Source organism: Bacteroides sp. DH3716P, from assembly GCF_025914115.1.
Lineage (GTDB): Bacteria > Bacteroidota > Bacteroidia > Bacteroidales > Bacteroidaceae > Bacteroides > Bacteroides ovatus.
In genome coordinates, this window is the sequence record NZ_CP083673.1 from 5,421,589 (window position 1) to 5,479,259 (window position 57,671).

Genomic DNA, 57,671 nt, shown 5'->3' on the forward strand with positions numbered 1-57,671 from the left:
CTGTCATCCAGATGAAATTTCTTGGAAATCTCACCTATTGTATAGCAATCCTCTGGTTCCATGCGGTACATGGTAACTGGTTTCCTTGGCTTGGTGTCAAGCGGAGACTGTCTTAACGGAAACAGATTCATTAGTTCTCCTTTGCATACAAGTCGTATTCCTTTCTCTGGCTCAATGAAGGAAATCTTTTTCATGTAGATGAGCCTATAAATGGTTGAGCGGCTTGCACCAAACATAGCATACGCTTCCGTTATGCTGATATACTCTTTAGACTTGGGCATATTGCTTACAATCTTGTCCAGTTCAAGTTGGCGTTTTTCTTCATCATGCTTACGCTTCCACGCCACCTTGGAGCATTTGGGTGAACAATACCAGGACTCCAAAGTCCTTGCGAAGAACTCTTCTCCGCACACAGGACATTTCCGTACTATCTTATACTTTGCTACTGCCATAATTCATTCATTTTGTAGTTCTTAATATCTATTCTTCTCATCATATCTACTTTTTCTTACAGGTACAAATAAGGTACAGATGTTTATAATAATAACGCAAAGATAGCAATATTATTGTGTACGGCCAAAAACAAGAAAAGCGTGTAACTCATTGAGCTACNTGTTTATAATAATAACGCAAAGATAGCAATATTATTGTGTACGGCCAAAAACAAGAAAAGCGTGTAACTCATTGAGCTACACGCTTTCCATTTGATATTGTATTCTTATTTCTCTATGTGCTTATTTCACTTCCTCAAAATCAACAACATTAGAGGCATCAATCAATTTATTCATTAAATTTACCCATGTAATATTAGCATTACTGTGCGCAAACTTTCCTTGCACATACGCATTTTGAAATTCTTTCAACAGCGTGTCATAATAAGATAAACTAATATAAAATGTACAACTATTATCATCCGAGTAATTGGATTTTGAATAAATATCTCCCTTTTGAGGTCTGGAAAATATTCTTTTTGAAAAAGCTTGAAACAACATAGCCAATTCTTGTCCATTAAAAACTTGTTTTTTCTTCGTTTCCATAATATTATTTTTTAAGATGAAAAAAGCGTGGAACATCCCCTACGCTTCTGAGACTTTGGCGAGCCTGTACTGCAAATAAGGAAAGCCCACGCTATAGCGCAGGCGTTCACTTAAATTCATTGCAGTACTTAAAATCGCCAAATTTCAGAAGCAAGAATAAAAGCTAACGCTTTAATATATACATTTATAGACTTCAATAAATCAAAGTCCATGCAAAAATAACAATTTTCAGATTTAAATTCGCAAAAAATATTTTTTTGTTCTTTTCAACATCAATATTTTATCTAAGTCAAACTAATTTAGATAAGCCGAAGTTATGAATACGGTTCATAACTTCAGCTTTACTCCGCTTATAGTTTACCCAGTTTATCGGCTTCTTTTCTCAATTGTTCGGCTTGCTCGTTCAACAGCCTTGCACGTTCCAGTGCTTCCGCCTGCTTTTGGATGCGGTATTCAAAATCCATCACTGAATCGGTCAGCCTTCGGATAAAACCATTATCCCGTTGCCACTTGAACTTGTTTTCCAGCATATCAAAAGTTTCTCCGTCTGCCTGTCCTTGCATCAACAAATAGCGGTATTTCATATCGTTGTCCTGCAACTGCTGCATACGTTCAGCCAAACGAACATTCAAGAATATGGAAACGAAACAGATAACCAGCACTGCCGAAAAAAGAAACAATCCCGGACAAATCCAAGAAGCTACCTTGTTGTAAATCCGTTGATAGAGCGGTAAGGGCGTAGCTTCCTCTTTATCCGTCTTGCAAGAGCCCAAAACATCAATCATTACCTTGAAACAACGGTAGGTTTCCAATACTATTTTCTTGGTGTCCTCGATATGTTTCTGCTGACCTTGCATCCTGTTCCTTATCTCGTCAAGCTGGCTTTGGATAGCCTGCAAATCCTTTTCGGGAACAGCCGGGTTACTGTGCAGTTCCGACAATGCCTGTTCGATTGCGTTCAGTCTTTCGAGAGTTTCCCCCCGACTGGCTGGCGTTACCTGTGCTTCCTGCTTCTCTTTCAGTTCTGTAACCATTGAGAGAAGCCCCTCTAAAATCAAATTTTCCTCCATACGCTTATAACTTTAGTTGTTTTTTCTTTTTTTTCTTCTTCTTTCTCAAAAAGGAATCATCGGGCATTTCATCAGCCGGGGCTGACAAACCGGAAAACAGACCGCCTAAACCTGTTATAAAAGAATTATCCGCTTTGTCGGGTGCTGATACTGATTTCTGAACAGGTGCGGTAACCGTCTGCTTATTGCTTCCGACTGTCATCTGCCCTACATCCCCAAAACATTTATCCAGTTTGGAGAAACTGAAACTACGGTCTATCTCCGAACCCTTGAACGTGTATTCACCTTTGGAAAAGGAAACGCCTTGTATCTCGCCTGTCTGTCCCTTGTACTTGAACCGGATAGTAATACCCTTTTCCGCTAACCGCTCCTGTAACTGCTGCCAGTTTCGGGATTTCCCGATTTCATTCTTTACAGCGTTGTAAATCTCGTATTTCGATTTGTCCGGCTCTTTCAAGCGGTGCTGCTTCACCTGTTCTTTTCCACCAGCGAAATAAAGCCCGTGCTTGGCTTTCAGCTTCTTGCATACCTGCTCGTTACGGTACATATCGTTCCTGTCCGAAATGGTCTTGCCGTTGTTGTCAATACGGTTGAATACGATATGCACATGTGGGTGTTCCCGGTCTTGATGGCGCACGATGATATACTGCGTATCGGTGATTTTCATTTCACGCATATACTCCTGCGCAAGCTGTATCATCTTCCCGTCTGTCAATTTGGGCGCATCCACTGCCGAATAGCTTAGCGCAATATGTCCGACTGGCTTTTTTAAGTCGGGATTCATCCCGGTCTGCATACAGAAGCTGCGGATTATATCTCCCCGGCTTTCTGTTAGTACCCCCTCCGCATGGAGCAAAGCCGCCTGTTCCTTGCCAAGCACATAGTTCACGCAGCCCTTAAACCCGCTTCCCTTTTTTATTTTTCCAATCATCCGACAACTGGTTTATAATTTCGACAATCCTGTTTTTCAGTTTCACTAGTTCCACCGCCACCAGTGCGAAACCTCCGGCATTCGCCCGGTGCGCCAACTGGTTGATGTTGTTGGCTTCCCCTGCCAGTTTGCGAATGGTGTCCGCATCCTTCCTGTTCAGCCGGGGTATGACCTCTGCCGAAACAACTGCCTGCCGTACATACTCACTGACACGCAACCCGGCTTCTCCGGCTCGCTTTCTGATGGCGTAATACTGCAACTCGGTCAGTTTCGTACTGACAACCCGTTGCTGCTTCTCTATCCGTTTCTTTGCCGGACGTCCCCCCGGCTTATCCTTTATATTCGTCATAAGTTTTTACGTTTAAATAGTGTCTTAAAAATTGCGACCAACGGGAGAAATTTTCTTTGCGATGAGCAAAGCAAGGTAGTTTCGGTTTACCGAAACATAACCTTGCTCTCCAAATTAAACCGCCTGCCGTTGGTAATCCTGCCGGACTAAATCCCCCTGCCCCTTTTCTGTCTTGGGGCGGCACGTTGTCCGGTTTCCTGCTTTATCTCCTGCACTTGGCTGGTGCTGTTCTTCTGTTCCTGCTTCTTGCCGCACAGGTAATCGTTCAAGTCCGAATAGCCCCTATAATTGCCCGAGAAGTCACGCACATGGAAGGAGTATTCCAATGCAATAGCCTGTGTCGCCTTATACCCCGTCTCGTCATTGTCAAGCATACAGTGGATGCGTTCATACGGGTACAGCACGTCAATGGCTTTCGGCACGTTGACAGTAGAGTTGAGTATGACATAATCCTGTCTGTCAAGGTCGGGCATGGTCGGACAGTTCTTCATCCGGAACGTGAGGAAAGAAAGATAGTCCATAAAACCCTCGAATACCAAACATTTCTCTCTCGGCTCTCCCTGCTGCCGTATATGGGTGATGTCTTTCGGGGCGATGCAACCCTTAAAAAAGGAATTGCGAACCTCGTAACCTCCTGCCATGTTCGGGAAACCGATAGCAAAGAATGGTCTGCCGTTATTGATAAAATGGAGTTCCTTGCATTCTCTTTTTGCCAGTTCGACATTGATACCTCGTCCCTGCAAGTAACGGAGCAATGCCAGATGGGTCAAGTCACGGACTTCCAAATGTTGGAAACTCGGTTCTGTCCTACGCTGGGGAAAAGAAAAACTGACCGGACGGATGTGCGGTGTCTGTTCTGCTATCTGGTTTAAAAGGTATGGCACGCTGCCGGAGCAATAAAGTTCCTTTGCCAGTGCAATGATGTTGCCGCCCTTACCTGCGCCAAAGTCATACCAAAGGTTGCGGTCAGTGTTCACCTTGAAAGACGGTTCGTGTTCCTCCCTTAACGGTGATTTGTACCATAAGCCGTTGCCCTGCTGCTTGACAGGAGAGTAGCCTAAACTGTGCAGATAGTCTGCGATGGGTATTTGTTTCACATCTTCGATATTCATAACATTTTCTTTTTGGGGGATTAAAAAATAGTTGAAAAGTGCGCCAGTCCTGTTTAGTCCGTTATATATATACCCGTACCATACTAAACCTGCTTGTTCCGATACAGGGAAATAGTAAGTCCGTTCCTCTTATATATACACCCGGACTAAACCAAACGGACTTTTAATAATGGAAATCGGGATTATAGCGGTAGCCCTTGCCCTCTTTCACAATCATGCGCTTGTTCACAAGAAACTTGTTAAGTGACACAAGGACATTGCGTCCACGCTCGTAGCCGATACTCGCATAACCCTGCTTCAATGCCGCTATGACATTGGAATAGCCTTGTACCACCTGCTTGCCGAAACCGTTCTCCAACGCTTCCCGGTGTTGCTGTTCAGTCAGTTCCGTAAGCGGAAAATTCCTGTCCTGCTTAGGTTGTTGGAATACATAATCATCCACGATTTCGGGTAAAGCGTTGTCATTGATACGGAATGCGAACGGGTCAAACTCCCGGTCACGTATGTGCATTGCCTTTACCTCGCTTATGTTGCCGTCCTGCCGGCTTTTCGTGATTTGCAGGACGGTTTCAGCCTTGTTGTTCAGTTCCGTGCCGATATGCCCCCTTGTGTTGTCATCCCCCTTATTCAAATGTAGAACAGTATGGATATGCAGGTTATATCCGCTTGACCAGCGCATCAAAAGGTTGATTAGGTCGGTTGATTCGCTGGGACTGTTGATGTCGTACATCAAGTCACGGATTCCGTCAATGATGAGCAACCCCACATCGGGCATATTTTCAAGCATATAGCCGATAATCTGTTTCCGCTTGTCGGGGGTCTGCTCTCTTAGCACGATGAAAACAAAATCGTCCCTGTCCTTGTCGGTAGGTAGTCCGGCAAGCCGTAAAATACGCTCCATGACCTTATGGCAATGGTATTTGCTCTGCTCGGTATCTACATAGAGGATTTTCCGCTTGTTCGGTGGCAGGTATGCCGAATACTTCAGTACCTCGTCATTCTTCAACGCTGCCGCAACGATAGCGGAGATGTTGAATGTCTTTTTGCTCTTGGCTTTACCCGTGGATGCGCTGAAATTACCCAGCGTGCCAATGGTAGAGCCGTTCACCCAGAGTATTTCGGGCGGCACTTCGTAAGTGTCCGTTACCTTTAAATGAATGGTTTTCCAAAGGGCTGCGAAATCCTCTTTCTGTATGGTAACACCCTGCCCGGCTTCTGTCGCTTTTCTATTTTCCATAGCCGTTATTTCTTTAGAGGACGGTTAAGGATATACTTCTGCGCTTCCTGCTCTATCTGCGCCTGCGTCTTGACCGGGTTCTGACGTAACCATGCTTCCAACTCCGCTTTCTCAAAATAAAGCATTTTGCCCTGCGGCTTGTAATGGGGTATCAAGTTACCCGAAGTCAACTTGTACAGGTAACTTTTAGAAAGGTTCAAGAACTTGCTCGCTTCATCGAAGCTAAGCACACTCTTTGAAAGGAACAACATCTTTTCGAGTTCGGAAACTCTTAACTCTAAATCTCTTTCCATATTGTTTAGGAATTTAGGTGAAACAATATGAAGGTGCGCACCCTCGTTTTTTTGTTAACGGGGGCAAAGTTAAGAGGTTGAAAATGAAGTCTAATTGACCTTTGTTTGAGCGTTCAATCTATGCTCAACCTTTTTTCAGTTGTTTGATGTATTTGTCTATGATTTCATATCCTTTCGGATAGATGTTTTTTGCTTGGTCTGTCGCACTCGACAGGTCAGTACGTGTAAGCGGTTCTCCTTTTATCTTCTTCAATATCAGCTTATTGTTTGCTATGACAGACTGCCATTCATAAACGATGTAATTATAACAGCTAAGTTGCATCATAAGATAGGCTAACAGACGAGTATTATTAACTTTCAATACCCCATTCAGTTTGCAGTTGAAAAAATCGGTAAGTATTTTGGCACTGACGGTAGTAGTAAACATATTCGCTTCATTCACACAGTCGGTCAGAAGTTTGATTTCATTGGCTTTCAACGTGGACTTGAAAGGATTGCTTTTGCCCACAATCTTGGTTGGATTAGTATCTGCACTTTCCTCTTTCTCTTTTGGCAAGACTTGCTCTTGGATGGCAACCGCATCTGTATGGTAATTGCTTTCCTGTTCTTGCAGATAGCGCAAATACTTGGAAAGCACGACAAGATTAACGATAATAGACAAATAGGGAAGCCGCCCATCATAACAGGACGGTTCATGCAAATATGCGTCCATATCAAAATCAGAGCAGCGGAAACCGATATACTTTTTTCTTTCATCAGAATTCAAGTCCTCAAAATAACCGCTTTCCCACAAAAAATCGGGAATATCCATATCCAATACAATGTTACGCACGACACGGTATTTTTGTTGGATGGCTACAATATTTTCAGTCACACGGAAAATTTCTTGCCGCAAATAATCCTTTAGCTGAGCTTGCGTCAAATATTCACGTTTTAAAAATAGTGCATCTACTTTAGTTTTATAGTCATGAGCTATACAACTATCTAATATCTTCTGTATTTCTCTGAAATTGTTTTCCATATGATTTTCCATAATCGTGCGCCTTTAAACGTTCTTACTACAAATATAAGGTAAGAATCTCACTTTTCCCGAAAACATCGGCAATAATAAGGTAGATAAAGATAGGATAAGCGTTAAGAAATTATAAAGATATGGGGAAGAAAACTATTAAAGTACACCTTTTCTTTGTATTCGTCATTCAGTACACGTTTAGTACGCCCTATAAAAGCAGAAAACCCTAATAATCAAGTGATTATCAGGGTTTATTCGTACCCAGACCCGGGGTCGAACCGGGATGGAAGTGAATCCACTGGTGTTTGAGACCAGCGCGTCTACCGATTCCGCCATCTGGGCGCATACTTGATTTCTCAATTGCGGTGCAAAGATACGACATTATTTTGATTCCACAATAGTTTGGCAAAAAAAAGGAGAAAAAAATAATAAAACATATCTTAAACACTTCTCTATTCAGAGAATAAACCGTACATTAGCAGAAACTTTAAAATAGAGTCACTATCATGACAAACCAGGATAATTATTGCGTGATTATGGGTGGCGGCATTGGAAGCCGCTTCTGGCCGTTTAGCCGCAAAACATTGCCCAAACAATTCTTAGATTTCTTCGGAACGGGCCGTTCACTTTTACAACAGACTTTCGACCGGTTCCAAAAGGTTATCCCAACAGAAAATATTTTCATCGTTACCAATGCAATGTATGCGGACTTAGTGAAGGAACAATTGCCCGAAGTGAACGAAGAACAGATTCTGCTGGAACCCGCAAGACGAAATACCGCTCCGTGTATAGCATGGGCCGCTTACCACATCCGGGCACTGAACCCGAACGCTAATATCGTAGTCGCTCCTTCAGACCATTTAATTTTAAAAGAGGATGAGTTTCTTGCCGCTATCGAAAAAGGACTTGATTTTGTTTCACGCTCGGAAAAGCTACTGACATTAGGTATTAAACCCAATCGCCCGGAAACAGGGTACGGATATATACAAATAGACGAACCCGCAGGAGGAAACTTCTATAAAGTAAAAACATTCACAGAGAAACCGGAACTGGAATTAGCTAAAGTATTCGTAGAGAGCGGAGAATTTTATTGGAATTCCGGCCTATTTATGTGGAATGTAAATACAATCATCAAAGCAAGTGAAGATTTACTGCCTGAATTAGCTTCCAAACTGGCACCGGGAAAAGATATTTATGCCACCGACAAGGAGAAAGCATTCATCGAAGAAAACTTCCCAGCATGTCCTAATGTATCCATCGACTTCGGCATTATGGAGAAAGCGGATAATGTGTATGTATCATTAGGAGATTTTGGCTGGTCCGATCTTGGAACTTGGGGATCACTTTATGATTTATCGGAAAGAGACCCGGAAGGCAATGTTACGCTGAAGTGCCATTCACTTATATATAATAGTAAAGATAATATGGTAGTACTTCCGAAAGGCAAACTGGCCGTTATCGATGGACTGGAAGGATTTCTGATAGCCGAATCGGACAACGTTCTTTTGATTTGCCGCAAAGATGAAGAACATGCCATCCGTAAATATGTAAACGACGCCCAAATGCAACTGGGCGATGATTTCATTTAATAACACGCAACCTGACGCCGGAGCCAAAACCGGATAAGACCATACAAATAGTGAACGGTGAACAAACCGCATAATTGATTGCAGAGAGTTCACCGTTCACTGTTTATAATCGAAAAACTTTGTGTGTCTTTAAATAATCATGAGTCTCTAAATAATCTCTATTCCCTGCTCCTTGCAAAGTTGCAGTCCCAGATCTTTCAATCTGAACTTCTGAATCTTTCCACTACCCGTCATCGGGAATTCATTCACAAAGAAAATATATTTCGGAATCTTATAACGGGATATCTTATTTCTGCAGAAATCACGTACATCGGCTTCCTGCATTTGTACTCCTTCCTGCAAAATAATAAATGCTCCGACTGCCTCACCATACTTTTTAGAAGGAATACCAGCTACTTGAACATCTTTCACTCCGTCAAGCTTATAAAGAAACTCTTCTATTTCGCGCGGATAAATATTCTCGCCACCACGAATAATCATATCTTTGATACGTCCGGTAATCCGATAATTTCCATCTTCATCCTTAATACCCAAGTCGCCGGAATGCAAGAAGTTGTTTTCATCAAGCACTTCCGCCGTTGCTTCCGGATTCTTATAATATCCTTTCATGGTATTATAACCACGGTTACACATTTCACCTTGTACACCAACCGGACATTCTTCACCTGTTTCAGGATCAATCACCTTCACCTCCGTAAATTCGAAATCATGTCCTACCGTATTACAACGTACATCGAACGGATCATCAATACGGGTGGCCGTCATACCGGGAGCGGCTTCTGTCAATCCGTAGACACTAGTCACCTTCATATACATTTTCTCTTCTACCTGCTTCATTAGTTCGACAGGACACAGCGAACCCGCCATAATACCTGTACGAAGACAAGACATATCAAAGAGATCGAACATCGGATGATGCAACTCGGCGATAAACATAGTCGGCACACCATAAAGAGCCGTACAACGTTCTTTGTGAATAGAGGCCAGCACAACCAACGGGTCGAAACGTTCTACCATCACTTGTGTACAACCATGAGTCAGACAGTTCATGGTAGCCAATACTACCCCAAAACAATGGAACAACGGAACGCAACAACAAAGTTTGTCATCTGCCGTGAACTTCATGTGTTCCCCCGTCAGAAATCCATTATTGGCAATATTATAATGTGTCAGCATCACCCCTTTCGGGAAGCCGGTAGTGCCCGACGTATATTGCATATTTACTACATCGTGACAATCCACTTTGCTTTTTAGTTCATTCAAACAGTCATCTTCCACATTATCTCCCAACAGCAGGATCTCCGCTGTATTATACATACCACGATGTTTTTCCTGACCTACATATACTACATTTCGCATATATGGAAAGCGTTCGCTCTTTAAATGTCCACGCTCACAAGTCTTCAATTCAGGAAGCATCGTGTATGTCATCTGCACAAAATCACTATCCTTCTCACCATTCACAATACAAAGCGTATGCATATCCGAGTTCTGGCAAAGATACTCCAATTCCGATTGCTTGTAGTTCGTATTCACTGTAACATATACCGCACCAATCTTCGCGCAGGCATATAGCAATGTCAACCAATCGGGAACATTAGCCGCCCAGATACCCACATGAGTACCACGTTCCACCCCAATGGCAATAAGCCCTTTTGCCATATCATCCACACGACGGTTCAACTGACTCCAGGTAAAACGGAGATTTCGGTCGGAATATACGATATATTCCTTATCGGGAGTCTCTTCAGCCCAGTGCTCCAGCCACTGCCCCAAAGTACGATCAAATAATTGCATGTAATTATACTTAAGTCTTGGTTCCTACTATTTCATTAAATCGGTGTGTAAACTACTGCCAGGATTTTTGCAGCCTGTCCCTCATAAGCATGTACATGATGAGGAACAATGGAATCATAATAAATACTATCACCCTCTTCCAGCAGATAGGTGTTCTTGCCATAGCTGATTTCCATGATACCTTCCATAACCATGATAAACTCTTCTCCTTCATGAGAAGAAAGCACGAAGTCAGTATCTTCCGTCGGCATCACATCGATAATAAACGGTTCCATGTGACGGTCCGCCTTTGACTTGGACAACGAGTGATATTCCATGTGTTTGCGAGAGTGAATCGCATTATTGGAAAAACTGATCGCATCCTTGGCCTCTTTCTTACGGCATACGACCGGTCCGACTTCATCCTGATCATCAAGGAAAGTACCCAGACGTACTCCCAACACACGCGCAATCTTAATCAGCGGTGCGAGAGAAGGTATATCAATGTTATTCTCAATACGTTCAACCTGTTCGAGAGCCAAACCTGAACGTTGCGCCAACTCTTCTATGCTTATTGATTTATCTTCGCGGAGGGCTTTAATTTTTTCGCCAACAATCTTACTTGTATCCATTTTGAAAGCATTTTAGTTATCAAAGGTGATAAATTATAATAATTAAGCTGCAAAAATAGCAAAATCTTTAGATGAACACAATTATAACCGAAGAAAATACGACTATCAGGAAGAAAAAGAAGAAACTAAAAAAAAGCCGCTCCTCTATCATGAGGAACGGCTTTAAATCTTTTCGCGACAAGTAGATTACTTACGCAAACCGAGCTCTTTAACAATAGCACGATATCTTTCGATATCTCTTGCTTTCAGGTAGTCGAGTAAGCGACGACGCTTACCTACCAACATTGTTAACGCTCTTTCAGTACTATAATCTTTTCTGTTGAGCTTCATGTGCTCAGTCAGGTGAGAAATACGGTAGGAAAACAATGCCACTTGGGCCTCAGCTGAGCCGGTGTCAGTGTTAGACTTTCCGTACTTTCCGAAGATTTCTTGCTTTTTAGCAGCGTCTAAATACATAATTCTTAGAATTTTAATTGATAAATTATTCTTTTGAGCGTGCAAAGATAGGCATTATCTTTATATCACACAACGATTTACAAGAAAAAATTGCTATCATTGCGCATATTTCTAATCCTATTTTCGTACCTTTGCAGCCAAATAATAGGTATTATATGCAAAATATTCGAAACATTGCAATCATTGCCCATGTTGACCATGGGAAAACAACGCTGGTTGACAAGATGCTATTAGCCGGAAATTTATTCCGCAGCAACCAAAATAGTGGTGAACTTATCCTGGATAACAACGATTTGGAACGTGAACGTGGTATAACGATTCTCTCCAAAAACGTATCCATCAATTACAACGGTACAAAAATTAATATTATTGATACTCCGGGACACAGCGACTTCGGTGGTGAGGTAGAACGTGTATTGAATATGGCCGATGGCTGTATTCTGTTGGTAGATGCCTTCGAAGGTCCGATGCCACAGACTCGTTTCGTACTGCAAAAAGCGCTCGAAATCGGTTTGAAACCCATTGTGGTAGTTAATAAGGTAGATAAACCTAACTGCCGCCCGGAAGAAGTTTACGAGATGGTTTTCGACTTGATGTTCAGCTTGAACGCAACGGAAGATCAGCTGGACTTCCCCGTGATTTACGGTTCCGCCAAGAACAACTGGATGAGCACCGACTGGAAGCAACAGACTGACAGTATTACTCCGCTACTGGATTGTATCATCGAAAATATTCCGGCACCCAAACAATTGGAAGGTACTCCCCAGATGTTGATTACTTCTCTGGATTATTCTTCTTATACCGGTCGTATCGCTGTAGGCCGCGTACATCGCGGTACATTAAAAGAAGGTATGAATATAACGCTTGCGAAACGTAACGGTGATATGCTCAAGAGCAAAATCAAAGAGCTCCATGTTTTCGAAGGTTTAGGCCGCGTGAAAACAAACGAAGTTTCTTCCGGTGACATCTGCGCACTGGTAGGTATCGACGGTTTCGAAATTGGAGATACTGTTTGTGATTTCGAGAATCCGGAAGCATTGCCGCCAATCGCAATCGACGAACCGACCATGAGTATGCTGTTTGCTATCAACGATTCTCCTTTCTTCGGTAAAGATGGCAAGTTTGTGACTTCACGTCATATCCACGACCGTCTGATGAAGGAGCTCGACAAGAATCTGGCTCTCCGCGTAAGAAAAAGTGAAGAAGACGGTAAATGGATTGTTTCCGGCCGTGGCGTACTCCACCTTTCTGTATTAATTGAAACAATGCGCCGAGAGGGATATGAATTGCAGGTAGGTCAGCCGCAGGTTATCTTCAGAGAAATCGACGGTGTGAAATGCGAGCCGATTGAAGAACTGACCATCAACGTACCGGAAGAATATTCCAGCAAAATTATAGATATGGTTACTCGCCGTAAAGGTGAAATGGTCAAGATGGAAAATACAGGTGAACGTATCAATCTTGAGTTCAATATGCCTTCACGCGGTATCATCGGTTTGCGTACCAATGTACTGACTGCCTCTGCCGGCGAAGCCATCATGGCACACCGCTTCAAAGAATATCAACCGCACAAAGGAGAAATCGAACGTCGTACCAATGGTTCTATGATTGCTATGGAAAGCGGAACAGCTTTTGCTTATGCCATTGACAAATTACAGGATCGCGGTAAGTTCTTTATCTTCCCGCAGGACGAAGTCTATGCAGGACAAGTAGTAGGCGAACACTCTCATGACAACGACCTGGTTATCAACGTAACCAAATCGAAGAAGTTGACGAATATGCGTGCTTCCGGTTCGGATGATAAAGTACGCCTGATTCCACCTATCCAGTTCTCACTTGAAGAAGCACTGGAATATATTAAGGAAGATGAATATGTAGAAGTTACTCCTAAAGCAATGCGTATGCGTAAAGTGATTTTGGACGAAATCGAACGTAAACGTGCAAACAAGAACTAACTATTCTTTCATAATATTATAAAAGAGCCCCCGGTTAAACACAGTGTTCAACCGGGGGGCTCTTTTTCCCATAAGTATACTAATACAACAGTAATCCTACCACACCCGCCAGACAAATCAACAGAATAGGGTGAAGATTCCATTTCCATGTAACCAAAAAGGCGGCTGCGAAAATACCGATACTTTTATAGTCTATAAAATTCTCTCTATTCATCATAAGTAATGCAGCCGAAGCAATCAGCGCGACCGACATAGGAAGCAGTCCGGACATAGCCGCTTTAATATACTTATTATCCTTACACTTCGCAAAGAAATAAGAAATTAGCAACACCAAAATAAAAGAAGGCAAGCAAACGGCTACAGTGGCCAACACAGCGCCCCAAACACTTTGTGTTACCGCATAACCTACGTAAGTAGCACTATTTATGCCAATCGGTCCCGGAGTCATCTGCGAAATTGCGACCACATCCGTAAACTGTTGAGGAGTCAGCCAATGATGAAGATCCACTATTTCATGTTGAATCAGGGAAAGCATCGCATATCCACCCCCAAAACCGAACATACCTATTTTAAGATACACCCAAAGTAATTGCCAATATATCATACCTGTTTATTCGCTATTTTTTCTTTCAACCATAATGTATATACCAATCCCCCTATAATTCCGGCCACCACAATATAAATAGGTGATAAGCCGAACTGCCAGATCAACACGGTAGCTATGGCAGGAGCAATCAACTGAAAACACTTCAGTTTCAAAGCTCTAACAGCAGAAATGCAAGGAAACAGAATCAATGCTACCACGGCAGGACGTATTCCATTAAAGATACGAATCATCACTTCATTATCCTGAAACTGTGCAAAAAACATGGCTATCAGCATCATGATAACGAAAGAGGGAAGAATCGTAGCCAATGCACACACCAGGCTACCACCCACCTTATACAACTTATATCCTACAAAAATAGAAATATTCACAGCAAACACACCCGGAAGCGACTGCGTCAAAGCAAACATCTCCATAAATTCTTCCTTATTCATCCATTGCTTGTTAACAATCTCCCGTTCAATCAACGGAATCATGGCATAACCGCCACCAATAGTAAACATCCCAATCTTTGCAAATGTCACGAATAATTTTAAATACTCCAGTACCATCCTTTCTTTCTAATTTTCCGATATTTTGTGTTTAATTTTTAATAAGCCCTTTGGCTGCATCATATCCAATCTGATAACTGCGTCCTTTCACTGTTTTAAAGGAGATAGTCTGATCCAAATACTTTATGACACAGTTGCCTCCTGCATTAGAGCGTACAACAGCTTCTTTCAACTGATGATTCTCCCAGATCATATCCACCTCAAAATTTCCTTTTGCACAGATACCACTGATAGAACCGTCTTTCCATGCATCCGGCAAAGCCGGTAATAATTGAATAAAACCCATGTGACTTTGGAGCAACATTTCGGTGATTCCCGCTGTCCCGCCAAAGTTTCCATCAATCTGGAAAGGCGGATGCGTATCCCACAAATTATCCATGGTTCCGTTCTTCAATAAATTGCCGAATAAAGTATAAGCATGATTACCATCCTGCAAACGCGCCCACTGATTCAACTTCCAACCCATACTCCAACCGGTAGCACCATCACCACGATGCACCAATACCACTTTAGCAGCTTTCGCCAGTTCGGGAGTAGTGACCGGAGAAACAGTATGTCCCGGATGCAGGCCGAACAGATGATTCACATGACGATGTTCATCTTTCGGATCATCAATATCCACCGACCATTCCATCAACTGACCATAACGACCTATTTGATAGGGAACGAGATTGGCAAGCACATGCTCCCATTGCTTACGTTCTTTCTTATCTACACCCAACACTTTGCTTGCTTCAATCGCATCCATCAGAATTTCACGCACTACGGCATGCACAAAAGTAGCTCCCTGATCGATAGGACCATGCTCGGGCGAAGTGGACGGAGCAGCCGTATAGGTTCCATCCGGCTTATGCCACAGGTAATCGACTGCAAAATCCGCACTACTCTTTATTAGTTCATAGCCGGTTTCTTTCAGAAATTTCAAGTCTCTTGTATAGTCGTAATACTCCCATATATGAGTAGCCAGCCAGGGACCTGCCATCGGATTGAAGTTCCACGACATATCCTGACTTTCCAACGGAGTGGTAAAGCCGAAAATATTGCCGGAGATAGATGCCGTCCATCCTCTTGCTCCGAAATAAGCTTGTGCAGTCTTCTCCCCCGGTTTCACCAGTGTACGGATAAAGTCAATCAACGGAAGCACGCACTCATTCAAGTTGGTAGAACAAGCAGGCCAATAATTCATCTGGATATTGATGTTATTATGATAATCCACACGCCACGGTCCATCGACATTATTGTGCCAAATCCCCTGTAGATTAGCAGGCATATTGCCCGGACGGGAACTGGCAATCAGAAGATAACGTCCAAATTGATAATACAACTCTTCCAGATAATAATCCGGCTGTCCTTTCCGATAATTTTTCAGACGTTGGGAAGTAGGCAGATTCACTCCTTTCACCGCTGGGTTCAGATTCAGCCGAACCCGGTTGAACAGAGTAGCATAATCATTATAATGTTGATTGAATAAAGCTGTATATCCCTGCGCCACTGCATTATTCATCCACTGCTTTGTCGTTTCTTCGGGATTAACGCCTATATATGTTTTCGGATCTTTGAAATCCGGATCAAAGTTAATCTTATAGTCAGTGTCCGCTGTGATATAAAATACAACTTCGTCTGCATCCTTCACCGTCAACTTTCCATCTGCATTAGACAGTGTTCCTCCTTTTGTTTCTGCCTGGATGCGCACAACATACTTCATTCCATTATTATCCAAAGAAGCTGTGTAAACCAGTCCTTTATTTCCATCAGAAACCATGCTGCCGGTAGACAGGGGATTGGGCGCATAACTGAAAACCAGATTTTGTTTCCCCGATTGATCCGCGCTGAAACGTACCACCATTACATTGGCGGGGTAAGAGATAAAAAAATTGCGTTGATAAGCCACACGATCCTTTTTGAATTGTACGACTGCCATAGCCGAATCCAAAGAAAGAATGCGCTTATAATCGCTCATTCCTATCATATTCAGTCCGGTTTCTACATAAAACTCTCCCATTGTAGTAAAGCTACTGAAACGGAAAGGATTTTCTCCGTCAGCTTCATACGACACTTCACTATTGAAGTTCTGTCGCGTTAGCATTTCAGCCTTTTTCTGATCTCCCTCTGTAAATGCTTTGCGTATTTCATCTAAAAGATGGGCCGATTGTTTATTGACATTCCAATAATAGTCCGCACCTTTCGCTGTGTTCGGACCACCGCGCCAAAGCGTTTTTTCATTGAAAGTGATACGTTCGGCTTCCACCGATCCCATAATATTTGCGCCGAGGCTACCGTTACCAATAGGCAATGACTGTGACTCCCAACTGGCATCCAGATTATGTCCGCTTCCTGCTGTTACCGGTTTATTTTCATCTTTCCACAAATCCGGTCTTCCGCCATACCAGGCAGCATATCCCTGCAAAGTATTCGGAGTATCAAACCAGATGGAAAGTCCTTGAGTATAATCTGTTTCTCCCGCATAAAGCCCGGAGGTAAGGAATAGGGAACTAATAAGAAGGAAATAAAAATTCTTCATGGTCGTCGCGTCGTTATTTAAGATTAATAACCTATTTATAGTCTGTACAAAAGTAGTCAAAATATATATCTAATAAAAATAAAACAGAATCTCAACAACCTCTATAATGAGGTAAAATTACATCAAACCATCCGACAGTATTTTTTTCACGACCCAATACCCGACTCTGGCCTCTGAAATCCCTGACAACAACCGATGAGGACAGACAAACGCATCATCAATAATTTCTGCTTCCATATAATAAAAGCAACAGGAAGAATCCTTTTCAAAGGCTTTCGCATATTCCAAAATATGTGTCGATATCAAGAAATGACAATGAGAGAAGCTTTTCAGTAATTCATTGACGGCAACGGAGGCTTCAAACGCATCTTTAGCATTCGTCCCGCGAAACATCTCATCTAATACCACCAAACAGCGTTTTCCGGTCACAGCTTTTTGCATCACTTCTTTAATACGGAGTACTTCCGCCATAAAATGACTTCGTCCGTCCCGCAAAGAATCCGGCAGATTAATAGAGGTATAAATCCCCTCGTAAAGAGGACAAATCATTGATTTCACAGGAACAGGCAAACCGCAATGTGCCAACCAGACAGCCAAGGTCAATGCCTTTAAAGTTGTTGACTTTCCCGCCATATTAGAGCCTGTAAAAATGCATATATTTCCCCGGGACATCTGCCAACTGTTTGGCTGCGCATCTTTCACAAAAGGATGAACGACTCCCTCCACCGAGAAGTCCATTGTCGGTACCATTATCGGCATACAACAGAAGTTCTTCTCTTTTGCCACCCGGTGAGCTGTACGGCAGACATCAAGTAGATATATAACAGACAGAAGTTCCTTCAAAGATAACAACCGAGTACACCGGAACAGATAATCGAATTTGTCTATGACAAAGTTAGATAGTCGTTTTTCCTCATCAGAGGTCTGCTCCAATACTTCCTCCAATTCACTTCCATGGAGAATATTATCAATCATAGCAGCAGATTCTTTCATGAGTTGCGGGGCGCCCTGTGGTAGTTCTGTCGCCCATTCCTTCAGACAATGCAAGAGATGAACCACTAATTTCACCCCTCTGCAGATCACATAACGGGTCGAATCATATCGCACCAGACGGTCGATAACAGTAGCACATGAAAGTAAAATATGAGCTTCCCGTATCTGGTCACGATAAGCCAGGTAATACTCAATAAAATCCAGCTCTTCTTCATTCAAAAGAAGTTCGGGCAAAGCATCCCAGACAATAGCCTCCTGTCTTTTACGGATTTCCCCCAAATCACTTAGCGGATACATAATCCAGTTCAACATCAGCGCTTTTCCTTCTTTTGTCTCTGTTTTGGAAAACAAAGAGAAAAGAAATTGCTCATTATTAGCAGTCTCTGTAATGCTTAGATCCGCATAGGTCTGTTTGTCAGTAGCTAGATATACCATAACCGCCTTTAAAGGTTAGTACTCCTGTTTTGGCAAATATAGGGAAAAGTTTTAAACAAACAGCATTTATTCTCATAGAAAGGCACAGGCATAAACAAAAAAGGCGGTTCGAAATCGAACCGCCTTCCATATTATATCTGATTCTCCAATTAGAGTTTCGGACCAGCAGCAACCAAAGCCTTACCAGCTTCGTTACCAGTAAATTTAGCGAAGTTCTTGATGAAACGTCCAGCCAAATCTTTAGCTTTTTCTTCCCATTGGCAAGCACATTCGTAAGTGTCGCGTGGGTCAAGGATCTTCGGATCAACACCCGGAAGTTCTGTAGGAACAACAAAGTCGAAGAAAGGAATAACCTTAGTAGGAGCTTTGTCAATAGAACCATCAAGGATAGCATCGATGATACCACGAGTATCTTTGATAGAGATACGTTTGCCGGAACCATTCCATCCAGTGTTAACCAAGTATGCTTTAGCACCAGTCATCTCCATCTTCTTAACCAGTTCTTCTGCATATTTAGTCGGATGCAATGACAAGAAAGCAGCACCGAAGCAAGCAGAGAATGTCGGAGTCGGTTCAGTGATACCACGTTCTGTACCAGCCAATTTAGCTGTAAATCCAGACAAGAAGTAGTATTGAGCCTGTGCCGGGTTCAAGATAGATACTGGAGGCAATACACCGAATGCATCAGCAGACAAGAAGATAACTTGTTTTGCGTGAGGACCTTTAGACACCGGTTTAACGATGTTTTCGATGTGATAGATAGGATAAGAAACACGAGTGTTTTCAGTCACGCTCTTATCTGTGAAATCAATCTTACCGTTAGCATCAACAGTTACGTTTTCAAGTAAAGCGTCACGTTTGATAGCATTGTAGATATCCGGTTCACTTTCTTTATCCAGGTTGATAACCTTAGCGTAGCAACCACCTTCGTAGTTGAATACACCTTCGTTATCCCATCCGTGTTCGTCGTCACCGATCAATTTACGTTTCGGGTCAGTAGACAAAGTAGTCTTACCTGTACCAGACAGACCGAAGAAGATAGCAGAGCTAGTTCCTTCCATATCGGTGTTAGCAGAGCAGTGCATAGAAGCGATACCACGAAGCGGGTTCATGTAGTTCATGATAGAGAACATACCTTTCTTCATTTCACCACCGTACCAAGTATTCAGGATTACTTGTTCTTTAGTCTTCAGGTTGAATACTGTAGCAGTTTCAGAGTTCAAGCCCAGTTCTTTGTAGTTGTCAACTTTTGCTTTAGAAGCATTGAAACATACGAAATCAGGTTCTCCGTAGTTAGCAAGTTCTTCAGCAGTCGGGCGGATGAACATGTTAGTTACGAAGTGAGCCTGCCAAGCTACTTCCATGATGAAACGTACTTTCATACGAGTAGCTTCGTTAGCACCACAGAAAGTATCAACAACGAACAAACGTTTGCCGGAAAGTTGTTTTACAGCTTTAGCTTTCAAGTCAGCCCAAGCTTCTTCAGTACATGGTTTGTTGTCGTTTTTGTAATCTTCAGAAGTCCACCATACAGAATCAGCAGAAGCTTCATTCTTAACGAAGAATTTATCTTTAGGAGAACGACCGGTATAGATACCTGTCATCACGTTCACAGCGCCTAATTCAGTTACTTGACCTTTTTCAAAGCCTTCCAGACTCGGTTTTGTTTCTTCAGCGAACAAAACATCATAAGACGGATTGTGCAAAATCTCGGTCACACCTGTGATGCCGTACTTGCTTAAATCTAAATTTGCCATTTTCTTTGAATTAATTAAAATTGGTATTTTGTTTTCTATCTCTTTTCACCTTAACATGGGGAGCTTTGGATAGCCCCTTGTAAATCCGGCTACAAAAGTAATACTTTCTTTGGAAAGGAAGAAGGTATTAGAGAAATTTTTCCCTAATTGAAACTCTTTTATAAATTCCTAACAATATCTGCAAACTGAATATTGCAATTTGAAAGATTATCGTTTACTTTGCAAGTCAGTATGCTAGCAATGCTGTGAAAATGAGATTAAAATCTGATTAAAATATAATATGAAAGTAATTGATTTTGGCCAAACTAATTCGATTCTAAACCAGTACATATCCGAAATTAGAAATGTAGAAGTTCAGAACGACCGCCTGCGTTTCCGCCGTAACATAGAACGGATCGGAGAAATCATGGCTTATGAAATGAGTAAAGAGTTTAAATACTCGGTAAAGAACATCCAGACACCACTGGGAATCGCTCCGGTCAGTACACCGGACAACAATTTAGTAATCAGTACGATCCTGCGTGCAGGTCTTCCTTTCCATCAAGGTTTCCTTAGTTATTTCGACGGAGCGGAGAATGCGTTTGTTTCCGCTTACCGCAAATATAAAGATACGCTAAAATTCGATATACACATAGAATATATCGCTTCTCCCCGCATTGATGACAAAACGCTGATTATCACCGACCCTATGCTGGCAACAGGAGGGAGTATGGAACTTAGTTACCAGGCAATGCTGACCAAAGGCCACCCGGCCGAAATTCATGTTGCTTCGATTATCGCCAGCCAAAAGGCTATCGATCATATAAAGAATGTATTTCCGGAAGACAAGACGACAATCTGGTGCGCTGCCATCGATCCTGAAATCAACGAACATTCTTACATTGTTCCGGGACTGGGCGATGCAGGCGATCTTGCCTACGGCGAAAAAGAATAAACGTTTAAAGATTCTTCCGATATTGCTGCGGTGAAACCCCAACCTGCTTCTTAAAGAACGTACCGAAATAAGAAGCATTAGGGAAGCCGAAGGCATTTGAAATCTCCTGAATATCTTTCTGCGTATTTTTAAGCAATGAGATGCTCTTACGAATGATAGCTTTGAATACAAGTTCCTGCACGGTATATCCGCAGATACTCTTAGAAACGGCAGAAAGATATTTAGGAGACAAACACAATTTATCCGCATAAAACTCAACACCCCGTTCCTGCATATAATATTTTTCGATTAACTGGATCAAGTGAATAAAGACTTCATTTTTGCGTCCTCCCACTTCCCGCCCGTCATTGACGAGTTTGCGATTATAAATAGAGCAAATCCTGTACGTCAATGCAAGTAGAAGTAATTTCTGCTCATAAAGTTTAAATGAATTTTCTTCCGACTGTAACACATTGTCCAATAAGGACATATACTTTACAATCTCTTCTTCCTCACCAGTAGACCATACACAAGAAGGTTCTTCGGGAGTAAGGCGGGAATACATATACATGGAAACAACCAGATTCCCCATAATATCCCGGATCGGTTCTATCTGATAGATCAAAATCCGCACCTCCATGTCTTCCGACTCTTGCAAAACCTGAAACTCGCCGTCTTCGGGAATAAACAAACTTTCGCCTGCTCCTGCGAAATGCTTTTTCTGATTAAGCGAAAACTGGAAATTACCCTGGCGGCAAATAATCAGCCCCAGTCCTTTCATTTGAAAAGGTTTCTTCAGTGAGGGTGGAAAATTTACAAATATCCCTTCGGAACTACATATATTTTTCCCACTTAATAAATCGCGATCAAACTGCAATAAACGATCTTGTCCGCTATCCATCATACTAATATATTAACAGATCATTATCAAAAACGACGCTAAGTTAGCAATTTTCGTTTAGGATAAGGAACAACGAGCACAAATATCATACAAATTAACCCACCATAAATTGTCCATCCCGCCATCTCTTTGAGTGCAGAGAGCGTGGCCTGCACCTGAATACGCCCTTTGGTAGATATAGCAGCCATGTTACGGGCTTCCGTCTCACTCTTTCCCTGATATTTCATACCCTGTACCGTACCAAGGAAGGAAGTGGAAGCATCCGGATTAAGCAGGTCCACATTTTGCGCATAACGGGTTATATAGTGTTGTTGCCGCTCTTGCAAAACATTTGTATAAATTGCTCCGCCAATACTCGGTCCCACAACCATACGCACAGTAAGCATAATACAGATCCAGGTGGAAAGATATTTAAAAGGCATACGTTGATTGGCATAAGCAGCCGTCAGCGCATACAGAATCATCATGCCTATGGCACGGATGATAACTGCATATTTCAGACGCTCGTAAACTCCTGCTGTCTGCACCTCGAAATACATGAAAACAGCTGATAAAGACAGGAAGAAGAATCCCATCGCAAACAGATACTTAAAATGTAACCCCTTACCTCCCAACACCATAGCAATCACGGCGCCAATAGCATAACCTACCATACACCAATTACCTAATGAAGCATTTTGCAGATTATCGAGATGCATCCCCACTCCTGCAAACACATTGACAAACATAGCACTGGAGTTTATCACCATCAATAATAAGTAAAGTAATGCTCCCATACGTATAGTACGCAGTTTGAACGCATCCAGCAAAACATAAGGCGACCGGCGCGTTACGTCCATATATAGAAAAATTCCCGCAAAAAGAATACTTACAGCTGTCGCCCAACGAATAGATTCGTCATCATACCAGTCGAGTACTTTTCCATAAACCAGCACATACGTGAGACAAGTCAGCGAGATGCAAAATGCAGTGACATTGCCGAACTTACGGAAATTAATAGGAAACCTTCCGGGAAACTTATAATTCGGCATGGTAATAAACAAGAGCAAAATAGAGATCAGGAGAATCCCCATCATAAAGTAATACACATATTTCCACTCATATTCAAAGGACAGCCAAGCCGTCAATGCTGTGCCCGACTGTCCCAGAATCATAAAAAACAGATAAACAGCCGGCTGACTCACACATCTTTCAATGTCCAATTTATTCCAACCGGCAGTATCTTTCGGCTCCAACCCCGGAGTAATATTGCGGGTAGCTTCCATTCCACCCGCATACCAAATGAGTGTGAACAGATTGACCATCATCAGTACCATACGCAAGAAACCCGTCAGAAGACTACAAAGCGCCAACAGAAAAACGCTGTCTGTCTTTGCACAGATATAACTGAATATATACATGAACGCAAACCCGACAATACACATCATCTTCTCCCGCCGTACACACACCAACTGATATAGGAAAGGAGCAAAGGCTGCCATACCAATAGAAGTAACAAAGTTGGCAAACTGGATATGCTCGGATATTATGCCAAGCCCGCTCATCATTTCGGTGCTATTCACCGAATAAACCCCGCCTACCGTAAGAATCGGCAGAAAGAAAAATAACAGAATGATAATACCCAACGGCTTGGGCATCCAACCATAGAAAGGATAATTTTTAGGATAAGAGGGCATCGGACTAATTAAAAATATAAATTAAAAATTATAAGGCACTGTATATAGACAGAAGAGGCGGAGGGATTAGAGTCTGGCTTTCACTACTACCATCATGCCTGCTGCTAACCGTTCGTTATCTTCTTTCGATAAATCGGTGAAATCGATTCGTACGGGAATACGTTGCTGAATCTTCACAAAATTACCTGCCGAATTATCCGTCGGCACTAATGAATATTTAGACCCGGTAGCTCCTGATATAGAGGTGACTTTGCCTTTAAACTCTTTATCGCTAATGGCATCTACTGTGACAAATACTTCCTGTCCGATATGCAGGTTCTCGATTTGTGTCTCCTTATAATTGGCAACGATCCATTTCTGGGTATCAGGAAGAATATAGGTGATGGTCTGCCCTGCCGAAATAAACTGTCCTTCCTCTAATGAACGACGGCCGAGTTTTCCGTCACAAGGAGCTATTACAACCGTATAGGAAAGATTCAACCGGGCCATTTCGAGCGCAGCTGTTGCTCTTTGAATAGCCGCTTCGGTATTCATGCGACGGTAGGACACTTCATCTACACCGGAAAGAGCTGCTTTTTTCTGCCTTTTCGTAGCTTCCAACTTCTTACGCGTAGCTTCATAATCAGTGACAATCTGTTCAAGTTGGATAGGAGTAGCCGCATTTCGTTTCACGAGGTTCTCATATCGTTTCCGGTCTTTTTCCAGTTTCGCCAACCGTACTTCAATCTCGGCAATAGACGCATCGTAAACAGATGCTGTTGTCTGCGTGGTATTGAGTGTAGCATTGATGACGGTCGCACCGGCTTGCGCATCCTTCAAGGCAGCTTCAGCCTCCATTACGCGAATTTTATATTCACGATCATCCAGTACCAGCAAAGTATCTCCTTTATGTACCTCCTGATGTTCTGTAAAGTAGATTTTGTCAATGTAACCTGAAGCACGTAGATTGATAGGAGACACATATTGTTCTATTTGTGCATCGTTACTAGTCTCCGTCTGGCTATAATTCAAAAAAAGGCAGATCACTTCAATCACTCCCCAAACAATAATAGCCACTCCGAAAAGGCTGATAGCAATCTGCCAGCGACGAAGTTTCTTCATTTTTTTTGCTTTCTCCTGATGAGTAGCGGAAGGAAGGTTATTTTCCATTGTTTCCATATTTATGATTGTTATTTGCGTATTATTTGACTAATGATTCTATTTGTCCGGTTAGTTTAAGCAGCATCAGGTTAGTCACCCGATAGTTATAATGTGCGCTGATATAGTTGTTTTGAGCTTCGCTCATCTGCATTTCATCTTGCAGCACTTCCGTCATAGAAGCAATGCCTTCCCGGTAACGGTCGGAAGTGACTGCGTACACATCTTCGGCAAGCAAGTAGTTATCCTTCTGTTTCTTAAAGTTACGCTGATTGTTCATCAGGTCGTTCACAGCATTCAGATATTGAGTTTGCAGATTCTTCCGGGCATCTTCCCATGCCAGCCTTTTGTTCTCTATATCGATCATCGCCTTCTTTATTTTATAGGTTTTATCCAGTCCGTCGAAAATCGGAATACGCAAGGTTAGCCCCACTCCATAGGAACGAAACCATTGATTGGACGGACCGGAGTGGAACCAATGATAACCTTTATCCGTATATGCGGCATATCGCCAGCTGCCTGTCAGACTAAGAGAAGGGATATATCCATTAGTAATGATCTTCTTTTGTCGTTCCGCCAGTTGCACTTGCGATTGTGAGAGTTGAAGTTCATAGATATTTTCCGACAAGCCGGTCAGGGCTACCGTAGTAATGCTATCGGTATTTACCGGTGTCAGCGCGATTTCCTTTTCAGCCGGATAATCCATAATGTATTTCAGCATATTCAATTGCTGTTTCATCATTGCTTGTGCATTGTCATATTGCACCTTCAGATTTTCCAAATTGATATTGACTCTTTTCAGATCGACTTCCATAGACATTCCATTATCGAAGAAAGCCTGTGTAATATCTCTCAATTCTTCCAGACGGGTGATATTTGCTTTTATCAGCATGATTTGTTCGGCCGTGACCTGTCCGAGATAATACATCTTACTGATTTGAAGAATAACATCTTCCCTGGCTTTTCCATAAGACAGACGACTGATTTCTTCCATCACTTTAGCTATGGACATAGAAGTATAAAGAGTCTGATTGAAAAGCGGCATCTGCATTTCCAGTCCTGCATTAGCAGAATGTTGCAATGTTTTCGTTATATTATAGGGAACTCCGTAAGATGAACCGTCTGTGACTGACACCGGAGGATCAAAATTGTTATTATAACCGGCTATCGCATTAATTTGCGGCAGCAACTTCGAACGGTTTTCAGATACGCCATATTTACTTTTTTGTATTTCTTTACGTTTCCCTTCTAACGACAAGTTATTGTCAATACCAATGCGGAGGCAATCCTCTAATGTCAGAATCTCTACCTCCTGTGTTTTTCCGTTTAACACGAACAAGAAAAAAAAGGAAAAAATGAATAGTAGTCTTTTCATAATATATGCTCTATTATTGGCTACAAATTTAGCAGCTTATAGCATAATGAGACTATCCACAAACTATTTGTTTATATTCATATTTTCCTTTTTCAATGGGTAAATGAATGGACAGTCACTCTCATAGATAAAAACAAGAATCCTCTTTCAACCTATCACCTATATTATCAAACCCTTTATTCATCGTATTTTCAGAATGGTAATAGGTTACTGTTGTAGTTTCAAGGCGGGGAACCTTCCTCCACCCCAAAGCATAATAGCATAAACCCATCGGACGAAGAAAAGTCAGGCATTTGATAGACAAATCTCCACCCTTAGTCGATTTTATTTTTATCTGCTCCAGTATCTACTTAGCTTTGAGATATTAAAACAAATAAAAGCAGTAAGAGAAATGAGAAAAAACATGAAATTGATAGGATTGGCAGTCAGCTTAACATGCTGTGCAGGTTTTATAGATGCACAAGAAGCCAATAATGAGCCGCAAGAAAGGCAGCAACAAGAAAAGCATCTTCCACGCGAAGTTCTGAATCCAGAGAAGGTAGCAACCCAGATGACAGAGCAAATGAATAAGTTGCTCCAACTGACAGATAAACAATATAAGAAAATATATAAGCTGAACCTGAAAGAGCAAAAAGCATTTTTCAAGGCTATGCAAAATTCGGATGACTATCGCCCACCAATGGGAGAAGGTCCCGGTATGCGGGGAGGACGTCCGCCAATGGGTGGAGGCCAACCGCCAATGATGGGAGAAGGTGGTTTCCCGGGCAGAATGGGAGGTGGTCCGATGATGAGCAGAGATACCAATTCTGCCGACTCACAAAAGAAAGCCGCAGAAACCAAAGAAAAGAAAATAAAAAAGATTCTGACAAAAGAGCAGTATGAGAAATGGCAGACCGAACAAAATTCCGCACGTAAAAAAGCTTCTCAAAGAAGAATGCACAAAGATAATCATCCTGACAAGGGTCCGGACTTTGAACAAAAAAGCTTCTAAATATCACACTTAATATGTTTCTATGAATAATAGCGTTTGTTTTTCATAATTTTTTTAGTGAATGTAAAGTAGCGGCTCTCTTCGCGAGGAAGAGAGCCGCCCTTATTTAATAACCTTATGATACACAACAGGTTTACGTACTATTTTATTTCGCTTAGGACTTCTTCGCTATCTTGCTCCGCTGCGTCCACGCAAGAAGCATAACTCCGATTAACAATAAAGCCAATGCTGCATAAGCAATACTTTCCGTGACATGTATGCTTTGCGGATCAAACCACATCTCGATGGTATGTTCCCCTGCCGGCATATTTATCGCACGCAAGATATAGTCTGCACGGGCAATATCCACCGGCTGGCCATCGATAGTCACCTGCCATCCCGGATAATATATTTCAGAGAAAACAACAACTCCGTCTTTAGGAGTGGAGGCCTTATAAACCAAACGATTTGGCTCGTAACTGGTTAACTGGATGGTAGATAGTGAATCTTTATATCCTTCTGTCACACCTTTCAGCTGTTCTTTAAACTTTACATCCACTACGGCTGTTTCCGTTGGAAGAATATCGTTCAAAGCATCTATTTCTTCATTTGCATTATTTACATACTGCACCTTATCTACGAACCATGCATTACCGTATGCATAAGGATTCATGACAGGAACAGCCTGCCCTTGCTCTCCGGCAGGGAAAATGAAGTATTTGGTATTCAGCATATTCAGTACACGGAATTTAGAAGCATCCACACTGTCCATCTGTCCACCGGCAGTAGCCACAGCCTGATAAGTTTCTTTCATTTCGGGCACGATGTGATGGTCTATCATTTCCTGATAGCGGCGAAGTTTCGCTGCATGATAGCCACCGACACTCTTATGCCAATATGCTGTATTGTTTTCATTAAATGTATTACCGGGGAAACCGATGAAATTCAGTACACGATAATTCGGAGTCGTATCCTGAAGAATAATCTCATCCGCCTGTGTTTTCACGAATGCTTCTGACCGCTTCGACTTCGGCACGAACTGTTCGTCATTCAAATAGCGTTTATTGACACTCCACATATCTATCAGACACAAAAGCGCAATACCCGCCAGTGTGAAAGAGGCTTTCAACTTCCGCAGTTGATACAAGAATAAGAACAGGCAACCGATCACTATAATAAAGAAGCTGCGCCATGCATCCGAAGCAATAATGGCTTCGCGCATTTCAGTCAGATTGGCCACAAACGAAGCCAAATGTTCGGCAGGAAGTGCTTGTTTCAAAGCAGTCATCTCCTGTGCCGTTATAAAGCTGGAGAAGAAAGCGCCCGGGGCGACAGCTAAAATGAACGCAACACCGGCAGTTAGTACCAACGCAGCAATCACTCCTCTACAGTTCTTTTCCTGTTTCAGCATATCCGGTTTACTCAAAATCTCTTTCAAGGCAAAAATCGCCAACAAAGGTATTGTAAATTCAGCTATTACCAGAATAGAAGATACAGCGCGGAACTTATTATACATCGGGACATAATCGATAAAGAAGTCCGTCAGCCCCATGAAATTCTTTCCCCATGAAAGCAGAATCGAGAAGATAGTAGCTCCCAGCAGCGCCCATTTAAGAGGACCTTTCACTATAAAGCACCCCAATACAAAGAGGAACATCACAAATGCCCCCACATATACCGGACCGGCTGTCCACGGCTGCTCACCGAAATATTGAGGTAACTGTGAGTAAATACCGTTATACATTGGATTGGCCTTTGCCATAGCAGCTTCGCTCTGTGACATCGTAGATCCTGATCCTCCCCCCTTTACATTCGGAACCAGCAACGTCAACGTTTCACCGATACCATAACTCCAGTTGGTTATATAATCACGATCCAATCCGCTACTAGTCTGACTGGCAGCAGCTCCCTCCTGCTTCAATTCACTCTTGCCGCGCATCGTCTCCTTACTATATTCATACGTATGATACAGATTGGAAATATTGATGCAGACTCCTACCACGGCAGCCAGTGCTAAAACCCCGCTAGCCTTGAAGAAATGAGGCAATTCTTTCTTTCTATAAGCATCTTCAAAGTAAGCTCCTACAAAAAACAGGATCACAAACATGAAATAATAGCTCATCTGAATGTGATTCGACTGAATCTGAAGGGCGATGAACAGGGCCGTAACGATTCCGCCCAACAGGTATTTCTTCCGGTAAGCCAGAACGACACCTGCAATCGTAGGTGGTATATAAGCCAATGTCACAAACTTCCAAATATGCCCTGCCGGTATCAGAATGAAGAAATAGGAAGAGAATGCCCATATCACTCCGCCTAATCCTGCCAGCCAGGCCGATATTCCAAACGCCCGCAAGAGGATATAGAATCCCAGCATCATGATAAAAGTCAGCACTACATAATCCGGGAGAAAGAGGCGATAAACCTTCTCCACCCCTTTCAGGGACGTTGTCGAGTCGTAACTCGGAGACATCTGATAAGTAGGCATACCTCCAAAAATCGAGTTTGTCCAGCGCGTACGTTCTCCGGTACGCTCGAGATACTCTTTCGATTCTTGTCCTGCACCGACTCCGGCAGCCGTGTCATGCTGAAACAAGATACGACCTTCGATATCAGCCGGAAAAAAATAGGCGAAAGAAAGAATGATAAAAGCCAGAATGGCTATTAAGTCAGGAAGAAACTTTTTCATTTACGATGACACGATTTACTATTTACGATTGAAGTTTGAATATAAAAATAAATACGACCGGACAATCTAACATTTACAATTGATAACAGTGGAATATCGATCTCCCTCATTTATCAATCGTAAATGGTAAATCGTCTAATCGTAAATCAAATTAGTATCTATAATGATCTGCTTTATAAGGTCCGTCCACCGATACACCAATATAAGCGGCCTGTTCGGGAGTCAGCTTAGTCAGTTTCACACCGATCTTTTCAAGATGCAGGCGAGCCACTTCCTCGTCCAGATGCTTCGGCAAGCGATATACATTGATATCATATTTCTTGTTGAACAGTTCTATCTGCGCCAATGTCTGATTGGTAAATGAATTACTCATCACGAATGACGGGTGTCCTGTTGCACATCCCAGATTTACCAGACGGCCGTCGGCCAACAAGATAATGCTATGTCCATCCGGGAAATAATAACGGTCTACCTGCGGTTTGATATTCACACATTTGATGCCCGGATAATGTTTCAAAGCATCTACCTGAATTTCATTATCAAAATGGCCGATGTTGCAAACGATAGCCTGGTCTTTCATTTTCTCCATGTGGTCGATACGGATAATATCGATATTACCTGTCGTAGTCACGAAGATGTTACCTTCCAGACAAGCCTCTTCCATCGTCACTACTTCGAAACCTTCCATTGCAGCCTGCAGTGCACAGATCGGGTCTACCTCCGTCACGAGCACCCGCGCTCCATAAGAACGCATGGAGTGAGAACAGCCTTTACCCACATCACCATAACCGCATACCACTACTACTTTTCCGGCAATCATCACATCTGTTGCACGCTTGATTCCGTCGGCCAACGATTCGCGGCAACCGTACAGATTATCAAACTTAGATTTCGTTACCGAGTCGTTTACATTGAATGCCGGGAACAGCAATTTGCCTTCTTCCTGCATCTGATACAAACGGTGTACGCCTGTCGTAGTCTCTTCAGATACGCCACGCACTTCTTCCGCTACACGATGCCAGCGAGTACTGTCTTCTGCCAACACTTTCTTCAAGATAGCATTCAGTTCTATTTCATCCTCCGCGTGTACTTCCTTATCCAATACGGCAGCATTATTTTCAGCATCATAACCCACGTGGATCATCATTGTTGCGTCACCGCCATCATCTACAATCACATTCGGTCCCTTACCGCCGTCAAAGCTCAATGCCTGCAACGTGCACCACCAATAATCGGCAAGAGTCTCGCCCTTCCATGCAAATACCGGTACACCGGCAGCAGCTATCGCAGCAGCAGCATGATCCTGCGTTGAATATATATTACAAGAGCACCAACGTACTTCAGCTCCTAAAGCCACTAATGTTTCAATCAGCACAGCCGTTTGAATGGTCATGTGCAACGACCCCATAATGCGGGCACCTTTTAACGGTTTGGATTCTCCATACTTTTCGCGAAGAGCCATCAGGCCGGGCATTTCTTTTTCTGCCAAATCGATTTCCTTGCGTCCGAAATCAGCAAGTGTAATATCTGCCACCTTATAGGGCAGAGTAGAGAATAATTCTGTAGACATATTGTAAATCATTTATATATAATGGATGCAAAGATAGAACATTCTGATTAGTAGGGCAAAAGCTATCCGTTTTTTTTATATTATAATAACTAGGGAGGCTGTCAGCATCTCGGAATATTGTTTTATATTTGCAACAGATAAAACAACTTCTACAACATTCTAATGAATAATAACGAATCTTCTATGAGAAATTACGAAAACAAAACAAAGGAGGATCTTTTGGAAATAATCGAACAATTAGAGAAGAAAATAGATTTTCTTTCCTCTCATTCTTCTTCTGATTCTTCCTCTCCTTCCAAAGAACGTTTTCGTGATAAATATAGTACCCGGATACTGGATGCTCTTCCTGACATGCTCACCGTCTTCGACCATGACGCCAATATTATAGAGCTTGCTTCTTCTCCGGCAACTAATCACGTAGAAGGTATCAGCCCCAACAATATCACTACCACTAACGTAAAAGACATTCTGCCCAAAGAGGCTTATGAAAGTGTCCGCAAGAATATGGATAAGGTGATTCTCACAGGAGAAAGTTCAACAGCCAGACACGATCTTATGTTGGATGGTGTTTTACATCACTACGAAAACCGTATCTTTCCTTTGGATAAAGAGTATCTGTTGTGTATGTGCCGTGATATATCCCAACAATGGGAGGCGGAACAGACGAATGCCCAGCAACAGAAAGAACTAAAGGCTGCCAGAATCAAAGCGGAAGAGTCGGACCGATTGAAATCTGCTTTTCTGGCAAACATGAGTCATGAAATACGTACCCCGCTCAATGCCATTGTAGGATTCTCCAAACTAATCACTTACGCAACATCTGCAGAAGAGAAGAATCAATATTCGGAAATCATCGAACGAAATTCGGAAATGCTGCTGAATCTATTCAATGATATTCTGGATCTGGCATCACTTGAAGCTGATTCTCTAAAATTCAATATCCGCCCGATCAAATTAATAGATATCTGCCTGCAGCTGGAACAACAATTCTGTCATAAGACGCAAAACGGTGTCAAACTTATTCTGGACGACGTAGATGCGGACATGTATACTTCGGGAGACTGGAATCGCATCATACAAATTATAAGTAACTTGCTTAGTAACGCTACGAAGTTTACCCCGAAAGGAGAAATTCATTTCGGATATCGGGAAAAGGAGGATTTTGTAGAGTTCTACGTTAAAGATAGCGGCATCGGCATTCCGGCAGCAAGAATTGCCACAATTTTCCGGCGCTTTGGAAAGGTCGACGATTTTGTTCAGGGAACAGGATTGGGATTAACTCTTTGCAGAATGTTAGTAGAGAAGATGGGTGGACGTATCTGGTTGCGCTCTCAGGAAGGCCAGGGAAGCAGATTCTATTTTACCCTGCCTTTGGTTCGTCAATAAAGATCGATTAAGGACACAAATATCAGTGTCCGGGCATGACCTTACAGGACTTTTACAATTAAATATAGATATACAGAAAACGCGGCTTGTTGGTAACAAAGCCGCGTTTTCCGCATATATCTATGTTCGAAATATATTCATTTATTCCTTAGCAGCCGGAGCACTAAGCATTTCTTTATATTTCACCGGATCATTCAGAATTTTCATTGCTTCCTTCAAACCGTCATCATCCTTCAACTGCTGGATGATATTACCACGTTGGTAATAGTAACGCTTGATAATTTCAGTAGCAATCATCTTCTTTATATCAGATGAGAAATAATCCAAGTCGCGATCAAGATCATGGTTCAACTTCTTTTCAAGTGCTTTGAACTCCTCTGAAGCATCATCCATATACCCTTCAAACTCGGCAGCTTCTTTCAACGTTTTCAGAATTTTCTCACTCTGTTGGTCATACTTGAAGTCGGCTTTCTTCACCAATGCTTTAAAATCATTATAATCGGCATCTGTCACCTCAAACTCCTCCGGAGCAACGATGGTAGGATGTTTCAAACAATACTGAGTTGCATAATCAAAAATCAGATTATCGCGTACCAGATAGAAGAGGATATTCGGTAATTTCTCCTGTTTGATAACAATATCCGGCATTACACCACCTCCGTCGCGTACTTCACGTCCGGCAGCCGTATGGAATACCTTAGTCAAACTGTCAGGAATGGTTCCTACACTTCCATCTTCATTACGATGCTTGTAGTCAATAGCCTGTACACAACGTCCACTTGGAATATAATATTTGGAGGTAGTCACTTTCATCGTTCCGCCATAAGGCAAAGAGCGGGGAACCTGTACCAGTCCTTTTCCGAAGGTACGGTTACCAACGATAACGGCACGGTCGAGATCCTGCAGAGAACCTGATAAGATTTCGGAAGCAGAAGCGGTTCCACTATTTACCAATACCGCAATCGGAATATCCAAGTCCAACGGCTCGCGCAATGTCTTATAAGTGTTACTAGCTTGTTTGATTTTCCCTTTGGTCGTTACAATCACCTTTCCACGCGGCAAGAAATAATTCGCAATTTCTACTGCTTCATCCAGCAATCCACCGCCATTACTACGGAGGTCTATCACCAACGAAGTAGCTCCCTGTTTCTTCAAATCCAGAAATGCTTTCTTAAACTCTTTGGAAGGGTTGCCGGAAAAAGTGCTAAGGCTAATGTAACCTACATTATTATCCAATACGGCAGTATAAGGAATCGCCGGATTCTGAATAGACTCACGTACAATCGTGAACTCCATCGGCGTACGTCCACCTTTCTCATTCGGGCGCTCAATCTTTAGCTTAAAACTGGTACCTGCCTGTCCGCGTAACATCTGGCTGACTTCCGCATTATTCTTACCGGCAAGATCCTGTCCGTCAATCTCCATCAGTATATCTCCCGCTTTCAGACCGGCTTTTGCAGCAGGCGTTCCCTCAAAAGGTTCAGAAATCATCGAACGTTTTAGTTTCGTATTATAAGCAATGTAAGAACCCATCCCACCAAATGATCCTTTAATCATCTGCTCCAGTTCACTCTGATCTTCTTCCGGGAAATATTCCGTATAAGGATCCAGCGTATAAAGCATATTATCGATTCCTTCCCGAATCGTTTTACTCGGATCAATGGTATCTACATAGAACATATCCAGTTCTTTCACAATCGCATTAAATATATCCAGATTCTTTGCAATCTGGAAATTACGGTCGTCTCCACTCTTGAAACTAAAGAAAGCAACTGTTGCTATCACCGCTACTGCAACAATAGCTATCTGCCTGTTCAGCAATTTTTTCATACCTCTTTCAATCTAAATGAGTCGTAAAAGTAGCTCAATCCTTTGTTATTCCGCCAGAATCCTGTTAATATTTAACTTAATTTCATCCCAGCGTTCCTGTGGTATCGTTGTTCCGATTACCTGAATAACATTTCCCGAGAGAATAGAACCTATTTTTGCACATTTATCCAACGAATATCCGCAAGTCAATCCGTATAAGAATCCGGAAGCAAAATAATCACCGGCACCGGTAGTATCCACCACTTTTTGAACCGAAATGGCCGAAACCTTTATTTCTTCTGTCCCTTTGCGGATATAAGAACCGTTTGCCCCGACTTTTACGATAGCAATACTGCATTTCTTGGCAATCACTCTCAAAGCTTCCTCCGGCTCCTTGCCGGTAAAGGCTTTCGCTTCCTCTTCGTTTGCAAAGACAATGTCGACATATTTGTTTATTAACAAGGTGAAGAATTCCAGATCATTAGCCACAATGTTATAACTAGCCATATCGAGACAAATCTGCAAACCGGCTTCTTTAGCCAGTTCAATGGCGTGAAGAATCATTTCGTGGTCCTGAACAAGATAGCCTTCTATAAATAGGTACGCGTAACCTTTAAACATATCCAAGGTCAGTTCCTCTGCTCTCAAAGAAGCCGCTGCTCCCAGATAGGTTCCGAAAGTGCGCTCTCCATCCGGTGAAATAAAAGTGGATGCCACACCGGAAGGCAGTCGATCCGAGGTCAATAATTTGTCTTCAATCTTATTTTTCTGCAGATTTTCACGAAAAAATTCTCCATAATTATCATTTCCCACTTTTCCGATAAACCCTGTTCCAGCACCCAAACAAGCCAGTCCGAGGATGGCATTTCCTGCCGATCCGCCTGTTGCCAAGTGGGTTTTCATCTGTGAAAATTTTGTGTTAATCTGCTGTAACTTAGCGTCATCGATGAGCTGCATGCTTCCTTTGGGTAAACCCATTTCATCCAAAAGAGTATCATCCTTCAGGGTTGCGAGTACGTCTACCAGGGCGTTGCCCAATCCTATTATTTTGTCCATTCCTAATATTTTTTTTGCAAAGATATTGCATATTTCAAAAAAACCTAGTACTTTTGCATCGCAATTGAGAAAAACATTCTTCCTTAGCTCAGTCGGTTAGAGCATCTGACTGTTAATCAGAGGGTCCTTGGTTCAAGTCCAAGAGGAAGAGCAAAGTTGAAAATCTTGATTGCAAACATTCTTCCTTAGCTCAGTCGGTTAGAGCATCTGACTGTTAATCAGAGGGTCCTTGGTTCAAGTCCAAGAGGAAGAGCAAAAAGAAGCCACCTAGAAGGGTGGCTTTTCTATATATTCACCTTTCTTATCATCCAAAGGACTCAATAATATATCTTGTGGGATTTGGCTCAGAACAACCATATCTCTAAAAGTAGGTACATCATATCGGTACAAAAAGGAATTAAATAGTGATTAACTGGTGTGGTATTGAATCACAACAGAATTGAATAAATTCTCTTATTGGATATTTATTTTCCATTTTTCCATGTCCCCCTTCATCTTTTCTCTGTCTCTCCGATGAATAAGGAGTTTGCGGGTGAAGGGTAACAACTTCACCATCTCTTCTCCTGTAGCGATTAGTTTCAAAAATTGTTTCAAGGCTTGAAACAATCCGTTTCACACCGAGAAACACTTCGTTTCAAGTAGCGAAACACTTTGTTTCTCGGCGTGAAACATCTAGTTTCAAATAGGGTTGAAACTAATTACGAAATAGCTTTACTAATCTTGCTCAATGGTGGAATCTAAAAGTAGCAATTTGACTTGATTCATGATGAAGAGAAGGTGAAGGGGCGGCTATTCACCTGCAAACTCCTTGTTTATCGGCAATACAGAAGAAAAGTGAAGGAGCTGGAAGAATTGAACATGTTATAGAAAAGAGCATCGAATTGTTCAAAACCCATATGGAATGAGTCGAATCGTCTATTCATAGGAAATGATTTTAATTGGGCATTTCTATTTATCCGTTTGCCTATCCAGATTCGTTCCACTTGCTATTTTTATTTCGTTCCATTATAGTGGAACGAAGTAAAAGTAGCTAATTGAGATAATCTGACTAGGCAATAAAGATAATTTGTTTGGGCAATTAAAAAAGTCTTATTGGCACACCTAACGGAGATACGGTGGCGAGGCATGCATTCGTTTAGCTCAAAACTGTGCAGGAACGAACTTTTTTGGTATAGGCTGCCCTGAAGCACATTACCCAAACTTTTAAACTGTTCCCCGATTTTTCAGACTAATCTAAAATTTATCCCCGCTGATTTGCTACTACTCCAAAGACAGCGGTTCAGTTTGAAAACGGCGGCTTAGTCTGAATATTGGGGATTTGGGGATCAGTTTGAGAACAAAGACGAAAGAATAAGAGGAACCTCCCGGATAAATCCATTAGTCCCCCTCTGATACTGGTCGTACCTCATCGTTTCTTGATAAAGGCAAGTAGTTACACATAAATGTAAAGTTTTCGACCTTTTAGCCGTCAGACACCACTCCGTCCCATTTGACTTGCCTTTAAAGTTTAAATAACATTAGATCTTGGCGAAAAATAGCAAACCACAACCAATTGGCTGCTATGGATTCGCCGTGACACTTCATTTGTTTAATGAAAAAATAGACGAGGCAGTCCTACCGTTTGGATATAAACCACCTCGTCTTGGGGTCTTAGCCGAACCTGTTTATTTCTCTATCTTCATTCATTTCAAATCGGTTTATATACATGAAAGAAGGAAAGAATACCATAAGAGATGTCCAGCCGGAGATTTCTTGATTGTATGGCAATGCAGCCAAGAGGGGTATTCTCAAGCAAATCACACGATTGCTTTGAGGAGAAAGCGGGCATATTTTTTTTGTTCTTTCCATTTATAACAAATGATGGTTTGCGCCCTATTACAAACCCTATATATACAAAAAAAGCGGTAGGGCATTTGCCTATCCGCAAGCGAGGGAGTCGAAGCCCTATGTGCACAAACAGGAAACACCCCCCGCATATCGCAAGGAGCATTTTACTGTTTCATGTGCACATTTGAATTTTCGACTTTTCGCTTGCACAGAAATCAGCTAAACGCTTTTTTTCTTCAAAAACATAAAAACATGTCGATCTACGACAGTGCAAATATAAGAAATTATTAATTCATTCGGTTCTCAATCTCGTTTTTTTTATAAAAAGTCATCTTTGAGAAGCCCTTTATACATTCTTGAAACAAATTTAAGCCGTTGCCAACGTCAATATACTAATCCGTATTCCTTCCACATTCACTAGGCAGGAAGCACATGCCAGAGTAGTAGAACCAGTGGTCAACACATCGTCAACTATCAATATGTGTTTTCCGGCAAGTGTTTCGGGATGCTGAAGCTCGAAGATACCTTCCACATTATCCCGACGTTCAAACACAGATTTACGCGTTTGCGTTTCCGTATTTTTCTTACGTAATATGGATTCTGTATCAATGGGAATTCCTGTTACAGCAGAAACGCCACGGGCAATCCACTCACTTTGATTATAACCGCGAATTTGCTGTTTTTTCTTATGAAGCGGTATGGGGATTATCACATCAATTCCCTGAAAAAAATGGGAAGACAAAAGTTCGGCAGCCATATACCGCCCCATAATTGCACCTATTTCCTTTTGTCCACCATATTTCAACCGATGAAGAATCAACCGGAAGTCGCTTCCTTTCTCATAAAAGAAAAAAGAAGTAGCCCGTTCCAAAGGGATTTGTCCCCAGAAGAGCCGCTCTACCGGATTATCTTTTCGAAGATGATAATTAGTACGGGGTAGATTGATATTACATTCTGTACAGATACATTCTTCACCCTTTGCTAACGGCCGGCCACAAACAACGCAGCAACGGGGAAATAGCAAAGATAAGAAAGAACTAAGCCAGTCTTTGATAAGAAGTGTGTGTTTCATAATAATAGAGATTTAAAGTTGCAATAGCACCTACATATTGCAATTACATATTCAATGGAGGGACTTCTGCCAGAAGTTTCTGAAAGAAAGGATGAAGATTTCCATTCGTTGCAAGAATATGATGTCCTTCTATGAAATGATCTTCACCATAAAAGTTAGTCACCTTTCCTCCCGCCTCCTGAACAATCAGTGCCGCTGCAGAATAATCCCATTTTCCGAGAAATGCTTCCATCCATGCATCAAAACGCCCAATAGCTACATAACAGATTGCGGCAGCAGCCGAGCCATTCATGCGAATGCCTCCCACTACTCCATAAAGCTGATCGATGAGATGAAGAGCGGTCTGTTTATATTGCAGATGATTATAAGGCAATTCTGTAATGACGAATGCATCTTTGATGTTTTCAACGTTCGACACATGAATTTCTTCGCCATTCATAAACGCTTTTCCGCCTTTCCAAGCATAAAAACATTCATCCCGGCAAACCTCATAAACGACGCCTAAAAGAAGTTCGGTACAGCTACGTAAAGCGATGGACACACAATAAGGAGCCTCATCATGAATATAATTCGTAGTTCCATCCAACGGATCAATCACCCAGCAGTATGGTTCATCCTGATAAATAGCAGAGCCTTCTTCTGTTATGAATCCCGCTTCAGGCAGTAAAGCAGTTAGGGCTTTCACCACACGCACTTCAGATTCTTTATCTACATAAGACACATAATCGTGTGCATGTTTTTCCACCACACGCTCACGACGAAAGTTCTTTCGTTCTTCTTTCAAAAAATGTCCAACTTCCGTAGCAATCCGGCATACATCAGCTGTAAGTTGTTTTAAATCCAACATTTATTATTCAAATTAAAAAGTGCTTCGAAGTTATAGCTTTTCCGGCAAAAAGCATAAAGGAAAATAATATTTTCGTGTTTGATACGCAAATTAATGAGATAACATCAAAACTATTATAACCAATATTTTAAAAAAACATCTAAAAACAAGGCCGACTCATTTTCTTTTATGAGCCGACCTTTCTTTACTTTTACATCAAAATATAAATGTATTGTTCTTTATTCCTTAATTTATAACAACATTACTTCTGAACCACAATTTTCAACTTACAGGTACGTCCATAGAGTAATGCCACACCATCATAAGTGAGTCCGGTTATGCCAGCTCCCGAGTAGGCTGGTCCCTGGCTTCCTACCACTCCTGTAGGAGTAGCTATTTTACATCCTCCGGCAACTAACGCATCCGTATCATTTGCGGCTTCAATGACATGAATGACACCGTATTTGCCTGCTGCAGTAACAAAAGCAATATAAGAATTGTCTTTTATCTGCAGACTACAAGGATCATTCGGGTATCCATCAGACGCATTGACTCTTTGCATTAACATATCGGCACCTCCTTTAGTTATACTTTCCAACATATTCAACGCCTCAAAAGTATGAACGTCCGAAGCCGCATTCGCCATCATCACATCAATACCAAGATCAGTAACCTTATCATCAGGGATAAGGGTAAACAGCGTTTTGTTGGTAGCAACACCTGCCGGTTTGATCCAGTCATTCACATCATAAGCTCTCCCTATCGGCCCTCCATTAATTCTTGACGCACTGACATAAGAGAAACCTCTGTTTTTAACGGCAACAAAGCTCGGATTTCTCCATATATTGATGAAAGCAAAGTCTACGCTATTTGCCTTTGAGCCATATCCTTTAATTTCCTTCAAGCTTAATACATGTTTCTGCACACCCCGTATCATTATTCCCTCTATGGAGAAAATATAAGGTTGATCCGGTTCTGTTGAATGTTCCCATTCGGGTGCCATTTCGATATCGCTGAAAACAAGCGCAACATTATTGTCAACACCCTCAAGACCTTCGATATTGATAATCTTTTCCTCTTTCAACCCCTCTATATCTTCTACCACAATCTTGATTCCATTGGTCTCTTTATTGTCTACGACAGTTTTTAGGATAAATTCCATTTCCAACGGATTGCCTGATACCGGAATAGTCGTATATTCCTTCAGGTCACCCAGTACTTTATTACACAACGTATGTTTTATAGACTTAATGCCCACAGCTGAACGAATCACTACAGACAGAGAAACCTCTTCATCGGGTACTAAAACAGGGAAATCTGATGGTTCGGTGAATATCTGGGATGGAAGTTTGGTTATCTTTTTAATAGGTATTACCTTTTGTGCCGTTTTTGTCAAAACGTCCGTTGATGTTACCAGTATCCCGGCTGCTTCACGCGTGTTGACCTTGACATTCAAGTCAAATTCAAGTGTCATATCAGTTTGCAAGGTATCTATCTTTAAACGTTGACGTTCAGTCGCGTTTATCTCTTCATATTCTCCATTCTCATCCATCTTCAACAAGGTAGCATATATGCTATGTATACCCACAGCTGAAAAACTTCTGGCAGATACAGTCACCGTCGAGTTATACTCCACCACATCTATCTCGGAAGGAGAAGTGAGTTCTACAGTAGGTGGCGGATACGCGTTGTCGTCCGAATAATCGGACTCACTATCACTACAATTTGTCAACAACAAACCCCATGGAAGGGCAAGTATCAGGATCATTATATTTTTGATATATTGCTTCATGACCGTTCATTTTTTATTTTAAAGATTCGATTTGTAATTGAAAACAATGTAAATCTCCGCTTACACTTGTTTCGGTTACCCCCCTAAAAGCCCATTTATGTGAAGTCAGGACAAATATACAATACTCGGAGTCTCTATTTCTATTTTCCACTTCTACGAAAGAATAGGTATCAGAAGTTAAGTTAGAAGTAATTGCCGACTCAAGATTAGGCAATAACGCACGTTTAACAGTGCCTACCAGAACCGTCTGTTCGTTTACCTTTTTCTTAAATACGTCAACAGCCGGAGCTATCAGGTCTTCACTGTTTAATGACACAGAACAGAAGAGCATATCTATTCCGTTCACTGCTTCTGTTTTTGTTTCAAGATATCTGCAATCGTTTTTTACTACATATTGTGTCATCTCGGAAATAGTAGAAGGAAAAAGCACAGTACTGCCGATTATCTTTTTTTCTCCGTCACTATAGCTGACAGGTACAAACACCGGCACTTTCTTGCTTTCTCTAGCAGTCTCCGTACCCGTATTTATGATTGCTGTTTGCCCATAGACAGCGTTCGTCCTGTCCAGCAATGCCACTGAATGAACAGTGTTTCTGATAGATGACGCCACCTCTTTATAACTACAAGAACTAAATAGATTTTGCTCTGACAAGTGTGCATAAACCAATACGTTAGTTGTTCTGAACCGGTTCCATTCCGGAATATCTTCTCCCTTGTTATCCTCATCACTACACGAAACAAACAGACAAGAGATGACACATATAAATAGCAGATATAGATAGTTTGATTTCATATTTCATTCATTTTACAAATTCAACTTCAGCAAACAAAGCCCTGTGGTCAGAAACTTCCGGATTAGATAAAACTTTAAACGACTTCACTTTCCACTTATTCTGTGGAAGTCCGAATATATAATCAATCTTGATTGTCGGCTGATCTGCCGGATAGGTGAATGTATCATCACAGATTCTCTGCCAGTTCTTCATTACCTCACAAATCACATTAGAGTCGGTTCGGGCATTAAAATCTCCCCCCAGCAGTGTCGGAGTATCTCCCGTACCAATCCGCTCATTAATCTGTTCGGCCATTGCACTCCTTATCAGGTCCGTCGAATGATCCAGGTGAGTCGTTCCTATCCTGATTACGTCTGAAGTTCCCGGCTCCTGAATATCTACATATAATAGCGTCCGGGGTTCTTTGGCTCCGTCTATACCTTCAAAAGTTTTGTTATTGATATAAACAAAAGGATATTTTGAAAGGATAGCTACTCCATATTCTCCACCACCAGTATCCATCGCTTTCCCGAATACGGAAAACAATCCCAACTCCGCAGCCAATTGAGTGGTGAAATCCTGATTTTTATTCCTTTTTGTGTTGTAATCTATCTCTTGCAACATTACAACATCCGGATTGTATTTCCTGATAAATACAGCATACTCCTTCACCGAGTAACCGGTCATTTCCCCGGACATCCGGCAATTATAGCTCATTATTTTAAGAGCCTGCGCATACGTACTTTGATACGCAAAAAAGAAAAGGCATACCCATACAATGGGCTTTAAAAGTGCTTTCATAAATTTGTTTTTGTTATTAGATTAAGTTTACTTATTCAACAGTATATGTATATTCTGATATTTTTTTAAAGCTAACCGGTGTTATGGATTGCATCACCTCCAACACATAGTTCAGGTCGTTCCCTTTACAAACGAAGTCGTACGTAAACGAAGCAATCTTTTCGTTTTTAACTGTAATCTCTATATCAAAATGACGCGAGAGTGTTGTAAGCACCTCTTTCAATGATGCATTTCTGAAAATAAGCCGGTTGCTTTTCCAACTCGAAGCATCATCGTGATATCTATCAGTTTTTATTTTTATTACATTACTCCTTTTTTCATAAACTGCAGTTTGTCCGGGAAGCATTTGCTGCATAGGCCTGCGGCTTTGCACATGCCCGATATTTATACTTCCTTCGTCGAGTGTAGTTTTGATTACCTTATCCGAAGCGTATGCTTTTACATTGAAACACGTTCCCGTCACTTGTATTTTCACATTCTCGGCAAGTACCTGAAAAGGGGATTTCTTGTTTTCTGCTATCTCAAAATAAGCCTCTCCTTCCAGCGTAACATTCCTGTTGTATTTTGCAAACTGTTCCGGATAGGTCAATTTAGAATCGGCATTTAACCACACCCGGCTACCATCAGGAAGTAATACGAGTAGCTTCTCCCCCCTTACAGCACAGACCTCCCGATAAACAAGGTTTGCCTCATTATGACTTTGATAGAAATTATATCCCACACCTATCACTAGCAAAACAATTGCACAGGCCACCGTCCACTTAAAGAACAATGGCATCCTGATTCTCCTGTTCTTTCGTTTTTCTTCCCGCATCACGGCTTCCTGAATATTCTTATAAATGCGATATTCATCAAAAGGAGGCAATTCTCTGTCGCCCAATTCGAGCTGTTTGCCTTCTATTATCCTCTGAATGTCGTCATCCATATATTTCCCGATGCCGTCAACTACTTCAAAGTCCTGATTTGTATGTTTCTTTTTTGATTTCATATTTCAATATCTATTAGTAATACACACTGTTACAAAAAAGTATTATACAGACTACGTTAAACCGTGTTAATTCAAAAGAACGTTCCATATCAGCAAAAAGTGATAAAACTACATCATACAATAAAGCAACAATAGGCTAAGCTCTCCCACTGTCGCGCGAATCTGCTTCAAAGATTGGCTATATTGAAATTTAATTGTATTGATCGAAAGATTAAGTTTATCGGCTATTTCCTGATTGGAGTATTTTCCCGAAACTTTCATTTCAAAAACCTTGCGGCGTTGTGGCGAAAGTTGCTCAAGAGCTTGCTGTATGATGTTCATTTGTTCTTGTTTAAGGTTTTCGTTTTGAGAATTGTCTTCCAATTCCAAAACCATTGAAAGGCAATCCTCAAGTAAATAGATATTTTTCTTTGAATCTCTCAACGTATTGAGCAGATCGTTCTTCAACATCGTAAAAAGGTATCTGTTTATGGGTTTTGTTTCATCGATCTCTTCTTTTTTCAGCCAGAGTTTTAAGAATAAGTTCTGCACAGCATCTTCAGCCAATTCTTTATTCAGCAGATATTTAAATGCCAAAGAAAAGGTCTGCGCCGCATACGTCTTGTATACAATACTAAATGCCAGCTGGTTCCCCTCTTTCAGAGCCTTAACCAAAGCTTGGGCTTCATCCTGTGAGTATTTCTGGGACATCTTAATCATTTTAAATATGAAAATAAAAAGCTTATTATATCAAGTCCTTATTTTCAAATATATTAATTCTTTCTGATATAGCATGATTCGCGAACAACAAATGAAACAGGCCTCTTATTTATTTCACCAGTCTTTGATATTTGCTGAATAAAAAAGTGGAGAATGATAATAATCCGTCAGTTGCTGAATGAATATCTTTTCGAACATCATTCCGATCAGTTGCATTTATCCAACCTTCTTCTATTTCTTTTAATTCATCTTCAAGTTGTTTCTGATCCACCTCTACACCTTTCTCGACCGCTTTGATGAATGTATTGATATACACCTCCCAGCGTTTTGCATAATAATCTCTTATCAGTCCTGCCCACGAACGGCTGGCATAATCGTTCAGGCTTCCACCCCAAGTCGTAATCAAGTTGCGAGCATTCTTTTCATAATAGTCTTTCAACTGGGGAGAATCCCCCATCTTCCGTGCATCATCAATCCATTTATCCAGCGAACAGTAAGGATGAAAGGCATTCAGCTTATCCAAATCATTCAATATCTCCTTCATTTTCTCGCCGCAAGCTTTCAAAGCCTGATAATCTTTAGCTTCAACCATCCTGTCAAACTCCATTTTCACATCAAGAAAGTAGTTTCCAAGCACCTGTCTGCCTACAGTAATCAAATCCAGACGAAAAGCATCTCTCCGGTCAGAAGGTGCTTCGTTCAGTTTTCTCCAAACCTCTAGTAGTTCAACATTGCTGTACACATTACTTGTGCGTTTTTCACTGTTCTTATTCAATACAGGGCGATACCCGGGTAAAGTACCCAATGTGCGCGGCACTTGTGCATAAATGTCATTGAATAATCGTTTCCAAGCATCGCGCACAGGCTGCGACACGCATCCCACATGCCTGTCAGCCAGACATTCAATCCATTTATTATCATCTACATTCAGATTCCATGCTTTCTCAAGAATGTATTCGTAGGGAAATTGCATCACATCCAATCCTTCCAGCGTAGAGCCGATTCCTTTAAGGTTGCCTCCACCGTTAATGAGAGCATTCTCAAGTCGTGCGCCACTTTCTTTGACGTTACCTGTCAAAGTCGTGTTTCCTCCGAAATTGCCCAGATAACACCAAATATAGGGCTGATCATGAAAATGCTCTGTTCTTTTCCATAATTCAACATTTTCACAATGATAATCAAGTAATATCATTTTATTCTGTGGCACTCCTGTCAGCAAAGCCTTCATTCGCTCGGAAGTCCATTTATCTTTATCAAAATAAAACATCCACGTCATTTGCATCCATTGGGCTTTGGGATCGGCAGCCGTCAATGCAGCGTACATATCCGATGCTATCTTCCGCAAATATTCGGGTTCGAAACTGGGCGGGTCAACCTCGTTGAAAGGATCTAAACCATAAATATGATCGGTTCCGAAAAGTTTTTTTTGTTCATCAAGAAATAGCTTCTGAATTTTCGCAAACAAAGCATCGTTAGGGTTCAAAAAGTTACAACGATATGCATCAGCAAAGCCGGCCCATTTGCCCAAATATTGAATATCGGCCTCGGGATAAATCCGTTTTAAATCGGCAGGTACATGTCCGGCGAAGGCTGGTAATACGGGCTTCATATTCAATTCACGCTCACGTGCGAGTATTTTTTTCTGCAAGCTTACCTGGTGTTCCAGCCATTCCATCGGCAACGGACCGTTCCAACGATCTATGTTAGCCATCCGATGCCAGGGCAGATACGGCGGTCCCGTGAAGTAAGAGCGTATTTCGATGTCCGACATTCCCATTTTCGACCAGACTTTATACCACACGGCTTCTTGTCCGGTAATTGCCAAAGGCATATTTATACCATTAAGGGCCATCCAGTCAATAAAGCGCTCCCATTCTTTCCATTGCCACCAAGGCATCGTATAACCATACGTGCAGTAATTCAGGAAAAAACGAGTATCCACTCGCGCTTCCGAAACCACCTTCTCACCAACCATCGGCAATTCTTCAGGAATTTCAACGGCTATATCCGCATACCATGACACTGTAGTGAGACAGTAATATTTTAGATAATGGTTCAGTCCCATCGCCATTGAATTGGCATTGTTTCCGCCAATTACAATTTTATCTTTTACAGACTCTATCGTAAAGCAGTCTTTCTCTCCTTTCAACTTTTGAAACTGAAAACTCTCGATGTATGACGGAAGCAAACGTTTCAATAATGCTTCCGCAACAGCTACGTCTTTGTCTTTAGCCTGAAGAACCAACGACATAAACAACATAACCAGACACGTGTATACACTTTTTCTTTTCATTCTGATTTATAATTTTATATAGATTTTTCTTTTTAACAAAACATATCCCAACAGCCCATTGAACAACAGGAAAAATACACCGTACATAAATGAACCGAAGTAATTTCCGAATAACGGGTTAAGCAAATTACTGAATACAGCCGTATGGATATGCCAATGCACAAGCAATCCTCCGGCTATGCAGCTAAACACATAGATTACAAGCGGATTCGCTCCAAATGCTTCGAAAAACGAAAACCACTTTTTATTCTGCTTCACATCAATGATATAGAGCAGCAATGCCAATGACAATGCCGCAATCCCACAAGTGAGCAAAACGAACGAAGGAGACCACAAACGTTTATTCAAAGGACAGGCATAGCTTAACAAATAGCCGGCAAACAACAGCGTGGTACCTATAAGAAATAGATTCAGCATCCGGCGGTCATTGTCTTTAATATCGATGATTATCTTTCCACAAACAAAACCGATCATTACTTGAGACACAGCGGGAATCGTACTAAGTATCCCCTCGGGATCGACAAACTGGCGGCCCTGAAGATACATGTGGTTAGACCCTAAAATAGCCGAATCAACAATCCCGACGATATTATCCGCACTCTTTTCAAATCCGTTTCCAAATAACTGAAAAATAAAGTAGACAATCAGCAAGATAATAGCTAATGGCATAAAACGCTTATGCGGTATTGTCACGGCCAATAAGGCTGTAATACCATAACAAATCCCAAGCCGTTGCATAACTCCCATCAACCGGAGCTGACTCAAATCAAAATAGTTACCACTATCTATTGCTGTTATGAACCACTCCATAACCAGACCAATAAATATTAATAAGAGACTTCTTTTTATGATTTTCGCAATGGCCGGTCGACACTGGAAGTTATACTTACACAAGGAGATGTAGGTCGAAATACCCATCAGGAACATAAACATCGGAAATACCAGATCGGCTGGCGAAAAGCCATCCCACTTGGCATGTGCAAAAGCGGCAAAGTTATACCCGCACTTTCCTGTATTGTTGACCAAGATCATCCCGGCAACAGTAATACCCCGAAGTACATCAAGCGAAAGTAACCGTTTGTTCGGATTCATAATATTTGATTCTTTTAATTACTTATTATATATAAAATAGTCGTTCCGGCAGCTAACACTATCCCTATAAGCGATTCATAAGGTATCAGCTTCAGACGTTCTTTAAAGTTGAGTTCGCATACGCCTCCTGTCGCATGAAAGAACGAACCATGTGGCAAATGGTCAAGAACTGTAGCTCCGGAATTAATCATAGCTGCCCCCCAAACTGCAGAAATGCCTATAGCCAATATCGTTTCAGCGAACGAAGAAGAAGCCAGTGTCGCTCCGGCTGTTGTCGATGCGGTAGCCGCCGACATCAACGCGCCTGATATAGGAGCAATCAATGCATCACTAATATGAGCATGATCTAATCCTGTAAGAATCCAATCTTTCAAAGAAGAGTTCTTTATGATGCCGGCAATAGTTCCGGTTCCTATCAGCAGAATAGCTACCACAGACATCTTTTGCAGTCCATACGCTATACTCGGAAGAATGTTTTTCCATTGTTTCATACAGATAGCACCACATAAGCCACCTACCGGCAAAGCTATCAAAGGATCGATATTGATTCCTGCCGCAGGACGTAATGCCAATAAAACAATCGTAACAACAGGAGCAATCAGACTGGTTCTTAACGAAGGCAGATTTCTCTCTTCCTCTTTATCCTCTGTTTGCATCATTGTTTTTTTGTTTTTCACTGTTTGAGGCATCAGACGGACAATAACAAAAACAGTGAAAAACAAACCGATCACTGCCGGTAAAATATTGGCAAACATTACAGCCGATAGATCTGCATTAAAATTTCCGGCTGCTATAATGGTGTTCGGGTTAGGTGATATGATATTTCCACATTTACCTCCCCCGATCATAGCAATAAGCAATACAGATGGAGACAGGTTTAGACGCTTGCCTATCGAAAGAGCCACCGGCGCAACGGTTATCACAGCCACATCAATAAAGACGCCTACCGTACAAAGCAACATCGTTGCGAGTGCCAATGCCATAAATACCCGTTTCTCACCCATTTTGTTTATAATCGCATTGGAGATGACCGTGGTAGCCCCGGTTTGTATTAATATGCCTGACAAGACTCCGGCTGTCAGAATCCGCAATACCGCCGGGGTGACCTCTTTCACCCCTTCGGTCATTACCGTTACGGTCTCATTTAAAGATAGTCCTCCCAACAACCCTCCAACTATCGCTCCGATAATCAGACTGTATGTCGGAGAAAGCTTTCTTATGATTAACAGTATGGATAATGAAAGCCCGATTAATGCGCCTATCGCTGTCATTGAGTATTATTTAGTAAATTGTTTTATGATTCTCACCACCTGTCGCACCGTTCTCTCTATGTTTTCTTTCGTAAACTCCGGTCGCATCGCCTCTTCAAGTGTTACCGGAAAAGGTTGAATAGGCAGTACGGCAGTAAACCCCATCCTATTAAGCGCTTCGGTGGCTTCGACCGCTCCCCCCAGCGCTATCACCGGAACCTGACATTTCTCACCGGCACGTAAAATTCCGTCCAGCGCCTTTCCCATACCAGTCTGGCGATCCAGTTTACCCTCTCCGGTCAGTATCAGATCTGCCTGTCGGACGACCTCTTCGAAACGAAGCGTTTTCAATATAACTTCTATTCCGGATTGCAATTCTGCATTCAAAAACGGAAGCAGGCCGCCTCCCATTCCTCCGGCTGCTCCGGCACCGGGAAGCTGCGATATATCCATATTTGTATATTCCTTTATCACCTGTGCATAATGCCGCAACCCATTGTCCAACTCTATCACTTGCAAACTATTTGCCCCTTTTTGGGGAGCGTATACATAGGCTGCACCCTCTTTTCCAAAAAATGGATTACTAACATCACAGGCGATCGTAAAGTGACTCTCCTTCAATGCCGGATTCAATTGGGAAATATCTATTTGATGGACTTTTATCAGATTTTCGCCGACAGGCTCCAACTCACCGTTTCCGCTATCTAAAAAACGTGCACCTAAAGCCTTTAGCATACCAATTCCCGCATCATTCGTAGCACTTCCGCCGATACCGATAATGAATTCCCGACACCCGCGTTTTAATGCGTCAGCAACCATTTCTCCAACTCCATAAGTCGTAGTCTTCATGGGGTTTCTCCGACTTGAATCGATTAATGGCAGACCGCAGGCCGAGGCCATTTCGATAATAGCCATCGCACCATTGTTTACGATGCCATACGATACTTCAATTGGCTTCATGAATGGATCATGCACCCGACATGACACCGTTTGAGCATGAAGGGCAGAGCATAGAGCTTCTGTAGTCCCTTCGCCGCCATCAGCTATGGGGAAACGTATAATCTGACAGTCGGGTAATTCCTCCTGAATCGCTTTTTCGGCAGCTTTCGCTATCTCGAAAGAACCGACCGAACCTTTAAACGAGTCGAATGCCAATACAATCTTTTTCATAAAAGCTATCACTTATTTGTTTTCTCTATTAAACTCAATGCAGCCTCGACCGGATCATCAAACGGAGTCGTACTGTTACTCCAGGGAGATGTAATCCATTGCTCCTCCCATTCTCGGATTTTATTCCGGTCTTTTGTGAAATAGAGCTGTATACGAGGGATATAGTAGTCTTTAATCAGCCCGCTCCAGAAACGGGCAGCATAATCTTCCTGAATACCACCCCAACTTGTAATCAAGCGTTTGGCATTTGCCTCATAAGCATCTTTTTCCTGAAGAGTTGTTCCGCTATTGCGCGCAAGTTCCACCCATTCTTCTAATCGATATAAAGGATGAGAGGCCAACAGCCTGTCAACGTCCATCAACAAATCAACAGTTTGTTGCAGATTACGTTGCGCTGCGAGAACACGATTCTCCGAATCATCTTTTAGGGCCTGCTTATAAAAATTTTCAGCTTTAGCCGCTACATAATACGAAACAAACTCTATGAGGTCGTTTCTGTATAATTCAGAGCTTTTCAGTTCGTCAGCGCAACTAGCATACAAACGTATAGCCTGCAAGTAATCATCACTAAGGTCGATTTTACTGATCCGCCGTTGATCGGATATTACGGTTTGCCAGGTAAAACGGGGGTATGAATATAAAGAACTATATGCTGTTTTCCGAAAAAGTTTCCAAGCTTCCTCCATGGCATCGGGATATCCTCCATAACGGGCCTCGCAGTATATCTTCATCCAATCGTCCAGGTCGATACTATCTGATGACCATCCCATATCGGCTAACAGTTCGTAAACAACCTCATTGTTTTCGAGTCCTTCAGGGGCAGAACCGAACCCAATCAAGTTACCTTTATTTGCGGCACGTAATGCTTTGACCGAGGAACTAGCATACATGTCCAAGTCTCCTGTCATGGTGTTTTTCCCACCAAAGTTGGGTACATAGCTGAATATCCATTTCTTTCCGTAAAACCCATCATGTACTTTCCATGTTTGCTCGGTGTTCCACACCCATTTCGGATAATCATTGCCCAAATCAATGATAATCATTTTATCATCAGGTACATTGCTTAACAAGGCTTTAAGCGATTCTTTATCCCAGAATGAATGTTGATATCCGAATGTCCATCCCTGTGTAACCCAAACGGCATCCGGGTTTCCGGCTGCAATTGATTTATAGATCGTTTCTCCATACTCGGCCAATAACTTATATTTCGCTTCTTTATCTTCCTTATCGATAGGCAGCTCCATCTCATTAAAACTATCCGAGAGATAATACGTATTTTCTCCAAACTCTTTTTCCCACTCTTCGACAAACAGTTTGCCTATCTCTTCGAAAAAAGGTGAATCCGGTGGCAATACATAGGCGTTGTACTCTTCATCAAAACCACCCCACCGCATGTGCCGGAATTGTGTGTCGGGATGTTTCTGGACGAATCCTTCCGGCACGAAACCTGCAAACGCGGGTGCTATGGGCTGCATACCCAACTCGCGCATACGGGTCAGGATTTGATGCTGCAAAGCGATTTGGTTCTGTTGCCATGCATCAGATAAGGGACCGTCCCACTTGTTCAGATTGCCCATGCGATGCCAGGGAAGGTGTGCGGGGGCAGTGAAAAACTCACGGATTTCTTCTTTGTTCAATCCCATACGCAGCCATACCCGTTCCGCAATGGCTTCGCTGGCCACAGTAGCCAAAGGCATATTTACACCATAAAGAGCCATCCTGTCAATTTCCTTTTCCCAACGCTCCCAGTCCCAGTAAGGAGTAGTGTAGCCGAATGTACAAACATTAAGGAAATAACGCAACTCATAAGGGGACACCTGTTCATACAATTCATAATCGGGCCACGGCATCACCGACGTTATATGTTCACCGCTCCATGTTTTCATACTCTTGCAGGCCTCTTTCATGTACGTATGAAAAGCGTAACAGATAGCAACGGAGCTGCTTCCCCTTAGGGTAAGCCGGCCGTCGCTTGCTATCACTTCGAATATATCTTTACCGTCGGATGGTTCGATATATTCAAAGTGGATAGACTGTGCTCTTTCCCCAATCTGACGTTCTATTAACTGTTTGGCGGGGGTGATAATATCCGTCTTAGGCTTGTGGCATGAGCAGAAAAAAAGCGTTGTTGAAATCAATAAATACTTGATTATTGTATGTATCATAGAAAATCATAAATGTTATAAGTGAGTATCAATATTTTTTCTTCGATGCTTCTTTCACATATTCCAGTTCCGTAATAATCGGTAAATGGTCTGACAAAAGCGACTGAACAGTTTGTGTACTAATCACACGCCATCCTTTTTGCGGGTAAGCAAACAAGTAATCGATCTTAATCACAGGTTTCCATGCCGGCATTCCAAAATCATCGTTGCTTGCAGCAAACCAGCTATCCATACCACGTATTGCCTCCGAGTAATGACGCGCGTTGAAATCACCTCCCAAAATTACAGGATATTTATAATTTTTGAAATGCCCGGTAATAAATTTTATTTGCTCCGCCCGTGTTTCTTGAGAGTTGACGTCCAGATGCGTAGAGGTAAAAACAATGGTATCATTACCCATTTCGAATAATCCCTCCAGCATGGCCCGCCTCTCATGCTCTTTGACCGGATGGGGCAGCATTATCTTTTGGACAGAAATATATGGATATTTACTTAACATCCCAATACCGTAATAACCGGTAGAATAGTCAATCGTTTTTCCGTAAAGCCCAAACATCCCTGTATGATAGGCAAGTTCGGATATAAAATCCTTCCCCTTCTGATGCGGGGTACGCTTACGGTCTGTTTTGCTATCCACTTCCTGAAGCGCCACAAAATCAGGTTTGAAGGATTTGATGTGATGAGCAAGTTCCTCTAAAGATGCCAGTTCGCCAAATCTTAAATTATAGGTCATTACCCGCACCCGTAGAGTATCTTGCGCATAGGCAACGCCCAAAGTCAGGCATAAAAACAATAATAAATATTTCTTCATTGAATACATGGTTTCTATTTTTTTATGATTACTTTTCCCAGCCCGGATTTTGTCCTAACAGAGGATTCTTCTGACGCTCGGGATTAGGCACGGGCCACAAATAATGTTTCGTTGCGTCGAAGTAGCGTGCTCCGCCTTCCGCGGTAGACTTTTCGTAGATAACATCACCAAACTCATCTACTCCGGTATCGGGATACGGGTTGGCGCCCAAATCATTCATACAAACTTTCAGGCTGGGACCGGTGATGGCACGTCCAAAGCGAAGTTCGCCTTCACGCCAGCGCATCACATCGGCGTATCTTGTTCCTTCACCTGCCAACTCAATGCGACGTTCTCTTCTCAATTCGGTTTCGAGATCCATCCCCCATGCGCCAAGTTCGTCAAGGTTCATACGATGCATATTCACACGATCTCTAAGCCTGTTGATGGAGTAATCAATCTGTGTTTGTGTCAGTTTCTTGCCTTGTAGTTCGAAAGTGGCTTCGGCATAAATCAGCAAGATTTCGGCAAAGCGGATGACATTGAGATTCCCATGCCCACCCACACTCGAACCGGCCAAATCAATATCGTTATACTTTTTCAGATAGAAACCTGTACGGCTATTTGCCCCCACACGATTATTATCTTGCAATGAAGCAAAACGAGGCAGATTAAATATCTCGTTGGCCTTATCCGTATCAGGATCACCGTCATCTCCTCCCGGCCATTTGTCACCCGGAGCATATAAAGTCATCTTCATTCTAGGATCTCTGTTCTGGAAATAATCCACATAATGCTCTTCAGGCGACTTGTATAACGATGAGGTCTGCACACCGGTCTTTTTATAATATTCCAATCCGGTTTTTGCCGGTTTACCGTCTGTACACAGATAAGCATCCACTAATGACTTCGTTGGATTGAGGCGTATATAGTCTGTCGGACTGCAAGTTTCATTGGGCAGACTTTGTGTACGGATTTCAGGTACAAAAAGGCTATATACGATGGCTTCGATATTTTTCGGATCATTCTCGACATCTCCTTCGTGATGAAATAGCTTTTCATATTCATACAGGCCATAGGGACTGTTTTCGATGATATACTCACTCGTTTTTGCAGCCAGTTCCCACCTTTCGTTTTGCAAGGCAATACGTGCCAATATGGCTAAAGCGCCCCAACGGTCGAGTCTTCCCAGTTTATCGCCCGTATACCTTTCTTCAGGCATACGCTCCGCCGCCCATTTCAAATCCTCGACGAGCTGGTCGATGACTTTCTCTCTGGGAGTACGTTCGATATATGCATCTTCGGGCTGGATGACTTCTCCTACCCAAGGTACATCACCCCAAAATGTCGTGAGGTAAAAGTACATAAGCGCCCGGATGGTTTTTACTTCTGCGGCATAAACGTCCTTCTTATTTTGAGCTACCTGCGCTTTATTATAGTTGTCCAGAAAATTATTGCAGCGATAAATATAGCTATACGCTCCTGTCCAATAGGTAGTGAAGGGGAAGCCGTCAGTATAAGAGTGCTTGCCTCCCGAAACCTTACTTAGTCCACTAGTAATATTCCCCCACATGACAGTTTCGGCCGTCGATTCACTCCAATTCACGAGATAGTCTTTTTGTAAAGCTTCGTAACAGGGAGGCAAGGCATTTTTAAGCTGATCTTCATTCACCCAGAATGTTACATTGTCCGGCTCGTTAGGGTTCGTTCTATCCAGAAAATCACTACATGAGGTAACTATACCAAAGAAAGCAATGATTAAAAAGTATTTTGAGTATTTCATCTTTATAGTCGTTTAATAGGTTAGAATGTTATTGATAATCCAAAAACATAGGTTTTTACTTGCGGATAGACATCTCCGCTGGTGGTCCTCACTTCAGGGTCATAAGCTCCGAAGTAATCGGTTTTAGTAAACAAGTTATCTGCCGAAGCATATACTCTAAGACTATTAATGCCAAGAGGTGCCACCATCCGGGCAGGAAAACGATAACCTATCTGAATATTCTTCAGGCGCAAGTACGATGCATCCTCTTTCCAGTAATCACTGAAGAGCCTGTTGTGCTCCTGCGACTGATAAAGTCTGGGATAAGAAGCATTTGGATTCATAGGCGTCCATCTGTCAAGATGCTCTTTTTTAGGAATTGAGTAGTCATTGATAAACGCATGTCGAGCCTCATCCTCAAGGTAACCGGCAACTTTGCCTACGCCTTGCAAATAGAAACTGAAATCAATGCCTTTCCATTCCAAACCACCCTTGATTGCATAGGTGTAATGGGGCTCTTTCTCGCCAAACACCACTTTGTCGTAGTCATCAATTACCCCGTCGGGAGCGCCGTCAGGACCACTGATGTCCCGATACTTAATATCTCCGGGCTGTACAATGCCGTTTTGTGATGCAACAAGAGGAAATTTTGGTTTCTGGTACTTACCTGTAGTTGTATTCACCGATTCGAAGTCATACACTTGCGCCAGCCCATCAGTCAGATAACCATAGAAAGCACCTATCGGATCACCTACCCGACGATACGAACCGGAAGCCGTACTGGTCAGCGACTCCGGAGTTCCACCCAAATCGGTAATCTTATTACGGGCGTCCGACAGATTGAACCCGAGATTGTAATTTACACTTCCGATCTTATCACGCCATGACAGATTAAGTTCCCATCCTTTGACATCAATCTTACCAAGATTGACATAACCTACGTTACTACTGGAAACCCCGACAATAGCCGGAACATCGGGACGAACCAATGCATCAATATTTTCTTTCTTATACCAATCAAAGTCCACATTCAGTCTATTGTTCAAAAAACTAAGGTCTACCCCGAAATTAAGCATGCGGATGGTTTCCCACTTGATGTCGGGATTACCGATTTTGTTTTGCCAAAGTCCCATAACAGGTGTATTAGAAGCTCCGATAGGATAAGACTCTTCGGTTATGATAGGTGACAAGTAGGGGTAGTAATTACCGGGAATGTTTTGATTTCCCAACTCACCCCAGGAAGCACGCAGCTTGCCCGAGCTCAATACCGAAGTAGCGAACTCCATAAATTTTTCACGTGAAAAGTTCCATCCTGCCGAAAACGATGGAAAATATCCCCAACGATTGCCCTTGGCAAATCTTGAAGTTCCATCGGCACGCAGGTTAGCTTCAAACAGGTATTTACCGTCAAAAGCATAGTTGACACGACCAAAGTAAGAACGCAAAGCCCACTCGTCTTTTGTTCCGCTATTCATAAAATTAATCATTCCGGCACTAATAACGTGAATATCCTCAACCATCACATTATCACGTGTAGCCCCCAGTGTGCTTCTGTTTTCCCACTCTTGCGAAAATCCCATCAATGCTCCCAACTCGTGGCGTCCTATGGTTTTATTAAAGTTCAGGGTGAATTGCAGCGTTTGGGTCATAACGTCGAGATGGCTTTGTGAGATATAGTCCTTGGCATCTTCATTTGCTTTCAACGGGCTACCGTCCGAGTAATAAGACAACATCTTCGGGTTAAACTCATCCACTTGGCGGGTATATATATTAGCAGAGTACTGCATACCTACGTTCAGTCCGTCTATAATTTTGAGATCTGCATTGAAAATACCATTGAGCACACGTGTTTTCCGTTCTTCCATTCCCGACTCATAGGCTACTTGCAAGGGGTTACGCACCGAACCGTACGACCAGTTCTCACTATCTACCATCCGGCCATTCTCATCAGGAATTTGCCACATGACGGGAAGTAACGGAGACATACGCTGTGACAGGCGGAATACTCCTGATGTGCCACTATAACCTAAGTCCTTTTTATAGAAATCAACATAGCTCATCTGTCCGGTCAGTTTCAAACGATCATATACCTCCGTGTTTACACTGATACGCGCATTATGTCTTTTGGAACTATATCCGTCACCTACAACCAGTCCATCCTGATCCAGAAAACCATACGACATAAAAAATCCGGTTTTCTCGCTTCCACCCCGTGCGCTCACATTATGTCCCGTTTGAAAAGCCCGGCTTTTGTATATTTCGTCAATCCAGTCTGTATTGGAATATTCGTTGGGGTACAATCCCGAATCATATTTATCGAAAGCCTCTTGTGTATAGGGCTTGGAAAATCCAGCAGCACTCATGGCTTCATTGGAGAGTTCCATGTATTCCCTTCCATTAACAAGTTCGGGCAATGCTGTGGGAGTCTGGAATCCGGCATATCCGTTATATTGGAATACTACGCGCTCTTTCTTTTCTCCCTTTTTAGTCGTTACAAGAATAACACCGTTAGCGGCACGTGCTCCATAAATAGCTGATGAGGCGGCATCTTTCAGTACTGATACGCTTTCGATGTC

General features: G+C 42.2%; 46 protein-coding genes and 3 tRNA genes (1 of these 49 running past the window's edge). 7 read left to right on the forward strand and 42 right to left on the reverse strand.

The genetic code is table 11. The annotated features are described in order from the left end of the window. The 10 genes from KQP79_RS20610 to KQP79_RS20655 form a co-directional block, all read right to left on the reverse strand. Positions 1-452 (reverse strand): DNA-binding protein (locus KQP79_RS20610; protein ID WP_264386558.1); only part of this gene is annotated, 452 nt, incomplete at its 3' end. Positions 453-734: 282 nt separating this feature from the next. Beyond that, positions 735-1,037, reverse strand: coding sequence for a hypothetical protein (locus KQP79_RS20615; RefSeq protein WP_032579587.1), 303 nt, complete (start codon positions 1,035-1,037; stop codon positions 735-737). A gap of 350 nt (positions 1,038-1,387) precedes the next feature. Continuing rightward, positions 1,388-2,107 carry a hypothetical protein gene (locus KQP79_RS20620; RefSeq protein ID WP_025868197.1) on the reverse strand — a complete coding sequence of 240 codons (720 nt, stop codon included), beginning with the start codon at positions 2,105-2,107 and terminating at the stop codon, positions 1,388-1,390. Between the two features lie 4 nt (positions 2,108-2,111). Then, positions 2,112-3,038, reverse strand: a complete 927-nt coding sequence (locus KQP79_RS20625) for a relaxase/mobilization nuclease domain-containing protein (protein WP_032579571.1) — start codon at positions 3,036-3,038, stop codon at positions 2,112-2,114. Then, entirely contained in the window at positions 3,004-3,387 is a 384-nt protein-coding gene (locus KQP79_RS20630; RefSeq protein ID WP_032579573.1) for a MobC family plasmid mobilization relaxosome protein, read from the reverse strand. The genes KQP79_RS20625 and KQP79_RS20630 overlap by 35 nt, the downstream gene beginning before the upstream one ends. Positions 3,388-3,533: 146 nt before the next feature. Further along, the gene (locus KQP79_RS20635; RefSeq protein ID WP_032579575.1) at positions 3,534-4,499 is read right to left on the reverse strand and encodes a toprim domain-containing protein; all 966 of its coding nucleotides are present in this window, start codon (positions 4,497-4,499) and stop codon (positions 3,534-3,536) included. Between the two features lie 163 nt (positions 4,500-4,662). Beyond that, entirely contained in the window at positions 4,663-5,736 is a 1,074-nt protein-coding gene (locus tag KQP79_RS20640; protein WP_032579577.1) for an AAA family ATPase, read from the reverse strand. Positions 5,737-5,741: 5 nt separating this feature from the next. Then, a complete protein-coding gene (locus tag KQP79_RS20645; protein WP_025868291.1) occupies positions 5,742-6,029 on the reverse strand; it encodes a helix-turn-helix domain-containing protein in 288 nt (95 codons plus the stop codon). Between the two features lie 124 nt (positions 6,030-6,153). Next, complete coding sequence (locus KQP79_RS20650) at positions 6,154-7,062, reverse strand: hypothetical protein (RefSeq protein WP_032579580.1); 909 nt, start codon at positions 7,060-7,062, stop codon at positions 6,154-6,156. A 237-nt stretch (positions 7,063-7,299) separates the two neighbouring features. After that, positions 7,300-7,383, reverse strand: a tRNA-Leu gene (locus KQP79_RS20655). Between the two features lie 164 nt (positions 7,384-7,547). On the opposite strand from KQP79_RS20655, the gene KQP79_RS20660 reads away from it, so the two are divergent. Continuing rightward, on the forward strand, positions 7,548-8,630 hold the full coding sequence (locus tag KQP79_RS20660) for a mannose-1-phosphate guanylyltransferase (protein ID WP_004317553.1): 1,083 nt from the start codon (positions 7,548-7,550) through the stop codon (positions 8,628-8,630). Positions 8,631-8,777: 147 nt separating this feature from the next. Here the strand turns inward: KQP79_RS20660 and KQP79_RS20665 are convergent, their stop codons facing one another. The 3 genes from KQP79_RS20665 to rpsO all read right to left on the reverse strand — a co-directional run bounded on the left by KQP79_RS20665 (position 8,778) and on the right by rpsO (position 11,494). Next, on the reverse strand, positions 8,778-10,427 hold the full coding sequence (locus tag KQP79_RS20665) for an AMP-binding protein (protein WP_061448460.1): 1,650 nt from the start codon (positions 10,425-10,427) through the stop codon (positions 8,778-8,780). Positions 10,428-10,462: 35 nt separating this feature from the next. Continuing rightward, positions 10,463-11,038, reverse strand: coding sequence for a helix-turn-helix domain-containing protein (locus KQP79_RS20670; protein ID WP_061448459.1), 576 nt, complete (start codon positions 11,036-11,038; stop codon positions 10,463-10,465). A 186-nt stretch (positions 11,039-11,224) separates the two neighbouring features. Continuing rightward, positions 11,225-11,494, reverse strand: coding sequence for a 30S ribosomal protein S15 (rpsO, locus tag KQP79_RS20675; protein ID WP_004296393.1), 270 nt, complete (start codon positions 11,492-11,494; stop codon positions 11,225-11,227). A gap of 155 nt (positions 11,495-11,649) precedes the next feature. Between rpsO and typA the strand changes: the two genes are divergently transcribed. Further along, on the forward strand, positions 11,650-13,449 hold the full coding sequence (gene typA / locus KQP79_RS20680; RefSeq protein WP_004302390.1) for a translational GTPase TypA: 1,800 nt from the start codon (positions 11,650-11,652) through the stop codon (positions 13,447-13,449). Positions 13,450-13,528: 79 nt separating this feature from the next. Here typA and KQP79_RS20685 read toward each other — a convergent pair whose 3' ends face one another. The 5 genes from KQP79_RS20685 to pckA form a co-directional block, all read right to left on the reverse strand. Next, a complete protein-coding gene (locus KQP79_RS20685) occupies positions 13,529-14,053 on the reverse strand; it encodes a chromate transporter (RefSeq protein ID WP_004296410.1) in 525 nt (174 codons plus the stop codon). Further along, a complete protein-coding gene (locus KQP79_RS20690) occupies positions 14,050-14,607 on the reverse strand; it encodes a chromate transporter (protein WP_004310700.1) in 558 nt (185 codons plus the stop codon). The genes KQP79_RS20685 and KQP79_RS20690 overlap by 4 nt, the downstream gene beginning before the upstream one ends. A 31-nt stretch (positions 14,608-14,638) precedes the next feature. Beyond that, positions 14,639-17,128 carry a glycosyl hydrolase family 95 catalytic domain-containing protein gene (locus KQP79_RS20695; protein ID WP_061448458.1) on the reverse strand — a complete coding sequence of 830 codons (2,490 nt, stop codon included), beginning with the start codon at positions 17,126-17,128 and terminating at the stop codon, positions 14,639-14,641. A gap of 117 nt (positions 17,129-17,245) precedes the next feature. After that, on the reverse strand, positions 17,246-18,556 hold the full coding sequence (locus KQP79_RS20700) for a MutS-related protein (protein ID WP_004310702.1): 1,311 nt from the start codon (positions 18,554-18,556) through the stop codon (positions 17,246-17,248). A 149-nt stretch (positions 18,557-18,705) separates the two neighbouring features. Further along, positions 18,706-20,313: a phosphoenolpyruvate carboxykinase (ATP) gene (gene pckA, locus KQP79_RS20705; RefSeq protein WP_004296417.1), complete on the reverse strand. Its 1,608-nt coding sequence runs from the start codon at positions 20,311-20,313 to the stop codon at positions 18,706-18,708. Positions 20,314-20,593: 280 nt separating this feature from the next. Between pckA and upp the strand changes: the two genes are divergently transcribed. Next, positions 20,594-21,247, forward strand: coding sequence for a uracil phosphoribosyltransferase (gene upp, locus KQP79_RS20710; protein WP_004310703.1), 654 nt, complete (start codon positions 20,594-20,596; stop codon positions 21,245-21,247). 4 nt (positions 21,248-21,251) lie between these two features. On the opposite strand, the gene KQP79_RS20715 is transcribed toward upp, so the two are convergent. The 4 genes from KQP79_RS20715 to KQP79_RS20730 form a co-directional block, all read right to left on the reverse strand. Further along, positions 21,252-22,127, reverse strand: coding sequence for a helix-turn-helix domain-containing protein (locus KQP79_RS20715; RefSeq protein WP_004302395.1), 876 nt, complete (start codon positions 22,125-22,127; stop codon positions 21,252-21,254). A 38-nt stretch (positions 22,128-22,165) separates the two neighbouring features. Beyond that, positions 22,166-23,803: a hypothetical protein gene (locus tag KQP79_RS20720; protein WP_004310705.1), complete on the reverse strand. Its 1,638-nt coding sequence runs from the start codon at positions 23,801-23,803 to the stop codon at positions 22,166-22,168. A 66-nt stretch (positions 23,804-23,869) separates the two neighbouring features. Then, positions 23,870-24,961: an HlyD family secretion protein gene (locus tag KQP79_RS20725; RefSeq protein ID WP_004296422.1), complete on the reverse strand. Its 1,092-nt coding sequence runs from the start codon at positions 24,959-24,961 to the stop codon at positions 23,870-23,872. A gap of 22 nt (positions 24,962-24,983) precedes the next feature. Beyond that, positions 24,984-26,315: a TolC family protein gene (locus KQP79_RS20730; protein WP_004296423.1), complete on the reverse strand. Its 1,332-nt coding sequence runs from the start codon at positions 26,313-26,315 to the stop codon at positions 24,984-24,986. A gap of 391 nt (positions 26,316-26,706) precedes the next feature. Here KQP79_RS20730 and KQP79_RS20735 point away from each other — a divergent pair, with 391 nt between their 5' ends. Beyond that, a complete protein-coding gene (locus KQP79_RS20735; protein ID WP_061448457.1) occupies positions 26,707-27,306 on the forward strand; it encodes a hypothetical protein in 600 nt (199 codons plus the stop codon). A gap of 154 nt (positions 27,307-27,460) precedes the next feature. On the opposite strand, the gene KQP79_RS20740 is transcribed toward KQP79_RS20735, so the two are convergent. After that, on the reverse strand, positions 27,461-29,974 hold the full coding sequence (locus KQP79_RS20740; protein ID WP_061448456.1) for a YfhO family protein: 2,514 nt from the start codon (positions 29,972-29,974) through the stop codon (positions 27,461-27,463). Positions 29,975-30,125: 151 nt separating this feature from the next. Next, positions 30,126-31,544 (reverse strand): adenosylhomocysteinase, encoded by a 1,419-nt coding sequence (gene ahcY / locus KQP79_RS20745; protein WP_004302401.1) that lies wholly within the window; start codon positions 31,542-31,544, stop codon positions 30,126-30,128. A 183-nt stretch (positions 31,545-31,727) separates the two neighbouring features. Here ahcY and KQP79_RS20750 point away from each other — a divergent pair, with 183 nt between their 5' ends. Next, a complete protein-coding gene (locus tag KQP79_RS20750; protein WP_061448463.1) occupies positions 31,728-32,930 on the forward strand; it encodes a PAS domain-containing protein in 1,203 nt (400 codons plus the stop codon). Positions 32,931-33,071: 141 nt separating this feature from the next. On the opposite strand, the gene KQP79_RS20755 is transcribed toward KQP79_RS20750, so the two are convergent. Then, on the reverse strand, positions 33,072-34,760 hold the full coding sequence (locus KQP79_RS20755) for a S41 family peptidase (RefSeq protein ID WP_061448455.1): 1,689 nt from the start codon (positions 34,758-34,760) through the stop codon (positions 33,072-33,074). Between the two features lie 45 nt (positions 34,761-34,805). Then, positions 34,806-35,795, reverse strand: a complete 990-nt coding sequence (locus KQP79_RS20760) for an adenosine kinase (protein WP_009000957.1) — start codon at positions 35,793-35,795, stop codon at positions 34,806-34,808. A gap of 77 nt (positions 35,796-35,872) precedes the next feature. On the opposite strand from KQP79_RS20760, the gene KQP79_RS20765 reads away from it, so the two are divergent. Together KQP79_RS20765 and KQP79_RS20770 are read left to right on the forward strand one after the other, a co-directional pair. Beyond that, positions 35,873-35,946: transfer RNA gene (locus KQP79_RS20765), tRNA-Asn, on the forward strand. A gap of 28 nt (positions 35,947-35,974) precedes the next feature. Continuing rightward, positions 35,975-36,048: transfer RNA gene (locus KQP79_RS20770), tRNA-Asn, on the forward strand. Between the two features lie 144 nt (positions 36,049-36,192). On the opposite strand, the gene KQP79_RS20775 is transcribed toward KQP79_RS20770, so the two are convergent. The 16 genes from KQP79_RS20775 to KQP79_RS20850 all read right to left on the reverse strand — a co-directional run. Beyond that, a complete protein-coding gene (locus KQP79_RS20775) occupies positions 36,193-36,411 on the reverse strand; it encodes a hypothetical protein (RefSeq protein WP_155728197.1) in 219 nt (72 codons plus the stop codon). 1,578 nt (positions 36,412-37,989) lie between these two features. Continuing rightward, complete coding sequence (locus KQP79_RS20780; protein WP_061448454.1) at positions 37,990-38,694, reverse strand: ComF family protein; 705 nt, start codon at positions 38,692-38,694, stop codon at positions 37,990-37,992. A gap of 43 nt (positions 38,695-38,737) precedes the next feature. Continuing rightward, positions 38,738-39,541 (reverse strand): inositol monophosphatase family protein, encoded by an 804-nt coding sequence (locus tag KQP79_RS20785; protein WP_008023157.1) that lies wholly within the window; start codon positions 39,539-39,541, stop codon positions 38,738-38,740. Positions 39,542-39,782: 241 nt separating this feature from the next. Beyond that, positions 39,783-41,312: a hypothetical protein gene (locus KQP79_RS20790; RefSeq protein WP_061448453.1), complete on the reverse strand. Its 1,530-nt coding sequence runs from the start codon at positions 41,310-41,312 to the stop codon at positions 39,783-39,785. 13 nt (positions 41,313-41,325) lie between these two features. Continuing rightward, a complete protein-coding gene (locus KQP79_RS20795) occupies positions 41,326-42,105 on the reverse strand; it encodes a hypothetical protein (protein WP_061448452.1) in 780 nt (259 codons plus the stop codon). 7 nt (positions 42,106-42,112) lie between these two features. Continuing rightward, complete coding sequence (locus tag KQP79_RS20800) at positions 42,113-42,886, reverse strand: endonuclease/exonuclease/phosphatase family protein (protein WP_004296439.1); 774 nt, start codon at positions 42,884-42,886, stop codon at positions 42,113-42,115. Positions 42,887-42,917: 31 nt separating this feature from the next. Next, positions 42,918-43,874: a FecR family protein gene (locus KQP79_RS20805; protein WP_008646407.1), complete on the reverse strand. Its 957-nt coding sequence runs from the start codon at positions 43,872-43,874 to the stop codon at positions 42,918-42,920. A 108-nt stretch (positions 43,875-43,982) separates the two neighbouring features. Beyond that, positions 43,983-44,564: an RNA polymerase sigma factor gene (locus tag KQP79_RS20810; RefSeq protein WP_004317492.1), complete on the reverse strand. Its 582-nt coding sequence runs from the start codon at positions 44,562-44,564 to the stop codon at positions 43,983-43,985. Between the two features lie 118 nt (positions 44,565-44,682). After that, positions 44,683-46,866, reverse strand: coding sequence for an alpha-N-acetylglucosaminidase (locus KQP79_RS20815; RefSeq protein WP_138343230.1), 2,184 nt, complete (start codon positions 46,864-46,866; stop codon positions 44,683-44,685). A gap of 6 nt (positions 46,867-46,872) precedes the next feature. After that, positions 46,873-47,958 (reverse strand): acyltransferase family protein, encoded by a 1,086-nt coding sequence (locus KQP79_RS20820; RefSeq protein ID WP_061448450.1) that lies wholly within the window; start codon positions 47,956-47,958, stop codon positions 46,873-46,875. 14 nt (positions 47,959-47,972) lie between these two features. Next, positions 47,973-49,229 carry a GntP family permease gene (locus tag KQP79_RS20825; protein WP_004296444.1) on the reverse strand — a complete coding sequence of 419 codons (1,257 nt, stop codon included), beginning with the start codon at positions 49,227-49,229 and terminating at the stop codon, positions 47,973-47,975. Positions 49,230-49,235: 6 nt separating this feature from the next. Next, complete coding sequence (locus tag KQP79_RS20830; RefSeq protein WP_061448449.1) at positions 49,236-50,378, reverse strand: glycerate kinase; 1,143 nt, start codon at positions 50,376-50,378, stop codon at positions 49,236-49,238. An 8-nt stretch (positions 50,379-50,386) separates the two neighbouring features. After that, positions 50,387-52,543 (reverse strand): alpha-N-acetylglucosaminidase, encoded by a 2,157-nt coding sequence (locus KQP79_RS20835; protein ID WP_008642601.1) that lies wholly within the window; start codon positions 52,541-52,543, stop codon positions 50,387-50,389. 28 nt (positions 52,544-52,571) lie between these two features. Then, on the reverse strand, positions 52,572-53,363 hold the full coding sequence (locus tag KQP79_RS20840) for an endonuclease/exonuclease/phosphatase family protein (protein WP_004310723.1): 792 nt from the start codon (positions 53,361-53,363) through the stop codon (positions 52,572-52,574). 19 nt (positions 53,364-53,382) lie between these two features. Then, positions 53,383-55,116 (reverse strand): RagB/SusD family nutrient uptake outer membrane protein, encoded by a 1,734-nt coding sequence (locus KQP79_RS20845; protein ID WP_008642600.1) that lies wholly within the window; start codon positions 55,114-55,116, stop codon positions 53,383-53,385. Positions 55,117-55,136: 20 nt separating this feature from the next. Next, positions 55,137-57,671, reverse strand: partial view of a TonB-dependent receptor gene (locus KQP79_RS20850; protein ID WP_009038935.1) — the 3' portion only. It continues 885 nt past the right edge of the window; the window shows 2,535 of its 3,420 coding nt (coding positions 886-3,420); its start codon lies beyond the right edge, outside the window; its stop codon occupies positions 55,137-55,139.

What these genes read in the sequence shown, in the direction of transcription:
- KQP79_RS20615 (WP_032579587.1), bottom strand. Translation starts at nt 1,037, where the DNA reads ATGGAAACGAAGAAAAAACAAGTTTTTAATGGACAAGAATTGGCTATG.
- KQP79_RS20620 (WP_025868197.1), bottom strand. Translation starts at nt 2,107, where the DNA reads ATGGAGGAAAATTTGATTTTAGAGGGGCTTCTCTCAATGGTTACAGAA.
- KQP79_RS20625 (WP_032579571.1), bottom strand. Translation starts at nt 3,038, where the DNA reads ATGATTGGAAAAATAAAAAAGGGAAGCGGGTTTAAGGGCTGCGTGAAC.
- KQP79_RS20630 (WP_032579573.1), bottom strand. Translation starts at nt 3,387, where the DNA reads ATGACGAATATAAAGGATAAGCCGGGGGGACGTCCGGCAAAGAAACGG.
- KQP79_RS20635 (WP_032579575.1), bottom strand. Translation starts at nt 4,499, where the DNA reads ATGAATATCGAAGATGTGAAACAAATACCCATCGCAGACTATCTGCAC.
- KQP79_RS20640 (WP_032579577.1), bottom strand. Translation starts at nt 5,736, where the DNA reads ATGGAAAATAGAAAAGCGACAGAAGCCGGGCAGGGTGTTACCATACAG.
- KQP79_RS20645 (WP_025868291.1), bottom strand. Translation starts at nt 6,029, where the DNA reads ATGGAAAGAGATTTAGAGTTAAGAGTTTCCGAACTCGAAAAGATGTTG.
- KQP79_RS20650 (WP_032579580.1), bottom strand. Translation starts at nt 7,062, where the DNA reads ATGGAAAATCATATGGAAAACAATTTCAGAGAAATACAGAAGATATTA.
- KQP79_RS20660 (WP_004317553.1), top strand. Translation starts at nt 7,548, where the DNA reads ATGACAAACCAGGATAATTATTGCGTGATTATGGGTGGCGGCATTGGA.
- KQP79_RS20665 (WP_061448460.1), bottom strand. Translation starts at nt 10,427, where the DNA reads ATGCAATTATTTGATCGTACTTTGGGGCAGTGGCTGGAGCACTGGGCT.
- KQP79_RS20670 (WP_061448459.1), bottom strand. Translation starts at nt 11,038, where the DNA reads ATGGATACAAGTAAGATTGTTGGCGAAAAAATTAAAGCCCTCCGCGAA.
- rpsO (WP_004296393.1), bottom strand. Translation starts at nt 11,494, where the DNA reads ATGTATTTAGACGCTGCTAAAAAGCAAGAAATCTTCGGAAAGTACGGA.
- typA (WP_004302390.1), top strand. Translation starts at nt 11,650, where the DNA reads ATGCAAAATATTCGAAACATTGCAATCATTGCCCATGTTGACCATGGG.
- KQP79_RS20685 (WP_004296410.1), bottom strand. Translation starts at nt 14,053, where the DNA reads ATGATATATTGGCAATTACTTTGGGTGTATCTTAAAATAGGTATGTTC.
- KQP79_RS20690 (WP_004310700.1), bottom strand. Translation starts at nt 14,607, where the DNA reads ATGGTACTGGAGTATTTAAAATTATTCGTGACATTTGCAAAGATTGGG.
- KQP79_RS20695 (WP_061448458.1), bottom strand. Translation starts at nt 17,128, where the DNA reads ATGAAGAATTTTTATTTCCTTCTTATTAGTTCCCTATTCCTTACCTCC.
- KQP79_RS20700 (WP_004310702.1), bottom strand. Translation starts at nt 18,556, where the DNA reads ATGGTATATCTAGCTACTGACAAACAGACCTATGCGGATCTAAGCATT.
- pckA (WP_004296417.1), bottom strand. Translation starts at nt 20,313, where the DNA reads ATGGCAAATTTAGATTTAAGCAAGTACGGCATCACAGGTGTGACCGAG.
- upp (WP_004310703.1), top strand. Translation starts at nt 20,594, where the DNA reads ATGAAAGTAATTGATTTTGGCCAAACTAATTCGATTCTAAACCAGTAC.
- KQP79_RS20715 (WP_004302395.1), bottom strand. Translation starts at nt 22,127, where the DNA reads ATGGATAGCGGACAAGATCGTTTATTGCAGTTTGATCGCGATTTATTA.
- KQP79_RS20720 (WP_004310705.1), bottom strand. Translation starts at nt 23,803, where the DNA reads ATGCCCTCTTATCCTAAAAATTATCCTTTCTATGGTTGGATGCCCAAG.
- KQP79_RS20725 (WP_004296422.1), bottom strand. Translation starts at nt 24,961, where the DNA reads ATGGAAACAATGGAAAATAACCTTCCTTCCGCTACTCATCAGGAGAAA.
- KQP79_RS20730 (WP_004296423.1), bottom strand. Translation starts at nt 26,315, where the DNA reads ATGAAAAGACTACTATTCATTTTTTCCTTTTTTTTCTTGTTCGTGTTA.
- KQP79_RS20735 (WP_061448457.1), top strand. Translation starts at nt 26,707, where the DNA reads ATGAGAAAAAACATGAAATTGATAGGATTGGCAGTCAGCTTAACATGC.
- KQP79_RS20740 (WP_061448456.1), bottom strand. Translation starts at nt 29,974, where the DNA reads ATGAAAAAGTTTCTTCCTGACTTAATAGCCATTCTGGCTTTTATCATT.
- ahcY (WP_004302401.1), bottom strand. Translation starts at nt 31,544, where the DNA reads ATGTCTACAGAATTATTCTCTACTCTGCCCTATAAGGTGGCAGATATT.
- KQP79_RS20750 (WP_061448463.1), top strand. Translation starts at nt 31,728, where the DNA reads ATGAGAAATTACGAAAACAAAACAAAGGAGGATCTTTTGGAAATAATC.
- KQP79_RS20755 (WP_061448455.1), bottom strand. Translation starts at nt 34,760, where the DNA reads ATGAAAAAATTGCTGAACAGGCAGATAGCTATTGTTGCAGTAGCGGTG.
- KQP79_RS20760 (WP_009000957.1), bottom strand. Translation starts at nt 35,795, where the DNA reads ATGGACAAAATAATAGGATTGGGCAACGCCCTGGTAGACGTACTCGCA.
- KQP79_RS20780 (WP_061448454.1), bottom strand. Translation starts at nt 38,694, where the DNA reads ATGAAACACACACTTCTTATCAAAGACTGGCTTAGTTCTTTCTTATCT.
- KQP79_RS20785 (WP_008023157.1), bottom strand. Translation starts at nt 39,541, where the DNA reads ATGTTGGATTTAAAACAACTTACAGCTGATGTATGCCGGATTGCTACG.
- KQP79_RS20790 (WP_061448453.1), bottom strand. Translation starts at nt 41,312, where the DNA reads ATGAAGCAATATATCAAAAATATAATGATCCTGATACTTGCCCTTCCA.
- KQP79_RS20795 (WP_061448452.1), bottom strand. Translation starts at nt 42,105, where the DNA reads ATGAAATCAAACTATCTATATCTGCTATTTATATGTGTCATCTCTTGT.
- KQP79_RS20800 (WP_004296439.1), bottom strand. Translation starts at nt 42,886, where the DNA reads ATGAAAGCACTTTTAAAGCCCATTGTATGGGTATGCCTTTTCTTTTTT.
- KQP79_RS20805 (WP_008646407.1), bottom strand. Translation starts at nt 43,874, where the DNA reads ATGAAATCAAAAAAGAAACATACAAATCAGGACTTTGAAGTAGTTGAC.
- KQP79_RS20810 (WP_004317492.1), bottom strand. Translation starts at nt 44,564, where the DNA reads ATGTCCCAGAAATACTCACAGGATGAAGCCCAAGCTTTGGTTAAGGCT.
- KQP79_RS20815 (WP_138343230.1), bottom strand. Translation starts at nt 46,866, where the DNA reads ATGAAAAGAAAAAGTGTATACACGTGTCTGGTTATGTTGTTTATGTCG.
- KQP79_RS20820 (WP_061448450.1), bottom strand. Translation starts at nt 47,958, where the DNA reads ATGAATCCGAACAAACGGTTACTTTCGCTTGATGTACTTCGGGGTATT.
- KQP79_RS20825 (WP_004296444.1), bottom strand. Translation starts at nt 49,229, where the DNA reads ATGACAGCGATAGGCGCATTAATCGGGCTTTCATTATCCATACTGTTA.
- KQP79_RS20830 (WP_061448449.1), bottom strand. Translation starts at nt 50,378, where the DNA reads ATGAAAAAGATTGTATTGGCATTCGACTCGTTTAAAGGTTCGGTCGGT.
- KQP79_RS20835 (WP_008642601.1), bottom strand. Translation starts at nt 52,543, where the DNA reads ATGATACATACAATAATCAAGTATTTATTGATTTCAACAACGCTTTTT.
- KQP79_RS20840 (WP_004310723.1), bottom strand. Translation starts at nt 53,363, where the DNA reads ATGTATTCAATGAAGAAATATTTATTATTGTTTTTATGCCTGACTTTG.
- KQP79_RS20845 (WP_008642600.1), bottom strand. Translation starts at nt 55,116, where the DNA reads ATGAAATACTCAAAATACTTTTTAATCATTGCTTTCTTTGGTATAGTT.